The organism is Pseudomonas sp. CFBP 8770 (assembly GCF_014841705.1).
Taxonomy (GTDB): domain Bacteria; phylum Pseudomonadota; class Gammaproteobacteria; order Pseudomonadales; family Pseudomonadaceae; genus Aquipseudomonas.
The window spans coordinates 282,797-339,801 of the sequence record NZ_JACYUL010000007.1 but is presented as its reverse complement, the minus strand read 5'-3'; the positions used below and the strand labels follow the sequence as shown (position 1 = coordinate 339,801).

General features: G+C 61.7%; 50 protein-coding genes (2 of these 50 running past the window's edge). 24 read left to right on the top strand and 26 right to left on the bottom strand.

Annotated features, from left to right (window positions below):
- From rlmF to IFT98_RS17705, 5 genes are all read right to left on the bottom strand, one after another.
- Positions 1–769, bottom strand: partial view of a 23S rRNA (adenine(1618)-N(6))-methyltransferase RlmF gene (gene rlmF, locus IFT98_RS17725; RefSeq protein ID WP_192050482.1) — the 5' portion only. 185 nt of this gene lie to the left of the window's left edge; only the first 769 of its 954 coding nucleotides appear in the window; its start codon is at positions 767–769; its stop codon lies off the left edge, out of view.
- A gap of 86 nt (positions 770–855) precedes the next feature.
- A complete protein-coding gene (locus tag IFT98_RS17720; RefSeq protein WP_192050484.1) occupies positions 856–3,702 on the bottom strand; it encodes a valine--tRNA ligase in 2,847 nt (948 codons plus the stop codon).
- Between the two features lie 259 nt (positions 3,703–3,961).
- Positions 3,962–4,345, bottom strand: a complete 384-nt coding sequence (locus IFT98_RS17715) for a DNA polymerase III subunit chi (protein ID WP_192050486.1) — start codon at positions 4,343–4,345, stop codon at positions 3,962–3,964.
- Positions 4,346–4,352: 7 nt separating this feature from the next.
- On the bottom strand, positions 4,353–4,781 hold the full coding sequence (locus IFT98_RS17710) for a DNA polymerase III subunit chi (protein ID WP_192050488.1): 429 nt from the start codon (positions 4,779–4,781) through the stop codon (positions 4,353–4,355).
- 81 nt (positions 4,782–4,862) lie between these two features.
- A complete protein-coding gene (locus tag IFT98_RS17705) occupies positions 4,863–6,353 on the bottom strand; it encodes a leucyl aminopeptidase (RefSeq protein ID WP_192050490.1) in 1,491 nt (496 codons plus the stop codon).
- 262 nt (positions 6,354–6,615) lie between these two features.
- On the opposite strand from IFT98_RS17705, the gene lptF reads away from it, so the two are divergent.
- Both lptF and lptG read left to right on the top strand, forming a co-directional pair.
- Positions 6,616–7,740 (top strand): LPS export ABC transporter permease LptF, encoded by a 1,125-nt coding sequence (gene lptF, locus IFT98_RS17700; protein ID WP_122479621.1) that lies wholly within the window; start codon positions 6,616–6,618, stop codon positions 7,738–7,740.
- Positions 7,727–8,788, top strand: a complete 1,062-nt coding sequence (gene lptG / locus IFT98_RS17695) for an LPS export ABC transporter permease LptG (RefSeq protein WP_122796075.1) — start codon at positions 7,727–7,729, stop codon at positions 8,786–8,788. The genes lptF and lptG overlap by 14 nt, the downstream gene beginning before the upstream one ends.
- Positions 8,789–8,816: 28 nt before the next feature.
- Here the strand turns inward: lptG and IFT98_RS17690 are convergent, their stop codons facing one another.
- The 12 genes from IFT98_RS17690 to gap form a co-directional block, all read right to left on the bottom strand.
- Positions 8,817–9,308: an RDD family protein gene (locus tag IFT98_RS17690; protein ID WP_192050492.1), complete on the bottom strand. Its 492-nt coding sequence runs from the start codon at positions 9,306–9,308 to the stop codon at positions 8,817–8,819.
- 96 nt (positions 9,309–9,404) lie between these two features.
- Positions 9,405–9,617, bottom strand: coding sequence for a cold-shock protein (locus IFT98_RS17685; RefSeq protein ID WP_122479618.1), 213 nt, complete (start codon positions 9,615–9,617; stop codon positions 9,405–9,407).
- Positions 9,618–10,040: 423 nt separating this feature from the next.
- Positions 10,041–11,165 carry a glycine cleavage system aminomethyltransferase GcvT gene (gene gcvT / locus IFT98_RS17680; protein WP_192050494.1) on the bottom strand — a complete coding sequence of 375 codons (1,125 nt, stop codon included), beginning with the start codon at positions 11,163–11,165 and terminating at the stop codon, positions 10,041–10,043.
- 55 nt (positions 11,166–11,220) lie between these two features.
- The gene (gene gcvP / locus IFT98_RS17675; protein WP_192050496.1) at positions 11,221–14,082 is read right to left on the bottom strand and encodes an aminomethyl-transferring glycine dehydrogenase; all 2,862 of its coding nucleotides are present in this window, start codon (positions 14,080–14,082) and stop codon (positions 11,221–11,223) included.
- A 9-nt stretch (positions 14,083–14,091) separates the two neighbouring features.
- On the bottom strand, positions 14,092–14,469 hold the full coding sequence (gene gcvH / locus IFT98_RS17670) for a glycine cleavage system protein GcvH (RefSeq protein WP_122713534.1): 378 nt from the start codon (positions 14,467–14,469) through the stop codon (positions 14,092–14,094).
- Positions 14,470–14,815: 346 nt separating this feature from the next.
- On the bottom strand, positions 14,816–16,324 hold the full coding sequence (locus IFT98_RS17665) for a sigma-54-dependent transcriptional regulator (protein ID WP_192050498.1): 1,509 nt from the start codon (positions 16,322–16,324) through the stop codon (positions 14,816–14,818).
- 81 nt (positions 16,325–16,405) lie between these two features.
- Positions 16,406–16,807, bottom strand: a complete 402-nt coding sequence (locus IFT98_RS17660; protein ID WP_122479741.1) for a YbaN family protein — start codon at positions 16,805–16,807, stop codon at positions 16,406–16,408.
- An 18-nt stretch (positions 16,808–16,825) separates the two neighbouring features.
- Positions 16,826–17,443, bottom strand: coding sequence for a biliverdin-producing heme oxygenase (locus IFT98_RS17655; RefSeq protein WP_192050500.1), 618 nt, complete (start codon positions 17,441–17,443; stop codon positions 16,826–16,828).
- A 113-nt stretch (positions 17,444–17,556) separates the two neighbouring features.
- Positions 17,557–20,115: a TonB-dependent receptor gene (locus IFT98_RS17650; RefSeq protein WP_192050502.1), complete on the bottom strand. Its 2,559-nt coding sequence runs from the start codon at positions 20,113–20,115 to the stop codon at positions 17,557–17,559.
- A gap of 144 nt (positions 20,116–20,259) precedes the next feature.
- On the bottom strand, positions 20,260–21,153 hold the full coding sequence (locus IFT98_RS17645) for a FecR family protein (RefSeq protein WP_192050825.1): 894 nt from the start codon (positions 21,151–21,153) through the stop codon (positions 20,260–20,262).
- A 41-nt stretch (positions 21,154–21,194) separates the two neighbouring features.
- On the bottom strand, positions 21,195–21,716 hold the full coding sequence (locus IFT98_RS17640) for a sigma-70 family RNA polymerase sigma factor (protein ID WP_192050504.1): 522 nt from the start codon (positions 21,714–21,716) through the stop codon (positions 21,195–21,197).
- A 126-nt stretch (positions 21,717–21,842) separates the two neighbouring features.
- Complete coding sequence (gene gap / locus IFT98_RS17635; protein ID WP_192050506.1) at positions 21,843–22,844, bottom strand: type I glyceraldehyde-3-phosphate dehydrogenase; 1,002 nt, start codon at positions 22,842–22,844, stop codon at positions 21,843–21,845.
- Positions 22,845–23,118: 274 nt separating this feature from the next.
- Between gap and edd the strand changes: the two genes are divergently transcribed.
- The 9 genes from edd to IFT98_RS17590 all read left to right on the top strand — a co-directional run bounded on the left by edd (position 23,119) and on the right by IFT98_RS17590 (position 34,018).
- Positions 23,119–24,945: a phosphogluconate dehydratase gene (gene edd / locus IFT98_RS17630; protein ID WP_192050508.1), complete on the top strand. Its 1,827-nt coding sequence runs from the start codon at positions 23,119–23,121 to the stop codon at positions 24,943–24,945.
- A complete protein-coding gene (locus IFT98_RS17625; protein WP_122796064.1) occupies positions 24,942–25,895 on the top strand; it encodes a glucokinase in 954 nt (317 codons plus the stop codon). Before edd ends, IFT98_RS17625 begins: the two co-directional genes overlap by 4 nt.
- 65 nt (positions 25,896–25,960) lie before the next feature.
- On the top strand, positions 25,961–26,683 hold the full coding sequence (locus IFT98_RS17620) for a response regulator (protein ID WP_122796063.1): 723 nt from the start codon (positions 25,961–25,963) through the stop codon (positions 26,681–26,683).
- Positions 26,684–26,705: 22 nt separating this feature from the next.
- The gene (locus IFT98_RS17615) at positions 26,706–28,112 is read left to right on the top strand and encodes an ATP-binding protein (RefSeq protein WP_192050827.1); all 1,407 of its coding nucleotides are present in this window, start codon (positions 26,706–26,708) and stop codon (positions 28,110–28,112) included.
- A gap of 167 nt (positions 28,113–28,279) precedes the next feature.
- Positions 28,280–29,566 (top strand): ABC transporter substrate-binding protein, encoded by a 1,287-nt coding sequence (locus tag IFT98_RS17610; protein WP_192050510.1) that lies wholly within the window; start codon positions 28,280–28,282, stop codon positions 29,564–29,566.
- A 108-nt stretch (positions 29,567–29,674) separates the two neighbouring features.
- On the top strand, positions 29,675–30,583 hold the full coding sequence (locus tag IFT98_RS17605; RefSeq protein ID WP_192050512.1) for a carbohydrate ABC transporter permease: 909 nt from the start codon (positions 29,675–29,677) through the stop codon (positions 30,581–30,583).
- A complete protein-coding gene (locus tag IFT98_RS17600; RefSeq protein WP_192050514.1) occupies positions 30,576–31,421 on the top strand; it encodes a carbohydrate ABC transporter permease in 846 nt (281 codons plus the stop codon). The genes IFT98_RS17605 and IFT98_RS17600 overlap by 8 nt, the downstream gene beginning before the upstream one ends.
- A 2-nt stretch (positions 31,422–31,423) precedes the next feature.
- On the top strand, positions 31,424–32,584 hold the full coding sequence (locus IFT98_RS17595; protein ID WP_192050516.1) for an ABC transporter ATP-binding protein: 1,161 nt from the start codon (positions 31,424–31,426) through the stop codon (positions 32,582–32,584).
- A 129-nt stretch (positions 32,585–32,713) separates the two neighbouring features.
- Positions 32,714–34,018, top strand: coding sequence for a carbohydrate porin (locus IFT98_RS17590; RefSeq protein WP_244646990.1), 1,305 nt, complete (start codon positions 32,714–32,716; stop codon positions 34,016–34,018).
- Positions 34,019–34,137: 119 nt separating this feature from the next.
- Here the strand turns inward: IFT98_RS17590 and hexR are convergent, their stop codons facing one another.
- Positions 34,138–34,998: a DNA-binding transcriptional regulator HexR gene (gene hexR, locus IFT98_RS17585; RefSeq protein WP_185794215.1), complete on the bottom strand. Its 861-nt coding sequence runs from the start codon at positions 34,996–34,998 to the stop codon at positions 34,138–34,140.
- A 213-nt stretch (positions 34,999–35,211) separates the two neighbouring features.
- Between hexR and zwf the strand changes: the two genes are divergently transcribed.
- Genes zwf through IFT98_RS17570 form a run of 3 tightly spaced genes read left to right on the top strand, consistent with a single transcriptional unit; the run spans position 35,212 to position 38,064 of the window.
- Entirely contained in the window at positions 35,212–36,681 is a 1,470-nt protein-coding gene (gene zwf / locus IFT98_RS17580; RefSeq protein ID WP_122796057.1) for a glucose-6-phosphate dehydrogenase, read from the top strand.
- Positions 36,668–37,381 carry a 6-phosphogluconolactonase gene (gene pgl / locus IFT98_RS17575; RefSeq protein ID WP_192050518.1) on the top strand — a complete coding sequence of 238 codons (714 nt, stop codon included), beginning with the start codon at positions 36,668–36,670 and terminating at the stop codon, positions 37,379–37,381. The genes zwf and pgl overlap by 14 nt, the downstream gene beginning before the upstream one ends.
- Positions 37,378–38,064: a bifunctional 4-hydroxy-2-oxoglutarate aldolase/2-dehydro-3-deoxy-phosphogluconate aldolase gene (locus IFT98_RS17570; protein ID WP_192050519.1), complete on the top strand. Its 687-nt coding sequence runs from the start codon at positions 37,378–37,380 to the stop codon at positions 38,062–38,064. Before pgl ends, IFT98_RS17570 begins: the two co-directional genes overlap by 4 nt.
- A gap of 87 nt (positions 38,065–38,151) precedes the next feature.
- Here the strand turns inward: IFT98_RS17570 and IFT98_RS17565 are convergent, their stop codons facing one another.
- Entirely contained in the window at positions 38,152–38,394 is a 243-nt protein-coding gene (locus IFT98_RS17565; protein WP_192050521.1) for a DUF3820 family protein, read from the bottom strand.
- Positions 38,395–38,626: 232 nt separating this feature from the next.
- On the opposite strand from IFT98_RS17565, the gene IFT98_RS17560 reads away from it, so the two are divergent.
- On the top strand, positions 38,627–39,085 hold the full coding sequence (locus tag IFT98_RS17560) for a ferritin-like domain-containing protein (RefSeq protein WP_192050523.1): 459 nt from the start codon (positions 38,627–38,629) through the stop codon (positions 39,083–39,085).
- Between the two features lie 70 nt (positions 39,086–39,155).
- On the opposite strand, the gene IFT98_RS17555 is transcribed toward IFT98_RS17560, so the two are convergent.
- Both IFT98_RS17555 and IFT98_RS17550 read right to left on the bottom strand, forming a co-directional pair.
- On the bottom strand, positions 39,156–42,251 hold the full coding sequence (locus IFT98_RS17555) for a multidrug efflux RND transporter permease subunit (protein ID WP_192050525.1): 3,096 nt from the start codon (positions 42,249–42,251) through the stop codon (positions 39,156–39,158).
- Positions 42,248–43,399, bottom strand: coding sequence for an efflux RND transporter periplasmic adaptor subunit (locus IFT98_RS17550; RefSeq protein WP_192050527.1), 1,152 nt, complete (start codon positions 43,397–43,399; stop codon positions 42,248–42,250). The genes IFT98_RS17555 and IFT98_RS17550 overlap by 4 nt, the downstream gene beginning before the upstream one ends.
- Before the next feature lie 275 nt (positions 43,400–43,674).
- Between IFT98_RS17550 and IFT98_RS17545 the strand changes: the two genes are divergently transcribed.
- Entirely contained in the window at positions 43,675–43,965 is a 291-nt protein-coding gene (locus IFT98_RS17545) for a hypothetical protein (RefSeq protein WP_192050529.1), read from the top strand.
- 2 nt (positions 43,966–43,967) lie between these two features.
- Here IFT98_RS17545 and IFT98_RS17540 read toward each other — a convergent pair whose 3' ends face one another.
- Together IFT98_RS17540 and IFT98_RS17535 are read right to left on the bottom strand one after the other, a co-directional pair.
- Positions 43,968–44,282 (bottom strand): hypothetical protein, encoded by a 315-nt coding sequence (locus tag IFT98_RS17540; protein ID WP_192050531.1) that lies wholly within the window; start codon positions 44,280–44,282, stop codon positions 43,968–43,970.
- A gap of 98 nt (positions 44,283–44,380) precedes the next feature.
- Positions 44,381–45,280, bottom strand: a complete 900-nt coding sequence (locus tag IFT98_RS17535) for a chemotaxis protein (RefSeq protein WP_192050532.1) — start codon at positions 45,278–45,280, stop codon at positions 44,381–44,383.
- A 286-nt stretch (positions 45,281–45,566) separates the two neighbouring features.
- Here IFT98_RS17535 and IFT98_RS17530 point away from each other — a divergent pair, with 286 nt between their 5' ends.
- The 7 genes from IFT98_RS17530 to alaC all read left to right on the top strand — a co-directional run bounded on the left by IFT98_RS17530 (position 45,567) and on the right by alaC (position 52,879).
- Positions 45,567–46,073 (top strand): disulfide bond formation protein B, encoded by a 507-nt coding sequence (locus tag IFT98_RS17530; protein WP_122713511.1) that lies wholly within the window; start codon positions 45,567–45,569, stop codon positions 46,071–46,073.
- A gap of 571 nt (positions 46,074–46,644) precedes the next feature.
- Positions 46,645–47,580, top strand: a complete 936-nt coding sequence (gene cyoA / locus IFT98_RS17525) for a ubiquinol oxidase subunit II (RefSeq protein WP_122479587.1) — start codon at positions 46,645–46,647, stop codon at positions 47,578–47,580.
- A 3-nt stretch (positions 47,581–47,583) separates the two neighbouring features.
- Positions 47,584–49,599, top strand: a complete 2,016-nt coding sequence (gene cyoB / locus IFT98_RS17520) for a cytochrome o ubiquinol oxidase subunit I (protein WP_122479586.1) — start codon at positions 47,584–47,586, stop codon at positions 49,597–49,599.
- Between the two features lie 3 nt (positions 49,600–49,602).
- Positions 49,603–50,232 carry a cytochrome o ubiquinol oxidase subunit III gene (locus IFT98_RS17515; protein WP_122479585.1) on the top strand — a complete coding sequence of 210 codons (630 nt, stop codon included), beginning with the start codon at positions 49,603–49,605 and terminating at the stop codon, positions 50,230–50,232.
- Positions 50,233–50,565 carry a cytochrome o ubiquinol oxidase subunit IV gene (gene cyoD, locus IFT98_RS17510; RefSeq protein ID WP_122479584.1) on the top strand — a complete coding sequence of 111 codons (333 nt, stop codon included), beginning with the start codon at positions 50,233–50,235 and terminating at the stop codon, positions 50,563–50,565.
- An 11-nt stretch (positions 50,566–50,576) separates the two neighbouring features.
- Positions 50,577–51,464, top strand: a complete 888-nt coding sequence (gene cyoE / locus IFT98_RS17505) for a heme o synthase (RefSeq protein WP_192050534.1) — start codon at positions 50,577–50,579, stop codon at positions 51,462–51,464.
- Positions 51,465–51,679: 215 nt separating this feature from the next.
- The gene (alaC, locus tag IFT98_RS17500; RefSeq protein ID WP_192050536.1) at positions 51,680–52,879 is read left to right on the top strand and encodes an alanine transaminase; all 1,200 of its coding nucleotides are present in this window, start codon (positions 51,680–51,682) and stop codon (positions 52,877–52,879) included.
- Between the two features lie 4 nt (positions 52,880–52,883).
- Here the strand turns inward: alaC and IFT98_RS17495 are convergent, their stop codons facing one another.
- Positions 52,884–53,531, bottom strand: a complete 648-nt coding sequence (locus IFT98_RS17495; protein WP_192050538.1) for a DJ-1/PfpI family protein — start codon at positions 53,529–53,531, stop codon at positions 52,884–52,886.
- 312 nt (positions 53,532–53,843) lie between these two features.
- Here IFT98_RS17495 and IFT98_RS17490 point away from each other — a divergent pair, with 312 nt between their 5' ends.
- Entirely contained in the window at positions 53,844–54,629 is a 786-nt protein-coding gene (locus IFT98_RS17490; protein ID WP_192050540.1) for a substrate-binding domain-containing protein, read from the top strand.
- Between the two features lie 23 nt (positions 54,630–54,652).
- On the opposite strand, the gene IFT98_RS17485 is transcribed toward IFT98_RS17490, so the two are convergent.
- A complete protein-coding gene (locus IFT98_RS17485; protein WP_192050542.1) occupies positions 54,653–55,516 on the bottom strand; it encodes a class I SAM-dependent methyltransferase in 864 nt (287 codons plus the stop codon).
- A 197-nt stretch (positions 55,517–55,713) separates the two neighbouring features.
- On the bottom strand, positions 55,714–57,005 hold the 3' portion of the coding sequence (locus IFT98_RS17480) for an alkaline phosphatase D family protein (RefSeq protein WP_192050544.1). 262 nt of this gene lie beyond the right edge of the window; 1,292 of the gene's 1,554 nt are visible here — the last part of the coding sequence; the start codon falls outside the window, past its right edge — the gene reads right to left on this strand; the stop codon is at positions 55,714–55,716.

Genomic DNA, 57,005 nt, shown 5'->3' with positions numbered 1-57,005 from the left:
ACCACAGCACCTGCTTGCCCAGCGCTACGCTTTCGTTGATCAACTGGGTCACGAAGCGAATCTCGCCCCCTTCACACCACAGCTCGTTGTTCTGCCCACCGAAGTTCAGCACCGGCAGCTTGCGCTTGGGATCGGCCTTGCCCAGTGCACGCCACTTGCGCTGGCTGCCACGCGTCGCTTCCTCCAGCGAAGCATGGAACGGTGGGTTGCACAGGGTCACGGCGAACCGTTCCTCGGCGCCTATCAGCCCCTGCAGAATCTGCCGTGGATGGGCCTGCAGGCGCAGGGTGATGGCCTTGCCCAGCTTGTTGGCCTTTACGATGGTACTGGCCGAGGCCAACGCCACCGGATCTATGTCGGACCCCACGAACTGCCAGCGATAGTCGCTGTGCCCCAGCAATGGATAGATGCAGTTGGCGCCCACACCTACATCCAGTGCCTTGACCGCAGTGCCTCTGGGAATCTCTGCGCCGTTGCATTCGGCCAGCAGGTCCGCCAGGCGGTGCAGATAGTCGGCGCGCCCCGGGATGGGGGGGCACAGGTAGCCGTCCGGGATATCCCAGTGGCGGATGCCGTACAACGCTCCGAGCAGGGCCCGGTTGAATACCTTCACCGCCGCCGGGTCGGCGAAGTCGATGCTTTGCTTGCCGTACGGGTTAAGGATGACGAAGCGGGCGAGGTCCGGGTGGGCCTTGATCAGCTGCGGGAAGTCGTAGCGGCCCTGGTGGCGGTTGCGCGGGTGCAGGGTGGGTTTTTGCGGGGTGGACATGGGGAGGTTACCGGTGGGGGCGCGGGCCTCTTCGCGGGCAGAGCCCGCTCCTACAGGATCTGTACGCGAAGAGGCCAGCAGACGGATTACAGACTGGCGATCCGCGCGTGCTGTTCAGCCAGCTTGGTCAAAGCCTGCTCGGCTTCGGCCAGTTTGGCGCGCTCTTTGTCAATGACGGCGGGGGGCGCCTTGTCGACGAAGGCTGCATTGGACAACTTGCCGCCCACGCGTGCCACTTCACCGTTCAGGCGCTGGATTTCCTTGTCCAGACGTGCCAGCTCGGCATCCTTGTCGATCAGGCCGGCCATCGGTACCAGCACTTCCATTTCGCCGACCAGCGCCGTGGCGCTCAACGGTGCTTCCTGGCCATCGGCCAGAACGGTGATGGACTCGAGCTTGGCGAGCTTGCGCAGCAAGGCGTCGTTCTCCTGCAGGCGACGCTGGTCCTGGCTGCCGGTGTTCTTCAGGAACAGAGCCAGCGGCTTGCCTGGACCGATGTTCATCTCGCCACGAATGTTGCGCACGCCCAGCATCAGGCCCTTGAGCCACTCGATGTCGTCTTCGGCCGCTGTATCGATGCGGCTTTCGTTGGCCACCGGCCAAGGCTGCAGCATGATCGTCTTGCCCTGCACACCGGCGAGCGGCGCCAGGCGCTGCCAGATTTCTTCGGTGATGAACGGCATGAACGGATGCGCCAGGCGCAGCGCCACTTCGAGCACGCGCACCAAGGTGCGGCGAGTACCGCGCTGACGCTCGATCGGCGCGTTTTCGTCCCACAGCACAGGCTTGGACAGCTCCAGGTACCAGTCGCAATACTGGTTCCAGATGAACTCGTAGAGTGCCTGTGCGGCCAGGTCGAAACGGAACTGGTCGAGGTGGCGGGTCACTTCGGCTTCGGTGCGCTGCAGTTGCGAGATGATCCAGCGATCGGCCAGCGACAGCTCGTAGGCTTCGCCGTTCTGGCCGCAATCCTCGCCCTTGTCGAGCACGTAGCGCGCGGCATTCCAGATCTTGTTGCAGAAGTTGCGATAGCCTTCGACGCGACCCATGTCGAACTTGATGTCACGACCGGTGGACGCCAGCGAACAGAAGGTGAAGCGCAAGGCGTCGGTGCCGTAGCTGGCGATGCCGCCTTCGAACTCGTCGCGGGTCTGCTTTTCGATCTTCTTCGCCAGTTTGGGCTGCATCAGGCCGCTGGTACGTTTTTCCACCAGGGCTTCGAGCTCGATACCGTCGATGATGTCCAGCGGGTCAAGCACGTTGCCCTTGGACTTGGACATCTTCTGGCCCTGGCCGTCACGAACCAGGCCATGCACGTAGACGGTCTTGAACGGCACCTGCGGCGTACCGTTCTCGTCCTTGACCAGGTGCATGGTCAGCATGATCATCCGGGCGACCCAGAAGAAGATGATGTCGAAGCCGGTGACCAGCACGTCGGTGCTGTGGAATTTCTTCAGGAATTCGGTCTGTTCCGGCCAGCCCAGGGTGGAGAATGTCCACAGGCCCGAGCTGAACCAGGTATCCAGTACGTCGTTGTCCTGGTTGAGCGTCACGTCGGCGCCCAGGCCGTGCTTGCTGCGCACTTCGGCTTCGCTGCGGCCGACATAGACCTTGCCGGACTCGTCGTACCAGGCCGGAATGCGATGGCCCCACCAGAGCTGGCGGCTGATGCACCAGTCCTGGATGTCACGCATCCAGGAAAAGTACATGTTTTCGTACTGCTTGGGTACGAAGGCGATGCGGCCGTCTTCCACGGCGGCGATGGCCGGTTCGGCCAGCGGCTTGGTGGACACGTACCACTGGTCGGTCAACCAAGGCTCGATGACCGTACCGGAGCGATCGCCCTTCGGCACTTTCAGGGCATGGTCGTCAACGCTGACCAGCAGGCCGGCGGCGTCGAACGCGGCGACGATCTGCTTGCGTGCCTCGAAGCGATCCAGGCCGGCGTATTCGCCAGGCAGGGTGCCATCCACGCTATCGTTCAGGGTGCCGTCGAGGTTGAACACCTGAGCGCTGGCCAGCACCTGGGCATTCTTGTCGAAGATGTTGAGCAGCGGCAGGTTATGGCGCTTGCCGACTTCGTAGTCGTTGAAATCGTGGGCCGGGGTGATCTTCACGCAGCCGGTACCGAATTCCGGATCGCAATAGTCGTCGGCGATGATCGGAATCCGGCGGCCCACCAGTGGCAGTTCGACGAACTTGCCGATCAAGGCCTGATAGCGCTCGTCGTTCGGGTTCACCGCGACGGCGGCGTCACCGAGCATGGTTTCCGGGCGCGTGGTGGCGACGATCAGGAAGTCGTTGCCTTCGGCGGTTTTCGCGCCGTCTGCCAGCGGGTACTTGAGGTTCCAGAGGAAACCCTTTTCGTCGTGGTTTTCCACTTCCAGGTCGGAGATGGCCGTGTGCAGCTTGGTGTCCCAGTTGACCAGGCGCTTGCCGCGATAGATCAAGCCGTCTTCGTGCAGGCGCACGAACGCTTCCTTGACCGCTTCGGACAGGCCGTCATCCATGGTGAAGCGTTCGCGGCTCCAATCGACCGACGAGCCGAGGCGGCGAATCTGGCGGCTGATGTTGCCCCCGGACTGGTCTTTCCATTCCCAGATCTTTTCCAGGAATTTTTCCCGGCCCAGATCATGACGATTCAGCCCCTGGGCTTCGATCTGACGCTCGACCAGCATTTGCGTAGCGATGCCAGCGTGGTCGGTGCCAGGCTGCCACAGGGTGTTGCGGCCCTGCATGCGACGAAAACGGATCAAGGCGTCCATGATGGCGTTGTTGAAGCCATGGCCCATGTGCAGGCTGCCAGTCACGTTCGGCGGCGGAATCATGATGGTGTAGGAGTCGCCGGCACCTTGCGGGGCGAAATAGTTCTCGGCCTCCCAGGTCTGGTACCAGGAAGTTTCGATAGCGTGCGGCTGGTAGGTCTTATCCATGCGCGGCGGGACCCTATAAGGCATTTATTCAAAGAAAGCCGAGAAGTATAGCGGGGATATGGCTGGTATGGGAGGGAGGCAAGGCCTGTAGGTGCGGTCGGTGGCCGCGAAAGGCGCGACCGGGTATGTCTGACACACCGCGGCGCCTGTTTCGCGGCCGATGACCGCCCCCACCAAATGGGTACGAGCCCTGTGGGAGCGGTCCGTGGCCGCGAAGGATGCAACGCGTTATGCCGGACTGGCTGCGGGGGCAGGGCGGTCAGCCCTGGTTGAGCAACCTTTCCATGCGCGCTTCGAGGCGGCGCTTGATTTCGGTTTCGATGTGAGGCGCGAAGTCGTCGATCACGTCCTGCATGATCAACTGGGCGGCGGCGCGCAGTTCGGCGTCCAGGTGCAGCAAGGTATCCTGGCGATTCTGCGCAGGGCAGGGTGCCGCTGCCGGTTCCGACGGCAGGGCCGCCGGTGCAGTGGCCACGGGCTCGTCGTGCAGTTCGAACAGCAACGGCACCTCGGGCTCGCTGCGAACCACGGCGTCGGTCAGCAACGGTGGTTGCAGGGTGTCGTCGCCGAGCAGCTTGCGGATCGACTCGAGGTCGTCCAGCAGGTGTACGGATTTGGGCAAAGGCTTGGTGTTGTTGTCCATCTTGGGCTCAAAGTCGCGATAAGCGGTGGTCTTGCAGAGGATAGCCTTGTTCACGGTAAAAACGAAAACTCTCCCGGGCGGCCTGACGAATAGCAGGGTCTTCAACAACGATTTCGGCAACGCGCGCGAACTGGCCGGCAAAGCCTGGAACGTTCAAGGCCAGATTGATCAGAAGATCATCATGGCCTGCCGCCTGCGCTGCGGTGCCCAATGTGACGGGCGCGTGAGGGTCGTCCTCCTCAAGGCTGTGGGGCACGAAGCTTTCACCCTTGAAACTCCACAGGCGTGCATCCAGCGCTTCACGCTGGGCAGCATCGGTGCAATGAACGTACACCCGGTGACCCAGCCGCCAGGCTTTTTCAGCCAACTTGCAGGCGAAATCCAGGCGTGCGGCGGGCAGGGGAGTGGGCAGGACATAGAAGTCGACTTGGGGCATGGTGTGTTCCTGGGGCGGGAGACCGCGTGGCCCCTTTCGCGGGCAGAGGGCTCGCGAAGGGGCGACGCGGACTGTGGGCAATTACACCCCGGAGCGGTCCAGCAGGTACTGGGTGAGCAGAGGCACCGGACGACCGGTGGCGCCCTTGTCCTTGCCGCCACTGACCCACGCCGTGCCGGCGATGTCCAGGTGCGCCCACTCGTAGGCCTTGGTGAAACGGGACAGGAAGCAGCCTGCGGTGATGGCGCCGCCCTTCGGCCCGCCGATGTTGGCGATGTCGGCGAACGGGCTGTCCAGTTGCTCCTGATACTCTTCGAACAGCGGCAGCTGCCAGCAACGGTCGTCGGCCTGCTTGCCCGCTTCCAGCAACTGGCCGACCAAGGCCTCGTTGTTGCTCATCAGACCCGTGGTATGGCCACCCAGCGCCACAACGCAAGCACCGGTCAGGGTGGCGATGTCGATCACCGCGCGCGGGTTGAAGCGCTCGGCGTAGGTCAGCGCGTCGCACAGCACCAGACGGCCTTCGGCGTCGGTGTTGAGAATTTCCACGGTCTGCCCGCTCATGGTCTCGACGATGTCGCCAGGGCGCGTCGCGCGGTCACTGGGCATGTTCTCGGCGCAGGCCATCAGGCACACCAGGTTGATCGGCAGCTCCAGCTCCAGCACGGCGCGCAGGGTGCCGAACACGCTGGCAGCGCCGCACATGTCGTACTTCATCTCGTCCATGCCGGCGGCCGGCTTGATGCTGATGCCGCCGGTGTCGAAGGTGATGCCCTTGCCGACCAGCACGTAGGGCTGCTCGGATTTCTTCGCGCCTTGATAGTTGAGCACGATCAACCGTGGCGGCTGCGCGCTGCCCTGGGCGACGGCCAGGAACGCACCCATGCCCAGTTCCTTGAGCTTCTTCTCGTCGTGAATCTCGACCTTGAGGTTCTTGTGCGCCTTGCTCAGGCTCTTCGCGGCTTCAGCCAGGAAGCTGGGGTGGCACAGGTTGGGCGGCAGGTTGCCCAGGTCCTTGGTGAAGCTCATGCCACTGGCGATGGCCTTGGCGTGGGCAACGGCGCGTTCGACGTCGGCCTGGCTGGATTTCTGGGTCAGCAGGGTGATCTTCTGCAAGGCACGTGGATCGGCCTTCTTGCTCTTGAAACGATCGAACACGTACTCGCCATCGAGCAGGGTTTCTGCCAGCAGGCGCGTTCTGCCGTAGGCATCGCGACCCTTGACGGTCAGCTCGTCGAAGGCAAACACGGCATCGCTGCCGCCCAGGTTCTTCAGCACGCCGTAGGCAGCGTTGGCCAGTTTGCGCCACGGGCGGTCGGCCAGTTCCTCATCCTTGCCGCTGCCCACCAGCAGCAGGCGCTCGGCCTTGAGCGCAGGCACGCCCGGCAGCAACAGGGTCTGGCCCGCACGCCCGGCGATGTCGCCACGCTTGAGCGCAGCGCTGATCAAGCCGCCGCTCAGGCCGTCGATCTTGCTGGCAATGGCGCCCAGGGCGCGTTCTTCGCCGATGGCGACGACCAGGGTCGCGGTTTTAACTGATTCGGCAGCAACGCTCTTTACAACCAATTCCATATCCAGAACCCCTGATTCTAGGTCGATGCTTGCGCAAGACGGTTCGCGCGAAAGCAGCCAGTTTGACCCCAGCCCCAGCCCGCTCGCAACCTTTGCATGGCGGTAATTGTCCACCCGATGCCGCTGTTAAGTGACAGGCACAGCCTTTCACAGGATAATGCTGCGACTTTTTACCTGGCCCGCTCAAGCGGACCGGCCCCTGTCCTGGCTGCTACGTTCCCCTGTCGGGCTGCCTGCGCGCGACGACCCTGGAGTGTCTGGTTTGATCGTTTTCCGTTATCTGTCCCGTGAGGTCATGATCACAATGAGCGCCGTGAGTGCCGTGCTCCTGGTGATCATCATGAGCGGGCGCTTCATCAAGTATCTGGCCCAGGCGGCTTCCGGCATCCTGGACCCTGGTGTGCTGTTCATGATCATGGGTTTCCGCCTGCCGGGCTTCCTGCAACTGATCCTGCCGCTGGGCCTGTTCCTGGGCATCCTGCTGGCGTACGGACGTCTGTACCTGGAAAGCGAGATGACCGTGCTTTCCGCCACCGGCATGAGCCAGCAGCGCCTGCTGGCCATCACCCTGGCTCCGGCGACGCTGGTCGCCCTGCTGGTGGCCTGGCTGAGCCTGAGCCTGGCCCCGCAGGGCGTCGCTCAGGTCGCCACGATCATCAACCAACAGGACGCCATGACCGAGTTCGACACCCTGGTGCCGGGTCGCTTCCAGGCGTTGCGCGATGGCACACGGGTCACCTACACCCAGAGCCTTTCGGAGAACCGCGTCGATCTCAGCGGCGTGTTCATTTCCGAGAAGCGCATGTCCCAGGACAAAGCCAAGGACCGCGGAATTTCCGTGCTGGTGGCTGAAAAGGGCCGCCAGGAAGTGCGCGCCGACGGCAACCGCTACCTGATCCTGGAAAACGGCTTCCGCTACGACGGCAATCCGGGCGAGGCCAACTACCGCGCCATCCAGTACGACACCTATGGCGTGCTCCTGCCCAAGCCGGACGTGAGCAGCGACATCACCGACCGCGAAGCCATTCCCACCGGCGAGCTATGGGGCAGCACCGATCCACGGCCACGCGCCGAGCTGCAGTGGCGCCTGTCGCTGCCGGTGCTGGTGTTCATCGTCACCCTGATGGCAGTCCCGTTGTCACGGGTCAACCCGCGCCAGGGCCGCTTCCTCAAACTGCTACCGGCGATCCTCTTGTACATGGCCTACCTGACTCTGCTCATTGCCGCGCGCAGCGCCATGGAAAAAGGCCGCCTGCCCGCAGCGCTGGGCATGTGGTGGGTGCACGTGCTGTTCCTGGCCATCGGCCTGCTGCTGATGTATTGGGAGCCGATGAAGCTGGCCCGTGCCAGCCGTCGTGCCAAGGGGGTGACCCATGGTCAAGCTTGATCGCTACATCGGCAAGAGCGTGGCGGTCGCCATCCTCGCGGTGCTGGGCATCATTCTCGGGCTGGCTTCGCTGTTCGCCTTCATCGATGAAATGGGCGACGTCAGCGACAGCTATACCTTGTTCGATGCCGGCAAGTACGTTGCCCTGACTGCGCCGCGGCGGGTCTACGACATGCTGCCGATGGCGGCTTTGATCGGCTGCCTGATCGGCCTTGGCAGTCTGGCCAGCAGCAGCGAGTTGACCATCATGCGCGCCGCGGGCGTCTCGGTCGGGCGCATCGTCTGGGCCGTGATGAAGCCGATGCTGGTGCTGATGGTGGTCGGCGTACTGGTGGGCGAATACGTCGCCCCGCCGGCAGAGAACAAGGCCCAGGCCGAGCGCTCGCTGGCCCTGGGCAGTGGCGATGCGCAAAGCGGCAAGCACGGCATGTGGCACCGCCAGGGTGACGAGTTCATCCACATCAACACAGTGCAGCCACGAGGCCTGCTGTATGGGGTGACGCGCTACCGCTTCGATGACCAGCGCCACATGCTCAGCGCCAGCTTTGCCCGCAAGGCGCAATACGACGGCGATCACTGGCAGTTGAGCGAGGTCACCACCACGCTGTTTCACGCCGACCGCAGTGAGGTGGTCAAGGCTGCCGAGGAGCGCTGGGATGTTTCCCTGACACCCCAGTTGCTCAGCACGGTCATCGTCGCGCCTGAAGCGTTGTCCATCTCCGGGCTGTGGGGGTACATCCACTACCTGGCCGACCAGGGCCTCAACAACGGTCAGTACTGGCTCGCGTTCTGGGTCAAGGTCCTTCAGCCGCTGGTAACGGCGGCACTTGTATTGATGGCCATCTCCTTCATCTTCGGTCCCTTGCGCTCGGTCACCCTGGGCCAGCGTGTGTTCACCGGGGTGCTGGTGGGCTTCGTGTTCCGCATTGCCCAAGACTTGCTCGGGCCTTCGAGCCTGGTATTTGGCTTTCCGCCACTACTGGCGGTGGTGTTGCCTGCGGCGATCTGCGCGGTGGCGGGACTCTGGCTGCTGCGACGCGCGGGTTAGCGATTGGCAGCAAGCTTCGAACCGGCCCTCAGTGGCCGGTTTTTTCTTGGGCAATCCGCACGACCTGGCTGCGTGAACCCAGGTCGTGCCAGGTGCGCTGGCGGCGCTCGAACAGCATCCACCACCAACCTAGCCCCAGGCACAGCCAGGACAGCGTTGCCAGCACGAAACGCAGCATTGCCTGGCCGAGGCTGATGGTGCTGCCGTCAGTGTTCTGCACGCGAATGCCCCAGGCCTGCATGCCCAGGGTTTGTCCGCCATGGGTCCAGAAACGAGCGAAGAAGGCGAACGACAGGCTGGTCAGCAGCAGCGACAGCCATGGATCGTGATCCAGCGCACCTGCCTCGGAAAGGACGCGCAGACGGGCCTCACCGTACCAACCCATCTGGGCCAGCTTGTACAGCGCGGCGGTAGCCATCAGCAGCGCCAGACACAGGATCAGGTCGTAGGTCGCTGCAGCCAGGCGCCGAGCCAGGCTCGCCGGTATCGGCTGCAGGTTGTGCGCTGCAATGGGCGCCATCGAAGATCCTTGGGCAGAATTGGCCGGTCACGTCGGCCGAACGGCCACAAAAAAGCCCCAGGCTATCAGCGCTGGGGCTTTTCGGCGACGCTCGAATCAAGCCTCGGCTTGAACCTCGTCTGCCTGCAGGCCTTTCTGGCCCTGCACGGCAACGAAGGTGACCTTCTGGCCTTCTTTCAGGCTTTTGAAACCATTGCCCTGAATGGCGCGGAAGTGTACGAACAGGTCCGGGCCGCTCTCAGGGGTGATGAAACCGAAACCTTTTTCGTCGTTGAACCACTTGACGGTACCGCTTTGACGATTCGACATAGCTTAATTTCCTTGAAACCTAGAATTATTAACAGCGTCTTTCACATGAAAGAGTACTGGGCTGATTTGCAGGAAAGTAAGAGACGTCGAACGGGTTGTAGCAATGATCAGAGCTACTGCCCAGGTCACGATCCAAGCGACCCATGCAAACACAGTGGAGAAACTTTACGCTAACTTCAGCGACAAAAACAAGCCCTCGAAACCCCTGTGTTTTGACCTTTTCATGCCGCATTTCAGGCCATATCCGGGACGTTGCCCCACGATCGTGCATGACCTGCATATCGTTGACGCCAGGGCGTACGAACCCTGCAAAGAATGCACGGGACCGTGTTGGTACTATGACGCTTTCTCCACCGGTCATAGTTTTTATCTACCAAGGCGCTTTGATTGCCAGGTGGGGTTTATACAACCGGTGAATTGCACTCATCCGCGATAATAGCGTTGCGGGACGAAGGGCATCTTGGCAACTTTCAGCGGTACGGGCTTGCCGCGCACAATGGCACTGAGGGTGCTGTCCAGAGCCGCCGAGCTGATCTCCACATAGCCCATGGCAACCGGAGCCTCTAGTGTCGGGCCGAAACCACCGCTGCACACGCGGCCGACTTCCACGCCCTGGGCGTCGATGATCGGCGCGCCCTCGCGCACCGGTGTGCGCTCCACGGGCAGCAGGCCGACTCGCTTGCGCGCGACCCCATCGCGTTGCTGGGCAAAGATGATCTCGGCACCCGGGAAGCCACCGGCGCGCGCACCTTCGGCACGGCGTGTTTTGGAAATGGCCCACAGCAAGCTGGCCGCGATCGGCGAGGTCTCGCTGTCCATGTCATGGCCATACAGGCACAGGCCCGCTTCCAGGCGCAGCGAATCGCGTGCACCCAGGCCGATCGGTTCCACTTCAGGCTCGGCCAGCAGGGCACGCGCAAGCGCTTCTGCCTCGCCGCTGGGAACGGAAATCTCGAAGCCGTCTTCGCCGGTATAGCCTGAGCGACTCACATAGCAGTCCACGCCCAACAGCTTCACGCAGGCGAACTGCATGAAGGTCATGTCTGCGACTTCCGGCGCCAGGCGTGCCAGCACCGTTACCGCTGCTGGCCCCTGCAGTGCCAAAAGCGCACGTGCGTCGAACAACGCCTCGATTTCGCAGTGACCGTGCAGATGGCGTTGCAGATGGGCAAGGTCCTGATCCTTGCAGGCGGCGTTGACCACCAGCAGCAAGGTGTCGTTGCCCAGGTTCGCCACCATCAGGTCGTCGAGAATGCCGCCCTGTTCATTGGTGAACATGGCATAGCGCTGCATGCCCACGGGCAGGTCGATGATGTCCATCGGTACCAACGTCTCCAGTGCTTCGGCGGCATTGGCGCCGGTCAGGCGAATCTGACCCATGTGCGACACGTCGAACAGCCCGGCCTGGGCACGGGTGTGGCGGTGCTCCTTCATCACCCCCAGCGGATACTGTACCGGCATGTGGTAGCCGGCGAACGGCACCATGCGCGCGCCCAGTTCCAGATGCAGCGCGTGCAGGGGTGTTTTTTGCAAAGTGGCATCAGACATTTTTCGTTCCTTGCGAGGCAGGGCGCGCAGCGATCAACACTGCGCGCCGCAGTTGTCACGCTTGCTGATAGGCTTCGATGGAAGGGCAGGCGCACACCAGGTTGCGATCCCCGAAAACGTTGTCCACCCGACCGACCGGCGGCCAGTACTTGTTTTCCTGCAGCGTCGGCAGCGGGTATACCGCCTGTTCGCGGCTGTAGGCGTGGGTCCACTCACCGACCAGTTCGGCGGCGGTGTGCGGCGCGTTTTTCAGCGGGTTGTCTTCGCGATCCAGACGGCCTTCCTCGACCGCGCGAATCTCTTCGCGGATCTGGATCATGGCGTTGCAGAATCGGTCGAGTTCTTCCAGCGACTCGCTTTCGGTTGGCTCGATCATCAAGGTACCCGCGACCGGGAACGACATGGTCGGGGCATGGAAGCCGAAGTCGATCAGGCGCTTGGCGACGTCGTCGACGCTGATGCCGCTGCTGTCCTTGAGCGGGCGGACGTCGAGGATGCACTCGTGGGCCACCAGGCCGTTGCTGCCGGCATAGAGGATCGGGTAGTGCTGTTCCAGGCGCCGGGCAATGTAGTTGGCGTTGAGGATGGCTACCTGGGACGCGCGCTTGAGACCGTCGCCGCCCATCATGCGGATGTACATCCAGGTGATCGGCAGGATGCTGGCGCTGCCGAATGGCGCCGCGCAGACCGCGCCCTGTTTGCGCTCCAGCGCGGCATGGCCGGGCAGGAACGGGGCCAGGTGCGCTTTGACGCCGATCGGGCCGACACCTGGGCCGCCACCGCCATGGGGAATGCAGAAAGTCTTGTGCAGGTTCAGGTGGGACACGTCGCCGCCGAACTTGCCCGGTGCACACAGGCCGACCATGGCGTTCATGTTGGCGCCATCGATGTACACCTGGCCACCGTGGTCATGGATGATCGCGCAGATCTCGCGGATGCCTTCCTCGAACACGCCATGGGTGGATGGGTAGGTGATCATCAGTGCGGCGAGCTTGTCGCCGTGCTCGATGGCCTTGGCGCGCAGGTCTTCGATGTCGACGTTGCCGCGCGCATCGCACGCGGTGACCACGACGCGCATCCCGGCCATGTGCGCGGTCGCCGGATTGGTGCCGTGCGCCGAGGATGGAATCAGGCAGATGTCGCGGTGCGCTTCGCCACGGCTCTGGTGGTAGGCACGAATGGCCAGCAGGCCGGCGTATTCACCCTGGGAGCCGGCGTTGGGCTGCAGTGAAACGGAATCGTAGCCGGTGGCCGCGCACAGCATGCTCTCCAGCTCGTCGGTCAGCAGATGGTAGCCCTGGCTCTGCGCAGCCGGCGCGAAGGGGTGCAACTGACCGAACTCGGCCCAGGTCACCGGGATCATTTCGCTGGCGGCATTGAGCTTCATGGTGCAGGAGCCCAGCGGGATCATGGTGCGATCCAGGGCCAGGTCCTTGTCGGCCAGGCGGCGCAGGTAGCGCATCAGCTCGGTTTCCGAGTGATAGCGGTTGAACACCGGATGCTGCAGGATCGCCGACTGGCGCAGCAGCGGCTCGGGCAGTTGATCGCTGACCTCATCGGCCAGGGACTGGAATACCACTTGCGTGCTTGCGTTGTGGAACAGCTGCCACAGAGCTTCGACATCGGCCTGGCGGGTGGTTTCGTCCAGCGAGATACCCACGCGCTGCGCGTCGACTTCGCGCAGGTTGATACCCGCTGCACGGGCCTGCTCATGCAGGCGCTCGGTCGCACTGCCGGTGGCCAGGGTCAGCGTGTCGAAGAAATGCTGCTGTTCGACGCGCACGCCCAATTGCGTCAGGCCGCGCGCCAGGATGGCGGTCAACTGATGGGTGCGCCGAGCGATCTGGATCAGGCCGGCCGGGCCGTGGTAGACCGCGTACATGCTGGCGATGTTGGCCAGCAGCACCTGGGCCGTGCAGATGTTGCTGGTGGCCTTCTCGCGACGGATGTGCTGCTCGCGGGTCTGCATGGCCAGGCGCAGCGCGCTCTTGCCGTGGCGATCCACCGACACACCGACCAAACGCCCCGGCATGTCGCGCTTGAAGCTGTCACGGGTGGAAAAGTACGCCGCGTGTGGACCGCCGAAACCCAGTGGCACGCCGAAACGCTGGGCGCTGCCGATGGCGACGTCGGCACCGAACTCGCCCGGTGGGCTGAGCAGCGTCAGGGCGAGCAGGTCGGCCGCTACGGCTACCAATGCGTTGCCGGCATGGAAGCGCTCCACCAGTTCACGGTAGTCGAAAATGTCGCCGTTGCTGGCGGGATACTGCAGCAGAGCGCCGAAGAAACCGTCGGTGTCGGCGAGCTCATGCTCGTCGCCGATGACCACTTCGATACCCAGCGGCTCGGCGCGGGTGATCAGCACGGCCAGGGTCTGTGGATGGCAATGGCTGGAGGCGAAGAAGCGCTGGCTGCTCTTGTTCTTGCTCAACCGTTTGCAGAAGGTCATGGCCTCGGCGGCGGCTGTCGCTTCATCGAGCAGCGAGGCATTGGCGATAGGCAGGCCGGTCAGGTCGCTGATCAGGGTCTGGAAGTTGAGCAGCGCTTCCAGACGACCTTGGGAAATCTCCGGCTGATACGGCGTGTAGGCCGTGTACCAGGCGGGGTTCTCCAACAGGTTGCGCAGGATCGGCGCTGGCGTGTGGGTGTTGTAGTAGCCCTGGCCGATGTAGTTCTTGAACAGTTGGTTCTGCTGGGCGATGGCCTTGATCGCGGCCAGCGCATCGGCTTCGCTTTGCCCGGCCGAAAGGCCCAGCACGCTGGTGCCCTTGATGCTTTCGGGGATGACGCTGGCGCTCAGGGCATCGAGGCTGTCGAACCCCAGGAAATCGAGCATGGCCTGCTCGTCGGCCGGGCCCGGGCCGATGTGGCGGGCGATGAATTCGTTGTCGGTGTGCAGTGCAATGGCGCGAGTCATGGTCGGTCCTCAGCCTTGGGCGGCGATCAGGTTGTCGTAGGCGGTCTGGTCGAGCAAGGCGCGAACCTGTTCGAGGTCGTCGGGGATGAACCGGAAGAACCAGCCCTGTGCCAGCGGGTCCTGGTTGACCAGTTCCGGAGCTGCGTCGAGCGCCGGGTTGACTTCGACGATCTCGCCATCCAGCGGCATGTTGATGCTGCTGGCGGCCTTCACCGATTCCAGCACCGAAACCTCGGCATCGCGCGCATGACGCGCGAGCTCGGGCAACTGCACGAACACCACGTCGCCCAGGGCATTCTGGGCGAACGGGGTGATACCGACCGTGACGCTACCGTCGGCCTCGAGGCGCAGCCATTCGTGTTCGACGGTGAAACGCAACTCGCTCATGGAAACTCCGCAATGATTTGGGGTTCAGCAATGGCGGTTACTTAGCAAGATGGTTGCCAGATTTCCCAAAGTCACAGGCTGCAAGGGCTCCAGGCAGATCACACCATTCAAAGATCGCAATCCCTGTAACGAAAACGCTACGCAACCCCCAGAGCAGCAAACGCTCTGATTCCCCTGTAGCAGCGGCGCAAGCCGCGTCGGCGGCAGACGCGGTCTATTGCATGGACCCAAACGAGCCCTGACGCGGCTAGCGCCGCTGCTACAGGAGTCGTCTAACGCCTCACTGCCAAGCCGTATCGAATTAAGTACGATGTATTGAAAACGATACAGCCCAGTTAGTCTTGTATCAGTTCGCGCCACCAATCCCATACTTGCGCAGCCGGTTGGCAATGGCCGTATGGGATGTGAGTAGACGGCTGGCCAACTGCCGGCTGGATGGATAGCTGGGGTACAGCTTTTCCAGGAGCGCTTTTTCGTAAGCCTCAACGGCCTGTTCCAGGCTGACGACTTCACCGTCGTTGCGACGAGTCACGCTGGTCCCGGCAATATCCAGATCACCGATGTCGACTGTATTGCTTTCGCAGACGGCGGCTGCGCGAAAGATCACGTTCTGCAGTTGCCGAACATTGCCCGGCCAACGGTTGCCTAGCAAGGCGGGATAGGTGCTCGCCGTCAGTCGGCACATCGGTCGCTGAATCTGTGTGCAGGCCTGCTGCATGAAATACCGTGCCAGCAGCAGGATGTCTTCGCCGCGCTCGCGCAGCGGCGGCACGTTCAGGTTGAGCACGTTCAGGCGGTAGAACAAATCTTCGCGGAAGGCGCCTTCGGCCACCATCTGCTCCAGGTTGCGGTGAGTGGCGCTGAGGATGCGCACATTGACCTTGACCTCGCGGTCGCCGCCTACTCGGCGAAAACTGCCATCGTTGAGGAAGCGCAGCAGCTTGGCCTGCAGGTATGGCGACATTTCGCCGATTTCGTCGAGAAACACCGTGCCTTGGTGGGCCAGCTCCATCAGGCCCGGTTTGCCGCCGCGCTGGGCGCCGGTGAATGCGCCTGGGGCATAGCCGAACAGCTCGCTTTCGGCGAGGTTTTCCGGCAGAGCGGCGCAGTTGAGCGCCAGGAACGGCGCGCTGTGGCGGGCGCTGACGGCATGGCAGGCCCGTGCCACCAGCTCCTTGCCCGTGCCGGTTTCACCCTGGATCAACAGTGGCGCATCCAGGGCCGCAACACGTTGCGCCCGGGCCTTGAGCGCACGGATCGGTGCGGAATCGCCCAGCAGCGAATCGAACCCTTCGGCGTGGTCGTGGTGCAGGGCGGCCAGCCGCTCACCCATGCGGTTGGGCGGGTACAACGTCAGCAGGGCGCCGGCGTCCGTGATCGGTGTGGCATCGAGCAACAGCGTCTGGCCATTCAGGTTGACCTCGCGCAGCGGCAGGCGGAACCCCTGTTCGAGCAGGGCGCCGAGCAAGGCAGGATCGGCGAACAGGTCCGCCACCGACTGTCCGGCCGGCTCGCGGCCGTACAGCTCGACCAAAGCCGGGTTGGCCAACAGCACATTGCCGGCACTGTCCAGTGCCAGCACCGGATCGGCCATGGCGGCCAGCAAGGCTTCGAGCTGCAGGTGCCGGCGTTGTCCCGGAAGAATGTCGACCACGCGCACATCCTCGACGCCCCGTACCCGGAACAGCGCATCGTGCAGCTCTTCCAGTACCAGCGGACTGAGTGTGGGGGCGTCGATATAAACGTTGGGCGGGACCATTTCGACTGCGTCGAGGTTGAGGTTGCGCGCCCCCAACAGGGCCAGCACTTCCTGAGTGATGCCGACACGGTCGATGAAGCTGACGTGGATACGCATGGGGTCTCGAGCATTCCGGGCAGCGGAGGGACGCAGTATGCCTTGCCATCGCGCAAAGCTGTAGCACCGACGCCGGCTTGCTCAGCGCTGGGGGTTGATGCGTTCGGGCCGCGACCAGATCCACAGGTTGACCAGCACCATGCCGGAGATTGCCGCGTATACCGGCCAGTGCTGCTTGAGGGTGAACCACATGAGCACGGAACAGAGCACCATGCTGACGGTTGCGCTGACCTTGGTTCGGCGGGTTATCACCTTGCCGTTGCGCCAGTTGCGCAGCATGGGCCCGAACAACTTGTGGTTTTCCAGCCAGGCGCTCAGCCGCGGCGAGCTTTTGGTCGCCGCCCACGCGGCCAGCAGAATGAACTCGGTGGTGGGCAACCCCGGCACCACGATGGCGATCAGCCCGATGATCAGGCTGGTATAGGCCAGCAGGCCGTAAAGCACGCGGGCCAGCTTTGAGGGGAGCGGGCGAGGGTTGTCCATGAGTTCCATACAGTGGGGTCAGGCCGGCGCCGTTTCCTTGTGGTCGGCGTAGGTGTGTTGCAGCAGCACCTGCAGGCGCGCAAAGGCATCGTTGGCCGCCTGATCGGCTTGCGCTTCTTCAGCCGCGCTGAACGGCAGGGCGTCGAAGATCGCGTTGAAGGCTTTCCAGCCTTTGCCGCGTCCGCCCTCGGGTTCGGCCAAATGGCGAGCGCCGAAACCTGCGGTGTAACCCAAGGCGTTAGCCCGTTTGATCAGGATGGCGGCGCCGAGTTTAGACCCTTCGGAGACGCGAATCCAGGTGAGCGCCGTGGCCTGACTCGGCTCGCTGAGGGCGCCCGGAACAGGTTGCGGAATGGCCACGCCCAGATCGAGCAGGTCGGCCTTGGCCGCCTCTGCGCGGCAGCGCTCGGGCAGATCGGGAAACAAGGCGATCAAGGCCGGGTCGTTGTACAGGTGTTGCAACTCGGATTGGAACAGGTACTGCATCTGCAGGAAGCGCGCATAGCTTTGCGGCGTATCGAACGGCGCGTAGCGGGCAACGGTGTTTTCCAGGCTGTCGTGCAACGCCTGGCTGATCGCGCGCAAGCGGGCGGAGCGCAGTGGGGCATGGTCCTGAGTGTGCTCGGTGACGGTCATTGCGAGTTCCTTGAAAAATGCGGTGCTGTGTAGACGAGACGAATCAACTCACAGCGGACCGTAAAAAAATCCCACCACAGGGGCAGCGCTTATCTGCCCCTACAGTGCCATTATCAGATGTCCCAAACCAGATTGATCGCGAAATTACGACCGGGAGCAGTGAGGCGGTCGAGGTTGGCGGGTGATGTCACCGCCGCTTCGCCGACGCCGTCATAACTGCGCACGTCGTCCCATAGCCAGTATTTCTTGTCGGTGAGGTTGTACAGGCCGGCGTTGACCGTGACGTCCTCGGTGACCTTGTAGTAACCGGCCAGGTCGAGGATGCCGAAGCCAGGCGTTTTGAACACACCGCTGCCGTCCGGCGACTTGAACGCGCTGCTGTCCACTCGGTTCTGACGCTTGACCAGTGTCCAGCTGAGCAGGCCACCATACTGCTGCTGCTCGTAGCCCAGGCCGAATACACCCTTGAGCGGATTGACGCTGTTGATCGGTTGGCCGTTGTCTTCGTTCTCGCCATGGGCGTATGCGATGGAAGCCTGGCTGTAGAGACCTTGCGGCGCACCGAAGCTGTCCAGGTTCAAGCGGCCCTTGAGCTCGACGCCCTTGATGGTGGCATGCTTGATATTGTTGCTTTGGAACACGGCGGACGTCGCCCCGGGGCTGACCGCATCCTCGTTGATGAAGTCGCGGTACTGGTTGTAGAACACCGCAATATCGAAGGTGCCTGCCTCGAAGTTGCCACGTAGGCCGGTTTCATAACTTCTGCTTTTTTCCGGTTCCAGATCCGGATTGGGCTGGACCGTATAGCCTGCGCCAAGGTTTTCGAAGCGGCCGTACAGCGCCTTGGCCGAGGGTGTGCGGAAGCCTTCGGCGTACTGCCCATACCAGGTGTAGTGGTCATCGAAGTCGTAGGTCACGCCCAGCGTGGGTGACAACCGGTGCCAGTTCCGATCGCTGTCGGTCACGGTGTACTCGCCCTTGGGGTTGACCGTGCGCAGGAACTCATCGGTCAGGCGAGGCTTGAGCTGGGTGTAGTCATAGCGGGCGCTGGGTCGCAAGGTCCACTGGTTCCAGCGAATCTCGTCCTGGGCGAACAGGCTGTAGGTGTTGATGGTCGGGTCGGGGAAGTCGCTGGATTTGACCAGGCGATCGGCCGCGCTGTCGGCGCCGATGGCTCGGCAACTGCCCATCACGGTCAGGCAGGTCCCGTAGCCGCTGCGCGAGCCGGTAACCTTCTGCTGGCGGATATTGGTGCCGTAGGTCAGCAGGTGATCGGTTTCACCCACCTGGAAGGCCTTGTCCAGTTGCAGGTCGAATACCCACTGGCGCTCTTTGTAAAGAGTGTCACGCGCGCGCAGCACGTCGCGTGCGCGCGGAACGACATAGTGCTCTTCGGTGTGCTGGTCGGTCTTGGCGATCTGGTAGTTCAGGCTCCACTTGATGTGATCGGCCACGACGCTGTCCAGGCCAAAGTCGTGATTCAAGCCGAAGCGCTCGCGGGTGACGGTGTCATTGCCACCGCGGGATCGATAGAAATTCAGCGGGCTGCCATTTGCATAGGGGCCGCCATAGGCACTTTTCAGATCGACATCGCGGTCATCCTTGTATTTTTCGTAGGTGAGCCCGAATCGGGCATCGTCGGCGTAGTTCCAGCCCAGCTTGGCCAGGACATTGGTCGAGCGCACGTCCTTGGGGTCGGCCGCGGTGCGGCTCAGCCCTGTGCTGGTATGGTCGCCGTAGGATTCGGTCTCGTGGCCGTTGCGCTGGCTCAGGTGCAAGAGGGCATCGACGTCACCCGTACGGCCGGCCACGGTGGCCGAGTTCAGCCAGCTTTCGTCTGCCGAACTGTAACCGGTCTTCAGGCGTGCGCCGACATCCTTGCCGGGCTTGATGACGTCTTCCGGGTCCAGGGTGTAGTAGCTGACCACCCCACCGATGGCACTGCTGCCGTACAGCGACGACGCCGGCCCGCGCAGGATTTCCACGCGCTTGACGATTTCCGGGTCGACGTAATTGCGCTCGGTTTGCGCATAGGGGCCGTTGAAGAAGCTGTCCGGCACTTCGACGCCATCGACCTGGGTGAGCACACGGTCGCCGTCGATACCACGAATGTTGTAGCCGGTAAGGCCGCTGCGCAAACCGGTGCCGCCTGCGGAGACGCCCGGTTCGTAACGCACCAGGTCCTGCAGGGTGTTGACGTTGTCACGGTCCAGCTGCGTGCGGCCCTGGACGCTGACGGTGCTCGGGACGCTGTCGGCGCTTTGTTCCTGGCGTGTGGCGCTGACAGTCATCTGTTGCAGTGCGATCACGGCACCCGGCGAGCTGCGCTCGAGCACGACATTGTTGGCGCTGATTTTTCGGTAGCGCAAGGGTGTCCCCGCGAGCAGCCGATCCAGTGCCTGTTCCGGCGTCAGGTTACCGCGCGCGCCGGGTGAAATGACGTCCTGAGCAAGCCCGGCGGGCAGTCCGACTTGCCACCCCGTCGTGGTGCTGAAGCCGTTCAAGGCCGACGCCAGAGGCTGCCGAGCAATGTTGAAGGAGTGATTGACGCTGTTGCGGGCGCTGTTCGGTGTCGGCTCCGCGGCGCTGCCCACGGCGGGCACGGCGGCCAGCAGCAGGGCAGCGGTGAGCACCGAGTGGTGAAACTGTGGACGAGTGAAACCTTTGGACATCGAAAGCGCTCCCTGTCGCGTGTCATTATAGTGTTACCGATTCGAATGAGAATCAGTTGCATTGGCTATGACTAGACGGATGGGGAAGCGCTACAGCGTAAAAATAATTATGCGGTGTCTCGGTTCATGGCAATGACGTATCCGTCAGTTCAGGATGACCAGTGCCGGAAACTCCCGCACCCGTGCCGACGTCACCTGAGCCAACGAGCGAACCACTTCGAGCGGGTTGTCCAGGCGGTAATTGCCGGTCACTGCCACCTGCTCGAGCTTCTTGTCGGTGTTGATGATCCACCCCGGGTAATAGCGCCGAAGTTCGGCAAGTACCTCGCCCATCGGGCAATTCTCGAAGATCAAACGGCCGTGGACCCAGGCCAGATCCTTCTGTGGATCAAGCCGCTCACGCCTGCCGAATCCCCTGGGGCCGATGCGTATGCTGTCGCCGGCGTTCAGGCGCACCGTCTCGTCGTGGCTGGCGCTGAGGTCGACGTTGCCGCGCTGCACTCGCACTTGCGCTTGGCCATCGTGGTAGCTCACGGCGAAGGCACTGTCGAGCACATCGGCACGCACTGGGCCGGCTTGCACCTTCAGGGGTTGCCGACGGCTGGGAGGCACCTCGAAAAAGGCTTCGCCTTCGTACAGGCGTGCGCTGCGTTGCCGGGTGTCGATGCGGCTGGAGAAGGCCGAATCGGTGTTGAGCAGCACCTTGGAACCGTCTTCCAGCTGCAGGTGTTGCCGTTCGCCGACCTGGGTCAGATGAGCGGCCTGTACGCGCAGCGCCAGGTGGGTGAAATTCAATACGCCTACCACCAATATTGCGGCGCTAGCCAGTGGTTTCCAATGCCGACGCCAGGCCGGCGGTTGGCGCCGCGTTTGCAGGGCGACGGCGGCCTGGTGAACCGGCGCGCCGTGCCACACCGCGCGGGCCTGCTCAAATGCCGCGGCATGTTCGGGGTCGGCCAGCAGCCAGTCCTCGAATGCCCTTTGCTCGGTGGGGTCGGTGCAAGGCTGGGCGATCAACCAATCGATGGCTTGCTCCATGGCCGGCGTCGGCGGCGCCCGCTCAGGTAGATGCTGCCGATTCACGGATGCTCCTCCAGGCGCTGGGCGACGCCGATGCAGATCGCCATGATCAATTTCAACTCCTTTTGCACGGTGCTTGCCGAGACGTGCAGCTCATGGGCAATTTCCACATAGCTGCTGCCATGCACTCGGCTCAGGATGAAAATCCGCTGCTGGCGCGGCGTCAGTCGAGCCAGGCTCACGGTCAGCCTGGCCAGAAGGCGCTCCGCATGGGCGACCTCGTCCGGACTACTGGCCACTGCTGCAATGCTTTGTAGCACGTCGAGGGGCACATCTTCGACCATGGTTCGCTCGTGCACCCGCCGTGAGCGCAGATAATCCAGGGCCAGATTGCGTGCTGTCTGAAAGACGAAGGGTTCGAGGTGCTCGATGCGTCGCTCACCCAGGGCACGAGTCACCCTCAGGTAGGTTTCCTGAAGCAGGTCTTCGGCGGTGCTGGGGTTGCGTACCATGCGCTGAAGGGTGCGCAGCAGACTCAAGCGTTGGGAGAGGAAAACGGAATTGAAGCGTGATTGACTCACGGAATTGCCCGACCGGAAAGCAGAAGATGATAATGCTTCTCATCCGTGCGCCTGGTCAAGCCACGATCTTTGCAGGAAGTATCGCGGCTGGAGACGGCACCTACCGTATCCAGCCGCTATGGGGCCTTACTTGGCGTTGATCAGCGCCAGGCAGTTGTCCAGCATGCGGTTCGAGAAGCCCCACTCGTTGTCGTACCAAGCCATCACCTTGACCAGCTTGCCGTTGACCTTGGTGTGGTTGGCATCGAAGATCGACGACAGCGGGTTGTGGTTGAAGTCGGTGGAAACCAGCGGCAGGGTGTTGTAGCCCAGCACCTTGGACTGCTCGGCAGCGGCGTGCATCAGCGCATTGATCTCGTCGCGGCTGGCTTCGCGCGACAGGTTCAAGGTCAGGTCGACCAGGGAAACGTTGATCACCGGCACGCGCACGGCCATGCCGGTCAACTTGCCGGCCAGCTCCGGCAGCACCAGGCCAACGGCTTCGGCAGCACCGGTCTTGCTGGGGATCATCGACTGGGTCGCCGAGCGGGCGCGGTAGGGGTCGCTGTGGTACACGTCGATCAGGTTCTGGTCGTTGGTGTAGGCGTGGATGGTGGTCATCAGGCCCTGCTCGATGCCCAGCTCGCGGTGCAGCACCTGGGCCACCGGGGCCAGGCAGTTGGTGGTGCACGAGGCGTTGGAGATCACTTCATGGGACTGGCGCAGCACGTCGTGGTTGACGCCATACACCACGGTGGCATCGGCGCCCTTGGCCGGTGCCGAGATGATCACCTTGCGTGCGCCGGCCGTCAGGTGCGCGGCAGCCTTTTCACGGTCGGTGAACAGGCCGGTGCACTCGAACACCACATCAATGTTCTCGGCCCTCCACGGCAGCTCGGCCGGGTTGCGGATGGCACTGACCGAGATGCGGTCGCCATTCACCGTGAGGCCTTCCTTGTCGTGCTCGACCGTGCCATCGAAGGTGCCGTGCACCGTGTCGTACTTGAGCAGATGGGCGTTGATCGCGCTGTCACCCAGGTCGTTGATGGCGACGACCTGCAGGTCCTGGCGGTAGCCTTGGGTATAGAGTGCCCGCAGGACATTGCGGCCGATGCGGCCAAAACCGTTGATTGCTATGCGAATGGTCATGAGTGATTCCTGTAATCAGATTGGGTGATTCCCCTTGGATCAGGTCCGGGCAAGCAGGTCACGTAATCTGTTTTGTTGTTGGAATTACAAGATTATTCGCATAGAAATAGAAAACAAGCCTTTTTAATGGCAATATTTTGTTCTATCTACAACGAGTGACCGGTACAACCCTTCCTTCACATCGATTCTTGCCTGCAGGGCTTTGAGCCCTGACACGGGTCGTAGTTCGGACAGAGTGTTGCAGAGGTCGCCCCCAAAGCCTGGAGTTCTTCACATGCATCCCCGCGTCCTTGAGGTCACCCAACGGCTGATTGCGCGTAGCCAAGCTACCCGCAAGCACTACCTGCAACTGATCGACAGCGCTGCCAGCGACGGGCCCATGCGCGGCAAGCTGCAATGTGCGAACTTCGCCCACGGCGTAGCGGGGTGCGGCACCGAAGACAAGCACCAACTGCGCATGATGAATGCGACCAACATCGCAATTGTTTCGTCATATAACGACATGCTCTCGGCGCACCAGCCTTACGAAATCTACCCCGAGCAGCTCAAGCAGGCGTTGCGCGAGATCGGCTCGGTCGGCCAGTTCGCGGGCGGCGTGCCGGCCATGTGCGATGGCGTGACCCAGGGCGAGGCCGGCATGGAGCTGAGCCTGGCCAGTCGCGAAACCATCGCCCTGTCCACGGCCGTGGCCTTGTCTCACAACATGTTCGACGGTGCCCTGATGCTCGGCATCTGCGACAAGATCGTCCCGGGCCTGATGATGGGCGCGCTGCGCTTCGGCCATCTGCCGATGGTCTTCGTCCCCGGCGGGCCGATGCCGTCGGGCATCTCCAACAAGGAGAAGGCCGATGTCCGTCAGCGTTATGCCGAGGGCAAGGCGAGCCGTGAAGAATTGCTCGAATCGGAGATGAAGTCCTACCACAGTCCGGGCACCTGCACGTTCTACGGCACGGCCAACACCAACCAGTTGCTCATGGAGGTGCTGGGGTTGCACCTGCCAGGGGCTTCTTTCGTCAATCCCAACACACCGCTACGCGATGCGCTGACCCACGAAGCGGCCCATCAGGTGACACGCCTGACCAAAGCCAACGGCGAGTTCACCCCCATCGGCCGCATCGTCGATGAAAAATCGCTGGTGAATTCGATCGTCGCCCTGCACGCAACGGGCGGCTCGACCAACCACACCCTGCACATGCCGGCGATCGCCATGGCAGCGGGCATCATCCTGACCTGGCAAGACATGGCCGACTTGTCCGAGGTGGTGCCCACCCTGTCCAATGTCTATCCAAACGGCAAGGCTGACATCAACCATTTCCAGGCAGCTGGCGGCATGGCTTTCCTGATTCGCGAGCTGCTCGCAGCGGGCCTGTTGCACGAGGACGTGAACACGGTGGCCGGTCATGGCCTGAGCCGCTATACCCGCGAACCGTTTCTGCAGGAGGGTCGGCTGGTGTGGCGCGAAGGTCCCGAGGCGAGCCTCGACGAAACCATCCTGCGCCCCGTGGCACGACCTTTTTCGGCCGAGGGTGGATTGCGCGTGATGGAAGGCAATCTGGGTCGTGGCGTCATGAAAGTGTCTGCCGTGGCGTTGGAGAACCAGGTAGTGGAAGCGCCTTGCCGCGTGTTCCAGGACCAGCAGGAGCTGGCCGATGCGTTCAAGGCCGGCGAAATGGAAAAGGATTTCGTCGCCGTCATGCGCTTCCAGGGACCGCGCTCCAACGGCATGCCGGAACTGCACAAGATGACGCCTTTTCTCGGCGTGCTGCAGGATCGCGGCTTCAAGGTCGCGCTGGTCACAGACGGGCGCATGTCCGGTGCGTCCGGCAAGATTCCCGCCGCGATCCACGTCAGTCCCGAGGCGGCCAGCGGTGGGCCGTTGGCCTTGGTGCGCGATGGCGATATCATCCGGGTCGACGGTGTCGAAGGTACCTTGCAGGTACGCGTCGATGCCCAGACGCTGGCCAGCCGCACCCCGGCGGTCGGCACCTTGGCCAATGGCGTAGGGTGCGGGCGTGAACTGTTCGGGTTCATGCGCCAAGCCTTCAGCTCGGCCGAGCAAGGCGCCAGTGCCTTCACTTCGGGGTTGGAGATTTTGCGATGACACTCGCCCTTATCGGCGACATCGGCGGTACCAACGCACGTTTCGCCCTCTGGGAAAACGATGCACTGCATTCGGTTCGGGTCTTCCCCACGGCAGACTACACCAGCCCCGAGCACGCCATCGGCGTGTACATGGCCGACCTCAAGCTGCAGAAAGGCGACATCGGCGCCGCATGCCTGGCGGTAGCGGGCCCGGTGGACGGTGACGAGTTCCGCTTCACCAACAGCCATTGGCGCCTGAGCCGCAAGGCATTCTGCGCAAGCCTGCAGATCGGGCACCTGCTGCTGATCAATGACTTCACCGCCATGGCGTTGGGCATGACCCGTCTGCAGCCCGATGAATACCAGTTGGTCTGCGAGGGCGAAGCAGATCCCGCCCGTCCGGCGGTGGTCATCGGCCCAGGCACGGGGCTGGGCGTGGGCACGTTGATCGGCCTGCGCAACGGCTGGATGGCATTGCCGGGTGAGGGCGGCCATGTCGACCTGCCCGTCGGCAGCCCGCGCGAAGCTCAACTGCGCGCGCACATCGAAGCGCAGATCGGTCACGTCAGCGCCGAAACGATTCTCAGCGGTGGTGGGTTGTTACGGTTGTATCAAACTGTGTGCGAAGTAGACGGCCACACGCCTTCCTGCACCTCGCCTGCCGAAGTCACCGACGCCGGCCTTGCCGGCGACCCCGTCGCTCGGGAAACCCTGGAGCAATTCTGCCGCTTCCTGGGCAGGGTGGCGGGCAACAACGTGCTGACCGTGGGCGGTCGGGGCGGCGTGTACATCGTCGGTGGCGTGATCCCGCGCTTTCTCGACATCTTCATGCAGAGCGGTTTCGCCGAGAGCTTCGCCGACAAGGGCTGCATGAGCGATTACTTCAAGGGCGTTCCTGTGTGGGTGGTCACGGCCGAGTTCTCCGGGCTGTTGGGCGCAGGCGTGGCCTTGCAACAGGCGCAGGCTTGAGCGTTTAATCAGCCCTTGAAAAAAGCCGGGCGTATCGACCCGGCAATGACAACAAGGACGCCCACGTGAGCACTGTCGGCAAATCGATCCTGCTGGTCGATGACGATCAGGACATCCGCGAACTGCTGGACACCTACCTCAGCCGCGCCGGTTTCGCCGTGCGCACCACGGCCGACGGCGCGGGCTTTCGCGAAGCGCTTGGCGCCGAGGTCGGCACCGATCTGGTGATTCTCGACGTCATGCTGCCCGACGAAGATGGCTTCAGCCTGTGCCGCTGGATCCGCCAGCATCCGCGCATGGCCCAGGTGCCGATCATCATGCTGACCGCCAGCTCCGACGAAGCCGACCGCGTGATCGGCCTCGAACTGGGGGCCGATGATTATCTGGGCAAGCCGTTCAGCCCGCGCGAGCTGCAGGCGCGCATCAAGGCGTTGCTGCGACGCAGCCAGTTCGCCAGCGAGCGCAGTGGCGAGGTGCTCGGCTTCGACGACTGGCGGCTGGATACCGTCAGCCACCGCCTGTTTCACACCGACGGCGAGGAGGTGTTCCTCTCCGGTGCCGACTTCGCCTTGCTCAAGCTGTTCCTCGATCATCCCCAACAGATTCTCGACCGCGATACCATCGGCAACGCCACCCGCGGACGCGAGCCGATGCCGCTGGATCGCATCGTCGACATGGCGGTCAGCCGCCTGCGCCAGCGCCTGCGCGACAATGACAAACCTCCGCGGCTGATCCGCACAGTGCGCGGTAGCGGCTACCTGCTGGCGGCTCACGTTGCGCCTGTTTAAGCCGCGCTCGCTGCTGGGTCGCATGCTGTTGCTGACACTGCTGGCGGTGCTCCTGGCGCAGGGCTTGTCCAGCGTCATCTGGCTGTCGCAGCTGCGGGCCACGCAGCTCGAAGGGCTGGTGACCAGCGCCCGCAGCCTGGCCCACTCGATGGCGGCCAGCGTCAGCTATTTCCGTTCGTTGCCACTGGCCTATCGGCCACTGGTACTGGACCAACTGCGCAGCATGGGCGGTACGCGCTTTTTCGTTTCACTCAACGACAAGCCGCTGGGCATGCAACTGCTCGAGCCGACTGCGCGCAAGACTGCGGTGATCGACGCGGTTTCGGTTGTGCTCCGCACCCAACTGGGCAGCGACGCGGACATCTCGGTGGCCTTCGTCAGCCCCGACGATCTGCGCATCTTCAACAGCGGCCTCAAGCTCGACGAGCTGCCGCGCTCCTGGGCGCACTACGCCTTGACCCTGGAGCCGGTGAATCCACCGGTACTGGTCACCCAGATTCGCCTGGGGCCCACAGAATGGCTGTACATTGCTTCGCTGTTGCCCGAACCCTATACCACGCTTGAGGAGGAGGGCCTGCCTGCCCAGCAGATCTGGTTCATCGCCCTGACCAGCGGGTTCCTCCTGCTGTTCATTGGCGTGCTCGTGCACTGGCAAAGCCGGCCCCTGAAACGCCTGGCCCGCGCCGCACGCGAGTTGTCGCTGGGCGAGGTGAGCAACGAACCGCCCATGGACGGTGGCGGCAGCGAGGTGGTGGAAGTAGCGCGGGCGCTGAATGCCATGCGCGAGCGTATCAGTCGTTACCTGACCGAGCGCAGCCAGCTGTTCAGTGCGATTTCCCACGACTTGCGCACGCCCATCACACGCCTGCGTCTGCGTGTCGAACTGCTCGACGATCCAGCCCTGGAAGCCAAGTTCGGCCGTGACCTGGACGAGCTGGAATTGCTGGTCAAGGGCGCGCTGCAATGCGTCAAAGACACCGACATCCACGAAAATATCGAGCGGGTCGATCTCGATCAGGTGCTCGATTGCCTGGTGGAACCCTATCTGGCGCCGCACGGCAACGGCCGAGTGACCCTGGAAGGCAAGGCGCGCTCGCCCTACGCCGGCAAGCCGCTGGCCATCAAGCGCTGCATCGGCAATTTGATCGACAACGCCCTCAAGTACGGTGACCGCGCGCACCTGTCCATCCACGACGATGCACAGGCCTTCGTGCTGTACGTCGACGATGAGGGTCCAGGCGTACCCGAGCAACGGTTGCAGAAGGTCTTCGAGCCGCACTTCCGCCTGGCCAGCACCCAGCAGGGCTATGGGCTGGGCCTGGGCATCGCGCGCAACATCGCCCACAGCCATGGCGGTGAGGTGACGTTGCAGAATCTCCCGGCCGGCGGCTTGCGGGTGACATTGGTCTTGCCGCGCAAGACGGTGTGAGCGATCTACCTGTTCCTGCACACCGACCGTTCTGGTGATCATGAATGTCACCAGTCCGTGACATTTCCTTATCCCTTCGTTACCTGCACCCCACTTGGCGGTGTTTACACTCTCACGCAACGCAAGCATCAGACTTGCCTCTGCATAACAACAAAAAAGGATGTCCCATGAACTCGCTCTCCCGCCTAGCCATCGTCGTATCCCTCGCCTCCGTGTTCCCGCTCAGTGCTCTGGCTGCCGACTCCAAAGGTTCGGTGGAAGTTGTCCATTGGTGGACGTCAGGCGGTGAAAAAGCAGCGGTCGATGTGCTCAAGGCGCAGGTCGAGAAAGATGGCTTCATCTGGAAAGACGGGGCTGTTGCCGGTGGTGGCGGTGCCACTGCCATGACCGTGCTGAAAAGCCGTGCAGTCGCCGGCAACCCGCCTGGCGTTGCCCAGATCAAAGGCCCGGACATCCAGGAGTGGGCATCCACTGGCCTGCTCGACACCGACGTGCTGGAAGACGTCGCCAAGGCGGAAAAGTGGGACAGTCTGCTCGACAAGAAAGTCTCCGATACCGTGAAGTACGACGGTGATTACGTCGCCGTGCCGGTGAACATTCACCGCGTGAACTGGCTGTGGATCAACCCGGAAGTGTTCAAGAAAGCCGGTATCACCAAGAACCCGACCACCCTCGAAGAATTCTACGCCGCGGGCGACAAGCTCAAGGCTGCGGGCTTCATTCCTCTGGCCCATGGCGGTCAGCCTTGGCAGGACAGCACCGTGTTCGAAGCGGTAGTGCTTTCGGTCATGGGTGTCGATGGTTACAAAAAAGCCTTGGTGGACCTGGACAACGCCGCGCTCACTGGCCCGGAGATGGTCAAGGCGCTGACCGAACTGAAGAAAGTCGCGACCTACATGGACGCCGACGGCAAAGGTCAGGACTGGAACCTGGAAGCGGCCAAAGTCATCAACGGCAAGGCCGGCATGCAGATCATGGGTGACTGGGCCAAGTCCGAATGGACCGCCGCCAAGAAAGTCGCTGGCAAGGACTATGAGTGCGTCGCCTTCCCGGGCACCGACAAAGCGTTCACCTACAACATCGACTCGCTGGCCGTGTTCAAGCAGAAGGACGCAGGCACTGCGGCCGGTCAGCAGGACATCGCCAAAGTCGTGCTGGGTGAGAACTTCCAGAAAGTCTTCAGCATCAACAAAGGCTCGATCCCGGTTCGCAACGACATGTTGAACAACATGGAGCAACTGGGTTTCGATTCCTGCGCACAGACCGCTGCCAAGGACTTCCTGGCGGACGCTAAGTCCGGCGGCCTGCAACCAAGCATGGCGCACAACATGGCGACCACGCTGGCCGTGCAAGGCGCGTTCTTTGATGTCGTGACCAACTACATCAACGACCCGAAAGCCGACCCGGCCGACACTGCCAAGAAACTTGGCGCAGCGGTCAAGTCTTCCAAATAAGCCGTAGCGGCAAGCTGCAAGCTGCAAGTCAGAGCACTGCCCTGCTTATCTTGCAGCTTGAAACTTGTAGCGTGTAGCTGCCCTTTTCTTTTTCGATGGATTTCCCCCATGAGCTCTGTTGCTGCGTTCAGCAAAGCCTCGCCGTTCGATGCGTTGCAACGCTGGCTGCCAAAACTGGTGCTGGCGCCGAGCATGTTCATCGTGCTGGTGGGCTTCTATGGCTACATCCTGTGGACGTTCGTGCTGTCGTTCACCACTTCGACGTTCCTGCCGACTTACAAGTGGGCGGGCCTTGCGCAGTACGCGCGGTTGTTCGACAACGACCGCTGGTGGGTCGCGAGCAAAAACCTCGCCGTGTTCGGCGGCATGTTCATCGGCATCACTCTGGTGATCGGTGTGTTGCTGGCGGTGTTCCTCGACCAGCGCATCCGTCGCGAAGGCTTTATCCGAACCATTTACCTGTACCCGATGGCACTTTCGATGATCGTCACCGGTACCGCGTGGAAATGGCTGCTCAACCCGGGCATGGGCCTGGACAAATTGCTGCGTGACTGGGGCTGGGAAGGCTTCCGTCTCGACTGGCTGATCGACCCTGATCGCGTGGTCTACTGCCTTGTGATCGCGGCGGTGTGGCAAGCCTCGGGCTTCATCATGGCGATGTTCCTTGCTGGCCTGCGTGGTGTCGATCAATCGATCATTCGTGCCGCGCAGATCGATGGCGCGAGCATGCCGATGATCTACTGGAAAGTGGTGCTGCCAAGTCTGCGTCCGGTGTTCTTCAGTGCGGTGATGATTCTGGCGCACATTGCGATCAAGAGTTTCGATCTGGTCGCGGCGATGACCGCTGGTGGGCCGGGTTATTCCTCTGACCTGCCGGCGATGTTCATGTATTCCTTCACCTTCAGTCGCGGCCAGATGGGCATGGGCTCGGCCAGTGCGATTCTGATGCTCGGTGCGATCCTCGCGATCATCGTGCCTTACCTGTATTCCGAGCTGAGGACCAAGCGCAATGAGTAATCTGGCTGCCAAACCCGCCATCAGCCTGAGTCGCATCGCGATCTATGCAGTGCTGATCCTCGCCGTATTGCTTTATCTGGTGCCGCTGGTGGTCATGTTGCTGACCAGCTTCAAGACCCCGGAAGATATCAGCACCGGCAACCTGCTGAGCTGGCCGACCGTGGTCAGCGGCATCGGCTGGGTCAAGGCCTGGGCCACGGTTGACGGGTATTTCTGGAACTCGATCAAGATCACCGTACCCGCCGTGATCATCTCTACCGCCATCGGGGCACTGAACGGCTACGTGCTGTCGATGTGGCGCTTCCGCGGTTCGCAGTTGTTCTTCGGTCTGCTGTTGTTCGGCTGCTTCCTGCCGTTCCAGACTGTGCTGCTGCCGGCCTCGTTTACGCTCGGCAAGATCGGGCTGGCGAACACTACCACCGGCCTGGTGTTTGTCCACGTGGTTTACGGTCTGGCGTTCACCACGCTGTTTTTCCGTAACTACTACGTGAGCATTCCCGATGCGCTGGTAAAAGCCGCACGTCTGGACGGCGCAGGTTTCTTCACGATTTTCCGCCGCATCATTCTGCCGATGTCGACGCCGATCATCATGGTTTGCCTGATCTGGCAATTCACCCAGATCTGGAACGACTTCCTGTTCGGTGTGGTGTTCTCCAGCGGTGATTCGCAACCGATCACGGTGGCGCTGAACAACCTGGTCAACACCAGCACCGGCGCCAAGGAATACAACGTGGACATGGCGGCGGCGATGATCGCCGGTTTGCCGACCCTGCTGGTCTATGTGGTCGCAGGCAAGTATTTCGTGCGCGGGCTGACAGCCGGCGCCGTCAAGGGGTAATCATGGCTACGCTCGAACTTCGCAACGTCAACAAGACCTACGGTCCCGGCCTGCCGGACACGCTGAAGAATATCGAACTGTCGATCAAGGACGGGGAGTTCCTGATCCTCGTCGGCCCATCGGGATGCGGCAAGTCGACCCTGATGAACTGCATCGCCGGTCTGGAAAGCATCACCGGCGGCGCGATCATGATTGGTGATCAGGACGTCAGCGGCATGAGCCCGAAGGATCGTGACATCGCCATGGTGTTCCAGTCCTATGCGCTGTACCCGACCATGAGCGTGCGCGAGAACATCGAATTCGGTCTGAAGATCCGCAAGATGGCGCAGTCGGCAATCGATGAAGAAGTCGCTCGCGTGGCCAAGCTGCTGCAGATCGAACACCTGCTCAACCGCAAGCCGGGTCAGCTCTCCGGTGGTCAGCAACAGCGTGTGGCGATGGGCCGTGCCCTGGCGCGTCGGCCGAAGATTTATCTGTTCGACGAACCGCTGTCCAACCTCGACGCCAAGCTGCGCGTCGAGATGCGCACTGAAATGAAACTGATGCACCAGCGCCTTAAAACCACCACGGTCTACGTGACCCACGACCAGATCGAAGCGATGACTCTGGGCGACAAAGTGGCGGTGATGAAGGACGGCATCATTCAGCAGTTCGGCACGCCGCAGCAGATCTACAACGATCCGGCCAACCTGTTCGTGGCCAGCTTCATCGGCTCGCCGCCGATGAACTTCATCCCGCTGCGCCTGACCCGCCAGGACGGTCGCCTGGTAGCGCTGCTCGACAGCGGCCAGGCGCGTTGCGAACTGCCGCTGGGCATCGCCGACGCGGGGCTGGAGGATCGCGAGATCATTCTCGGCATCCGCCCCGAACAGATCGCCCTGGCCAGCGAGCAGGTCACGGGTTTGCCCACCCTGCGCGCCGAAGTGCAGATCACCGAGCCGACCGGGCCGGACACGCTGGTGTTCGTCACCGTGAACCAGACCAAGGTGTGCTGCCGCATGGCGCCGGACGCTGCGCCGGCCATAGGCGCCACCTTGAACCTGCTGCTGGACCCGAGCAAGGTCCTGATTTTCGATGCGGCCAGCGGTGAGCGCCTCGGCGCTACGCGAACCGTGCAGGAAGCTGCACCCTTGGGCAACGTGACCCAGTTCAAAGGACGCTGAATAGCGATATCGGCGGGCGGCCTGTCGCCTGTCATTGGCAAGACTGTACAACACGTCAATAACAATAAAAGAGGAAGAGGGATGAACAGCAGACTTATCACTAAACCCAGACTGATCGGCCAGTTGTCGATGCTTGGCGCCTTGAGTCTGGCCGGCAGCGTGCATGCCGCTGGGGCCTTTACCGAAGAGTCGCCATGGATGACCGGTGATTGGGGTGGGGCGCGTACGGAGTTGCTGGAGAAGGGCTACGATTTTTCGCTGGAGTATGTAGGGGAGGTAGGCAGCAATCTCGACGGTGGCTACAACGACGACACCACCGCGCGCTACAGCGACCAGTTCGCCCTGGGCGTGAAGATGGACCTGGAAAAGATCCTGGGTTGGAAGGACGCCGAGTTCAAGCTGGCCATCACCGAGCGTAGTGGTCGCAATATTTCCAATGACCGGATCGGCGATCCGCGTGCAGGCACCTTGAGTTCATCCCAGGAAGTCTGGGGCAGGGGCCAGACCTGGCGGCTTACCCAGATGTGGTACAAGCAGGGTTATTTCGACGACAAACTCAACGTCAAGATCGGCCGCTTCGGCCCTGGCGAAGACTTCAACAGCTTCCCGTGCGACTTCCAGAACCTGGCGTTCTGCGGTTCGCAGGTCGGCAACTGGGTTGGCAATATCTGGTACAACTGGCCGGTCAGCCAGTGGGCCCTGCGTATCAAGTACAACATCACCCCGGAAGTGTATGCGCAGGTAGGCGTGTTCGAGCAGAACCCCTCGTACCTGGAAACCGGCAATGGCTTCAAGCTCAGCGGCAGCGGCACCAAGGGCATGATCCTGCCGGTTGAACTGGTATGGACGCCCAAGCTCAACGACCTGCCGGGCGAGTATCGCCTGGGCTACTACTACAGCACGGCCAAGGCCGACGATGTGTATGAAGATGGCAATGGCCAGGCGGCTGCGGTTTCCGGCGCCAGCTACAAGTCCCACAGCAGCAAGCACGGCGCCTGGATCGTCGCCCAGCAGCAGCTGACCAGCCATAACGGCAGCGCCGCGCGTGGCCTGAGCATCTTCGCCAACGCCACCGTGCACGACAAGGACACCAACTTCGTCGACAACTACCAGCAGATCGGCCTGACCTACATGGGGCCCTTCGACGCCCGTCCCAAGGACGACATCGGTGTAGGCATCGCGCGCATCCACGTCAACGACGACGTGCGCAAGAATCGCCGTCTGGTCAACGATCTGAACAACATCGAAGACTACGACAATCCGTCATACCTGCCGATTCAGGACACCGAATACAACGCCGAAATCTACTACGGCTTCCACGTGACCAACTGGCTGACGGTGCGGCCCAACGTGCAGTACATCAAGCATCCTGGCGGCGTGAACCAGGTGGATGACGCGCTGGTGGCCGGGCTGAAAATCCAGTCCAAGTTCTGATTTGTGGTGTGCTCTTTACGGGCGACTTCGGTCGCCCTTTTTTTCGAGCCGATGACGTGTCCCCCCTCTGTGGGAGCGGTCATCGGCCAAGCCTGCAGATCCAGGTCCTTTACCTGCATTCAGTCCAGGCCGTCCCCTGCCGGATAGCGACTCACGTTGAGGCTTTCCTTGATCTTCCTCAGGTGCGGCTGGAAATCCACGCCGCGCCGTAGCGTCATGCCCGTGGCCAACACGTCCAGCACGGTCAGTTGCACGATGCGCGATGTCATTGGCATGTAAATATCAGTGTCTTCGGGCAGGGGTATATTCAGACTCACGCTGCTGGCCTTGGCCAGGGGCGAGCCTGCCGCCGTCAGCCCCAGTACCGATGCACCGTTCTCCCGTGCCAGACGAGCGACTTCAACCAGTTCGCGCGTGCGTCCGGTGTAGGAGATGATCACGAACAGCTCGCCGGTATGGGCAACCGACGCCAACATTCGCTGCATGAGGACATCGGCATGCGCCGACACCGCCAGGTTGAAGCGGAAGAACTTGTGTTGCGCATCGAGCGCGACCGGCGCCGACGCGCCGAGACCGAAGAAGTGGATCTGCCGCGCCTGGATCAACATGTCCACGGCACGGCTGACCAGCGCCGGATCGAGTTGCTGGCAGGCGCTGTCCAACGAAGCGATGGCGCTGCCGAAAATCTTCTGGGTATAGGCAGCAGGATCGTCGTCGGCTTCCACCGCACGACTGACGTAGGCGGCACCGCTGGCCAGGCTTTGCGCCAGTTGCAGCTTGAGCTCGGGGTAGCCACTGACGCCGAAGGAACGACAGAAGCGGTTCACCGTCGGCTCGCTGACCTTGGCGGCCTGCGCCAGGGCGGCAATACTGAAGCGGGTCGCCTGCTGCGGATTGAGCAGAATGACCTCGGCCACCTTGCGCTCGGCCTTGTTCAGCTCATCGAGGCGGCTCTGGATCTGTTCCAGAAGATTTCGCACACGGTCCATGGTATGTCCTTGGGTCTACTGCAGCGCCAGCGAGCGTGTCTGGCCAGGCTGTCTTCACGGGTGGCTTATCCTACTGGGGGGCGCAGTGCGCCACCACCCGTATCTGTCTGAATGGGTAAATGTTGTGGTTATTACTACATTCTGCCTTGAATCGTGCCCTGAAAAAGGGTATTTCTACGTCAACTTGATAGAAGAACAAACATCATGCCCTCAATGACCGCAGGATCATGCACCTTTGCCCTCTTTGGCGCCCTGGGCGACCTGGCATTGCGCAAGCTGTTTCCGGCTCTATATCAACTCGATCGCGCGCAGTTGCTGCACGCCGATACACGCATTCTCGCCTTGGCCCGCGAGCCGGGTGACGAAGCCCACCACCTGGGTGTCATCGAGGCAGGACTGCGCAAGTTCGTCTCCGATGCACAGCTCGAGCCCGATGCGGTGCAGCGTTTTCTCGCGCGCCTGAGCTATGTACACGTGGACTTTCTGGATGCCGACACCTACGTCGCACTGGCCGAGAAAGTCGGTGACGCCGAACAACTGATCGCCTACTTCGCCACACCGGCGGCGGTCTACGGCGCCATCTGCGAAAACCTGCACAAGGTCGGCCTGACCGAGCGCACCCGCGCCGTGCTGGAAAAACCGATCGGCCACGACCTGGAATCCTCGCGCCGGGTCAACGATGCCGTCGCGCAGTACTTCCCGGAAAACCGGGTGTACCGAATCGACCATTATCTGGGCAAGGAAACGGTGCAGAACCTCATTGCCCTGCGCTTCGCCAACAGCCTGTTCGAGACCCAGTGGAACCAGAACTACATTTCCCACGTTGAAATCACCGTGGCGGAAAAAGTGGGTATCGAAGGGCGCTGGGGCTACTTCGACCAGGCCGGCCAGCTGCGCGACATGATCCAGAATCACCTGCTGCAGCTGCTGTGCCTGATCGCCATGGACCCACCGGCCGATCTGTCCGCCGACAGCATTCGCGACGAGAAGGTCAAGGTGCTCAAGGCGCTCGCGCCATTCACCGCCGACGGCTTGACCCAGCAGGTCGTGCGTGGCCAGTACATCGCGGGCTACAGCGAAGGCCGTCCGGTGCCGGGTTACCTGGAAGAAGAAAACTCCAACACCCAGAGTGACACCGAGACCTTCGTCGCGCTGCGCGCCGACATCCGCAACTGGCGCTGGGCCGGCGTGCCGTTCTACCTGCGCACCGGCAAGCGCATGCCTGAAAAGCTGTCGCAGATCGTCATCCACTTCAAGGAACCGCCGCACTATATCTTCGCGCCCGAGCAGCGCCTGCAGATCAGCAACAAGCTGATCATCCGCCTGCAACCGGACGAAGGCATATCGCTGCGCGTGATGACCAAGGAGCAGGGACTGGACAAGGGCATGCAACTGCGCAGCGGGCCGCTGCAACTGAATTTCTCCGACACCTATCGCAGTGCGCGTATTCCAGATGCGTACGAGCGATTGCTGCTGGAGGTGATGCAGGGCAATCAGAACCTGTTTGTCCGTAAAGATGAAATCGAATATGCGTGGACATGGTGCGATCAGCTCATCGCCGGCTGGAAGAAATCCGGCGATGCTCCCAAGCCGTACGCGGCGGGTTCATGGGGGCCGATGAGCTCGATTGCCCTGATCACACGCGATGGGAGATCCTGGTATGGCGATATCTGATTTGCAGTTCCCCGACGGGGTCAAGGTTCACGACTGCGTGAGCGCACCGTTGCTGGCCGAAGCCCTGGCCGGCAAGGTCGCCGAGCAACTGCGCGAGGCGATCGAGCGCCAGAACGTGGCAACCCTGGTGGTTTCCGGCGGGCGCAGCCCGGTGGCTTTTCTGGAGTGCCTGGCGCGTCAGAGCCTGGACTGGTCACGGGTAGTGATCTCCCTGGCCGACGAGCGTTGGGTGCCCATCGAGCATGCCGACAGCAATGCCGGTCTGCTCAAGCGCCACCTGCTGGTAGGCGCGGTCGAGCAGGCACGTTTCGTCAGCCTGTACCAGACCACCTCGAGCCAGGAGGAAGCTGCCGCAGTGGCCGATGACCTGCTCGGCCAATTGCCGCCGATCGACGTGCTGGTACTGGGCATGGGTGATGACGGGCACACCGCTTCGTTGTTTCCCGATAGCCCCAACCTTGAACAGGCTCTGGCGCTGGACGGCGAGCGCCGCTGCTGGCCGATGCTGGCGCCGAGCGTACCGCATCAGCGCCTGAGCATGAGCCGTGCGTTGCTGGCCTCGGCGCGCTTCAAGGTGTTGTCGGTGCAGGGCGAAGGCAAGTTGACCACGCTGCGCACCGCACTTGCCGGCGAAGACGTGGCGCAGATGCCTATCCGCGCCTTCCTGCACTCCGCGCTGGATATCTACTGGTGTCAATGAATCAAGGAACCGCCGCTATGATTACCACCGAACAACAGCAACGCATGGTCGACAAGGTTGCCCGGATCGACGCTCTGGCGGCGCGTGCGCGAATTCTGCCGGTCATCACCATTGCCCGTGAAGAAGACATTCTGCCCCTGGCCGATGCTTTGGCGGCCGGTGGCCTGACCGTGCTGGAAGTGACCCTGCGCTCGGCATTGGGCCTGAGGGCGATCCAGGTGCTGCGCGAGCAACGTCCGGAACTGCTGGTCGGCGCCGGCACCGTACTGACCCGCGAAATGCTCGCCGCAACGGAGCAGGCCGGCTCGCAGTTCACCGTCACCCCCGGCGTGACCCAGGACATGCTCGAGACCGGTGTGGAAAGCTCGTTGCCGTTGCTGCCGGGCATCAGCAGCCCGTCCGAACTGATGATGGGTTACGCGCTGGGCTATCGTCGCTTCAAGCTGTTCCCGGCCGAAGTGAGCGGTGGCGTGGCCGCCATCAAGGCGCTTGGTGGACCTTTCCCCGAGGTGCGTTTCTGCCCGACCGGCGGCGTCGGCCCAGGCAACATCAACAGCTACATGGCTCAATCCAATGTGATGTGCGTGGGCGGCTCGTGGATGCTCGACAGCCAATGGATTGAAAACCGCGATTGGGCACGTATTCAGGAGTGCAGCGCCCAGGCGCTGGCTTTGCTCGACTGATTCGACTTCGTTAGGCGCTTCACGGTTGTCTTTCAGTGCGCTTGGTCGGCGCACTTTTTTTTGCCTGGAAGAAAGTTGCCAGACGCTTCAGCGCCCATCGGCGATGCGCGGCTTGCCATGTTTGACCCGCAGCGGATCGAGCAGGTCGGACAGGCCGTTGTGATCGATTTCCTGCATCAGCGCCAGCAGGCCGCCCAGTTCCCCCTTGGGGAAGCCTTCGCGGGCAAACCAGTTGAGGTAATGCCCCGGCAGGTCGGCGATTACCCGGCCCTTGTACTTGCCGAAGGGCATGGCAAGCGTCACTAGCGATTCGAGTTTTTCGGGGTTCATGTGCAGGTCTTCGCCACAATCTTCATTTCACGGTTGAGGCATCAAAGATTACATGCATTCTGCACGAGTACATAATTCCCGATCATGCATAAAGACGGCATGGGTATTGGCAGAACAGTGACAGGGTATTGATTTATAACGTAATACCTAATTGTTCCGATCTGGCACGAAGCCTGCTTTTGCACATTCATCCCCAACCCCAGCTTCCGTTTCTCACAGGAATTGAATAAAGATGAATGGTCCCACCAAAAGCGTGATCTCGATCCTCAACAATCTGATCGAGACTTGCAAAGATGGCCAGGAAGGTTTCAAGACCTGCGCTGAAGATATCAAAAACCCCGAGCTCAAGGCGCTGTTCACCAAGCATTCACAGGAGTGTGCCGAAGCAGCTGGCGAGTTGCAGGCCGAAGTGATCGCCCTGGGCGGCACCCCAGAGGATTCCACCAGTCTGAGCGGCGATCTGCATCGTCGTTGGGTCGACGTCAAATCGATTTTCACCGGCAAGGACGAAGAAGCGGTATTGAACGAGGCCGAGCGCGGCGAAGATGTGGCGCTGGCTGCTTACAGGGATGCCTTAGCCGAACCACTGCCTGCCAACGTCCATGCCATCATCGAGCGTCAGCAGCAGGGTGTGCAACGTAACCATGATGAGATCAAAGCCCTGCGCAACATCGCTCGCGCCAGCAACTGAGCAGTCACGCTGTCGCTTTAAAAAAACGCCCGCGTCGGGCGTTTTTTTATGGTTTTTTCATGGTCGACGTTCAGTGGCTGGCCGGCAATGCGGGCGTTCTGGAACCGTCGGTGCGATGAAACAACCGCTCCAGCTGCAGATAGATCACCGGAGTGGTGAACAGCGTCAGCATCTGGCTGATCAGCAGTCCTCCCACCACAGCGATGCCCAGCGGCTGGCGCAGTTCCGCGCCGGCGCCATAGCCGAACATCAGCGGTAATGCGCCCAGCATTGCGGCCAGTGTGGTCATGATGATTGGGCGGAAGCGCGTCAGGCAGGCCTTGTGAATCGCTTCACGCGCGTCCAGGCCTTCGCTGCGCTGCGCATGCAGGGCGAAGTCGATCATCAGAATGCCGTTCTTCTTGACGATACCGATCAGCAAGACCAGGCCGATCAAGCCCATGATGGAAAAATCCTGTCCCCATAGCCATAGCAGCAACAAGGCGCCCAGCCCAGCCGATGGCAGGGTCGAGATAATTGTCAGCGGGTGAACGAAGCTTTCGTACAGCACGCCGAGAATGATGTAGACCGCCACCAGTGCGGCCAGAATCAGCCAGGGCTGGCTGGCCAGCGAACTCTGGAAAGCCTGGGCAGCGCCCTGGAAGCTGCCGGCGATGGAGGCGGGCATGGCCAATTCGGCTTGCGTGCGTTCAAGCAGGACGACGGCCTCGCCCAGGGCCACGCCGGGCGCCAGATTGAACGACAGGTTGGCGGCCGGAAACAGGCCGTCGTGGCTGATCGACAGCGGGCCCTGAGTAGGCGCCTCGACTTTGGCCACGGCCGACAGCGGCACCATTTCGTTGGTCAGGGGAGAGCGCAGATGGAAGTACTGCAAGCTCTGCGCCTTGCCGCGCTGGTCCGCCTTGAGTTCGAGGATGACCTTGTACTGGTTGGTCTCGGTCTGGAATTCATTGATCTGGCGCTGACCGAATGCATCGTACAGCGCTTGGTCGATGTCGCTGGTGGTCAGGCCGAAACGCGACGCCGCCACTCGATCGATGCTGATGTGGGTCACGCTGCCACCCAGCTGCAGGTCGTTGGACAGGTCGCGAAAGGCCGGGTTGGCGCGCAGTCGCTCGGTCAGGCGCTCGGTCCACAGGTTCAGGCTCGGCCCGTCGTTGCTCTTGAGCACGTACTGGTACTGGCTGCGGCTCGGTCCGGCGCTCAGGTTGATGTCCTGTCCGGCGCGCAGGTAAAGCACCACGCCAGGCACCTGTGCGAGCTGGGGCCGCAAGCGGTCGATGAATGCGCTGGCCGACACGTCGCGTTCGCTCTGTTCCTTGAGGCCGATCCAGAATCGGCCGGTGGCGATGGTCTGGTTGCTGCCGGTTACGCCCACGGCGTGGGAATAGGCCCTCACCGCTGGATCTGCGCCGACGATACGGGCCAGCGCAAGGTGTTTTTCCTGCATGTCTTTGTAGGAAATGTCGGCGGCCGCTTCGGTCGTGCCGAGAACGAAGCCGGTGTCCTGCACCGGAAAAAAACCTTTCGGGATGAGCACGTAGCCCGCCACCGACAAGGCAACGGTCAAGCCGAACACGGCCAGGGTGATGCCCTGGTGAGCCAGTGCGCGGATCAGACCTTTGTCGTACCAGGCCAGCAGACGCTCACCGAAGCCCGCGCGGGCGGCGTGTGCGGGGCGGCGCATGAACAGCGCGCACAGTGTCGGTGCCAGGGTCAGGGAAACCACCACCGAAATGAGGATGGTGGAGGTTGCCGTCAGCGCGAATTCCTTGAACAGCCGCCCGACCACGCCGCCCATGAACAGCAGCGGAATGAATGCAGCAATCAGCGAAAAGCTGATCGAGACCACCGTGAAGCTGATCTCGCTGGCGCCCTTGATCGCCGCTTCACGCATGCCATCGCCGGCCTCCAGATGGCGATGGATGTTCTCCACCACCACGATTGCGTCGTCGACCACGAAACCGACACTGATGACGATGGCTACCAGGGTCAGGTTGTTCAGGCTGAAACCCATCAGGTACATGGCGGCGAACGTTGCGATCAGCGAAACGCCCAGCACACTGGAAACGATCAGCGTGGCCGACAGCTGGCGCAGGAATAGCACCATGACGGCCACCACCAACAGCACGGCGATCAGCAGCGTCAGTTCGACTTCGTGCAGTGATGCACGGATGGTTTGGGTGCGGTCATTGAGTACGGTGACATCCACGCTCGCCGGCAGCATCTCCTGCAGGCGTGGCATGGCTGCCAGTATGCGGTCGACCGTGTCGACGATGTTCGCACCAGGCTGGCGGAAAATCGTCAGGTTCAATCCTGGCTGGTCACCGGACCAGGATTGCACGTAGGCGTTCTCCGCACCCTTGATCACGGTCGCGACGTCCTTGAGTTGTACCGGTGCACCATCACGGTAGGCCACCACCAGCTGCGCGTACTCTTGGGCTTCGAAGAGCTGGTCGTTGGTGGCCAGTGTCGACACGCTGGTGTCACCGTACAAAGCGCCCTTGGCCAGGTTCAGGCTGGTCTGCTGGATAGCACCGCGCAGGTCGGCGAGCGTCAGTTGCAATGCGGCCAGGCGCTCTGGGGCAGCCTGGACACGGATCGCCGGGCGTTGCTGGCCGGTGATGTAGACCTGGCCAACGCCCTCGATCTGGCTCAATTGCCTGGCCAGCAGGGTTTCGGTGTAGTCGCTCAACACGTGAGTGGGCATTTGCGCCGAGCTGACGCTGAGGATCAGCACCGGGCTGTCACCCGGATTGACCTTGCGCCAGGTCGGCAGATTGGGCATGTCCTGCGGCAAGCGCCCGGCGGCCGTGTTGATCGCCGCCTGGACCTCTTGGGCGGCGGTGTCGATACTTTTGCTCAGGCTGAACTGCAGGATCAGGTTGGTCGAGCCCAGCGCGCTGCTGGAGGTCATCTGGGTCATGCCGGGAATGGCGCTGAACTGCACTTCCAGCGGCGTGGCCACCGAAGACGCCATGGTCTGCGGACTGGCGCCGGGCAGTTGCGCGTTGACCTGGATGGTCGGGAAGTCCGCTTCGGGCAGTGGCGCGATCGCCAGCCGAGTGAAAGCCAGGCCACCAAGCAACACCAGTGCCACGGTCAACAGGACGGTGGCGACCGGATGGTCGATGCACCAGGCGCTGATCGAGCGCCCGTTGCTCATCGCGGGGTCGCTGCGTTGTCTGCCGTTGGCTCGAGCACCTGTACGCGGGCTCCTGGCCTTAGCCGCGATTGCCCGTCGCTGACCAGCACGTCACCTGCGGCCACACCGTCTATCAAGCTTTGGGTCGAGGTCTGGTAGCGCACCTGCACCGGGACCTGCTCGACTTTGGCGTCCGTCACGCGGTACACGTAATGGCCTTCGATACCGCGCTGCACCACGGCCAACGGTACCACCAAGGCGTTGCGTTCGACGCCGACCTGCAAGCCGACACTGACCAGTTGGCCAGGCCACAGGGTATGTCGGCCGTTGTGAAACTCGGCCTTGGCGCGGATGGTCCCGGTGCTTGCGGCAATCTGATTGTCGAGCAGCGTCAGATGACCCTCGCCGACCAGCTTGCCTGTTTCGGTATCGCCATCAATGTAGGCGCGAACCACTGCCGGCTGCGGTCGATCAAGCAAGGACTGCAACGTCGCCAGTTCCTGCTGGGGAAGCGAGAATTCCACGGCGATGGGGTCGATCTGGGTCACCGTGAACAAGCCCTCGGCATCGCTGACACGCAGGAAGTTGCCCGGATCCACACGGCGGATACCAACCCGGCCGGTCACCGGAGAGTGAATCTGGGTGTAGGACAACTGCACCTGAGCGGCAGCGATGGCGGCCTGATTGCCTTGCAAGGTCGCAGTGAGCTGCTCGAACAGGGCCTGTTGTTCGTCGAGCAACTGACGCGAAATGCCGTTGTCGCGGCTCAGGTCCTTGTAGCGGCGCAGATTCACCCCTGCCACCTGCAGCTGCGCCTGGCTCTGACTGGCTTGCGCCCGCGCTTGGGCAAGGCTGGCGCGAATGGCACGATCGTCGATGCTGGCCAGCGCATCACCTTTGTTGACCCACTGGCCTTCCTTCACGGCTACCTGCGCCAGAATCCCATCGACCTGCGCACGCACCGTCACGCTGTGCAGGGAGAGCACCGAGCCGATACCGGTGAGATAACGCGGCACATCGGCCTGCACCACGCTGACCACGCGCACCGGGACGGGCAGTGCCGGCACAGACTTGTTCGCTGCAGTGCGATTGAGCAGCAGCCAGGCCGCGCCAGACACGACGACAAGCAGCAGGCCTGCCAGTAACAGCGGTCGGATGGCTATGCGCATGTGTATCGGACACCGGCAGGAGGAAGAGCTGGCAGTTTGACCTTAGTCGCGCCGCCTTGCCAAGCCCAAGCCCCTGGACGATGGGTCTTGGGCCGCCCATGCCTGCGGCGCAGTGCTGATTCAGAAGGGGAAAAATCGTTCAGCTACAGAGGAAATACGCCAACGGTGTCTATCGGGCTTTTCCTACAGGGTGCGCTGAATAGACCTATAGCGCCGCCCAGTTGATCACCAGAGACTTTCTTCCTTACAACAAGTCGATAAGTGAAGGAAGGCCAGTGATCGTTATGGACTGTGTGAAGTATGGCAAAGGATTGCTGCTGGCGAGTCTGATTCCCGTGATGCTGGCGTTGCTGTACGTCAGCACGCTGCCGGCGGCGATCAAATGCTGCGCGTTTCAATTCGCCCTCGCCCTGGGCATGCTGTTGCTGCTGTCGACGCGCGTGCCGTGGGTGAGGGCGCTGGTGGTCGTGTCGTTCATGCTCAAGTTCGCGGCCCTGGAGGCCCTCGACGAGAGAGCCGGCAACATGCCGTTCATCAGTATTCTCTACGCATTCATCCTGCTGTGACGCTACTTGCCCTGGACCGAGTCCCATTGGGTCACGAACGCCTTGCGGCTCTGTTTGTGGTACAGGCAAAGTTCTGCGCCAGGCTGGTTCTTCATGTGCGCCTGCGGATAGCGGCCTTGAACCAGCACTGCGGTGTAGCCTACGCGGTCTTCGAACTCGGCGGGAGCACTGGCCACTCGGGCCTGTTTCAGCGTGGTGGCTTTCAGGCAGGCACTGGCAACGCGCTTGTCGTGTTCCGCCCAGGCCTGGTCGGTCGACGCCACCGCATGGGTCGTGACGCTGCCAAGTGCAAGCAACAGGGTCAGGTAGGTTTTCATGGTCGTGTTTCCTGCGCCTTGTGAACAGACCGCCATTATGCCCAAGTGGCGTTCATCCGCGTACCTGGATGCACGGCCTGCGCCAGACCACGGCTGTTTCAGTGTGCCTGTTCCGCGACGAAACGCGCTGCCGTGATCAGGCAGCCGGTGAGTTCCGGAGAAGAAAACTTGGTCAACACCGCGTTGGCACCGGCCAGGCGCGCCTTCTCGCTGTTCATCGTACTGTCCAGCGAGGTGTGCAACAGGACGTAGAGATCCTTGAAGTCGGGTGTGTCGCGCAACGTGCGGGTCAGCGCATAGCCGTCCATTTCCGACATCTCGATATCCGACACCAGCACATTGATCTGCGCATCGGTGCCCTGCAGTTCCAGCAGGCAATCGATCGCCTCGCGGGCGCTGCGCGCGGTGCGGCATTCGATACCCAGGGTGCGCAGGGTAATGAGCGACTGCTGCAGCGCCACATGGCTGTCGTCCACGACCAGAATGTTGGCATTGGCCAGGCAGCGCGCGTCGGCGTCGCTCAAGCGCTGAGGGTCCCCTTGCAGCCGTGCCGGGGCGATACCGTGGATGACTTTCTCGATATCCAGCACCTGCACCAAGGCACCGTCCACCTGGGTAACGCCGGTGATGAACGATTTTGTCCCCGAGCCGTAGGGCGGCGGGCGGATATCGGTACTCAGGCAATGAACGATCCGGCTGACAGCCTGCACGTGCAGGCCTTGCTTGGAGCGGCTGACGTCGGTGACGATCAGGCAGCCGCCGGAAGGATCGAGCAAGGGCTGCTCACCGATCGCCCGGCTCAGGTCGATGACGGACAACGCCTGGCCACGCAAGGTTGCCACACCCTTGACGTGCGGGTGCGCTTCAGGGAGCCGGGTCAGGGCAGGGCAGGGGATGATCTCGCTGACCTTGAGCAGGTTGATGGCCATCAACTTGCCGCTGCGCAAGGTGAACAGCAACAGCGAAAGGGAATCTGCGCGGGCGTTCTGGGATGCCATGTGAACCTTCTTGATGGAACCGATGCAGGGCCACCAACAGCCGGCCCAACGAGTGCGTTGCCTATGTATCGACTCGACCTGCGCAGGCTTTAACGCGATCGTCGCCAGGCCGCGAGCAGGGTCTTAACGCCGCTTTAATCGCGAGAGCATTACTGTAGCCAGGTTCGCGGAAATCTCTGGTTACACCCTATTACCGGAGTTTTCCTACAGTCTTCCGCGCGAGTCAGCGTGTAGACTGGCGCCCATCGAAAACCCGCCCGTTTTGGCCTGTGAAGGGAAAGCTGCAATGAACGAAGTCAACTTGCGCCTCAACCGCGAACGCCGTTTCCTGGTGCTGCTGGGGGTGATCTGCCTGGCCCTGATCGGCGGCGCGCTGTACATGCAGATCGTGTTGGGCGAGGCGCCTTGTCCGCTGTGCATCCTGCAACGCTACGCCCTGTTGTTCATCGCCTTGTTTGCGTTCATCGGCGCGGCGATGCGTGGCCGTACCGGCGTGACCGTGTGCGAGGGGCTGGTGGTGCTCAGTGCGGTGGGTGGCATCGCGGCCGCCGGCCGCCATGCGTGGGTGCTGGCCAACCCAGCGGTCAGCTGCGGCATCGACACATTGCAACCCATCGTCGACGGCCTGCCTCTGGCCAACCTGATGCCCAGCGTGTTCCAGGTGCAGGGGTTCTGCTCCACGCCCTATCCACCGGTGCTGGGCTTGTCCCTCGCGCAATGGGCGCTGGTAGCTTTCGTGATGACGGCTATTCTTGTACCTCTGGGCATCTATCGCAATCGGACCCGCCGCTGAGTAGCCAGGGCACCTGCGCTGGTCATTATTCGTGCCGGAATCCGATTCCCTGTTCGAGGTGTCACGGCGCCAATGTGGCAACGTGCCGCCCTTGAATTTGCGAAGGCCTTGTAATACGGGCCTTTGCAAGGGTTTCCCAGGGTGCGACATCGTGTCGCAAGGCTTTGAAAGTGCGTCGGATTGTTGCATAATTTGGAAATACCTGTTGCCGGATTAGTCGTAGTCAATGGGTAATAGGCTCACTACAATCGCGGAAATTTCAGTAGGTCAGTGCCTCAAAAAGGGCAGGTCAGGTGCTCGCATGCACCAATGGCAGGCACTTTTCGTACCGTTGGCACTGCCTGGCTGAACCCTTGGGTGGTCCGTGCACTCAAGGGAAGGAGTCTGCAACCCTTCGGGTTGCGCACGTCATGACAGCTGCACCGCTCCAGACCGGTCTTGTCACCCCGCAGCAACTGCGAGCCTGGCATGTCCGTATTCAATCCCGATATAAATGCTGGCGCTTGGCAGGTCGAAGTGTTGGCTACCAAAACACAATTGCATTGAAGCAAGCTGCTCTAGAGGTCGTGAGATGAGTAAAAAGCGTTACCCCAGACTGTTTGGCATACTGCCCTTTTTAGGCATGCTTTTTCTCGGCGGGTGCAAGTGGACCCTGATCGACTCGAAAGGGCAGGTGGGCATCGACGAACGCAACCTGATCTACATCGCCACCGGGCTGATGCTGCTGGTGGTGATCCCGGTCATCGTCATGGCACTCGCGTTCGCCTGGAAGTACCGTGCCTCGAACAAGGAAGCGACCTACACGCCTGAATGGGCGCACTCCACCAAGATCGAACTGGTGGTATGGGGCATCCCGCTGCTGATCATCATCGCGCTGGGTTACGTGACCTATGTCTCGACTCATCACCTCGACCCTTACCGTCCGCTGGAATCCGAGCACAAGCCGGTCACCATCCAGGTCGTGGCGCTGGACTGGAAGTGGCTGTTCATCTATCCGGAGCAAGGCATCGCCACGGTCAACAAGATCGTCTTCCCGGCCAATGTACCGGTCAACTTCCGCATCACTTCCGACTCGGTCATGAACTCGTTCTTCATCCCGCAGCTGGGCGGCCAGATCTACGCGATGGCCGGCATGCAGACGCAGCTGCACCTGATCGCCAATGAAAACGGCGAGTTCGACGGCATTTCCGCGAACTACAGCGGTGCAGGTTTCACCGGCATGAAGTTCAAAGCAGTCGCTACGACCCAGGCCGATTTCGATGCGTGGGTCAGTGAAGTGAAGAGCGCTCCTAAGCAGCTCGATGCAGCTACCTACGAAGCGCTGGCCAAACCTAGCGAGAAAAACCCGGTCGAGCTGTATTCCTCGTACGTTCCGAACCTGTTCCAGACCATCATCGACAAGTATGAAGGGATGAATCCAGGCAAAGGCGTCAGCCACGAGGGGAAGCAGGCCTCGAACGAAGGGATGGACATGGGCAAGAATTCAGCTGCTGGGGCAGAGGAGTAAAAGATGTTCGGTAAACTTAGTCTGGAAGCGGTGCCCTTCCACGAGCCGATAGTGATGGTGACACTTGCCGTCGTTGCGTTGCTCGGGGCGGTGGTGTTCGGTCTGATCACCTATCACAAGAAGTGGACGTACCTGTGGACCGAGTGGTTCACGTCGGTCGACCACAAGAAAATCGGCGTCATGTACATCGCTGTTGCCCTGGTCATGCTGTTGCGGGGCTTTGCCGACGCCATCATGATGCGCTCGCAACAGGCAGTGGCCACTGCTGGCTCGACCGGCTTCCTGCCGCCCGAGCACTATGACCAGATCTTCACCGCTCACGGTGTGATCATGATCATCTTCATGGCCATGCCATTCATGATCGGTCTGATGAACATCGTCGTGCCGCTGCAGATCGGCGCACGCGACGTGGCCTTTCCGTTCCTGAACTCGGTCAGCTTCTGGCTGTTCGTGGTCGGCGCGCTGCTGGTCAACATCTCCCTGGGGGTCGGCGAGTTCGGCAAGACGGGTTGGGTCGCGTATCCACCGCTTGCGGGCATCCAATACAGTCCCGGAGTCGGTGTCGACTACTACATCTGGGCATTGCAGATATCCGGTCTGGGTACATTGCTGACGGGCGTCAACTTCATCGTCACCATTTTGAAGATGCGTGCGCCCGGCATGACCCTGATGAAAATGCCGGTGTTCACCTGGAACTGCCTGTGCACCGCTGTACTGATTGCTGCATCGTTCCCGATCCTCACCGCCGTACTGTTCATGCTGACGCTTGACCGTTATCTGGGCTTCCACTTCTTCACCAACGAGCTTGGTGGGAACCCGATGATGTACGTCAACCTGTTCTGGGCCTGGGGTCACCCCGAGGTGTACATCCTTATCCTGCCGGCATTCGGTGTGTTCTCGGAAGTCACTTCAACGTTCTGTCGCAAGCGCCTGTTCGGTTACGTGTCGCTGGTATGGGCAACCATCGCCATTACCGTGCTGTCGTTCATCGTCTGGCTGCACCACTTCTTCACCATGGGTTCGGGTGCCAACGTCAACGCCTTCTTCGGCATCATGACGATGGTGATCGCGATCCCGACAGGCGTGAAGATCTTCACCTGGCTGTTCACCATGTACCGCGGCCGCATCGAGTTCACCACTCCGATGCTGTGGACCATCGGCTTCATTGTGACCTTCAGCATCGGCGGCATGACCGGCGTTCTGCTGGCAGTGCCAGGTGCCGACTTCGTGTTGCACAACAGCCTGTTCCTGATCGCTCACTTCCACAACGTGATCATCGGCGGTGCGGTATTCGGTTACCTGGCCGGCTTCACCTTCTGGTTCCCGAAAGCCTTCGGCTTCAAGCTCAACGAGCGCCTGGGCAAGTATTCCTTCTGGTGCTGGTTGGTAGGTTTCTACCTGGCGTTCATGCCGCTGTACGTGCTGGGCTTCATGGGCATGACCCGTCGCCTGAACCACACCGACAACCCAGACTGGACGCCGTGGCTGTACGTGGCTTTCGTCGGCGCGCTGTTCGTGGCTGCCGGTATCGGCTTCATGCTGCTGCAACTCTATGTCTCGATCCGCGACCGTCATCTGAACCAGGACGTCTCGGGCGACCCATGGGATGGCCGTACCCTGGAGTGGTCGACTTCGTCGCCACCACCGTTCTACAACTTCGCCGAGCAACCAGTGGTTTCCGATCTGGACGCTTACTGGGGCATGAAGGAACGTGGTGAAGCCACTGCCAACGCTGCGGACTACAAGCAGATCCACATGCCGCGCAACACCGGTATGGGCGTGCTGATGTCGTTCTTCGGTCTGATCCTGGGTTTCGCTGCCATCTGGCACATCTGGTGGGCAGCTGCGATCGGTCTGGCCGGCATGGTCATCACCTTGATCGTGCGCAGCTATGACGATGACATCGACTACTACGTACCGGCTGAAGAAGTCGCTCGTATCGAAGGTGAACGCATGGCTCGCCTGGCAAACGCCGCACGAGTTGATTCTCGTCTGAACTCCACGGTGGAGAAGGCTTAAACAATGTCTAACGCAACCTTAAACGCGGAAGTGGCTCACGAGCACGAGCACGGTCACGACGATCATGATCATCACGATTCCGGGGGCATGACTGTCTTCGGTTTCTGGATCTACCTGATGACCGACTGCATCCTGTTCGCGTCGATCTTCGCCGCCTACGCAGTACTGGTTAACAACGTTGCCGGTGGCCCCTCGGGCCACGACATCTTCGAGCTGCCCTTCGTGGCAGCCGAAACCGCACTGCTGCTGTTCAGCTCCATTACCTATGGCTTCGCCATGCTGGCGCTGCACAGCAACGACAAGAGCGGTGTGATGAAGTGGCTGTTCGTCACTTTCCTGCTGGGCGCAGGCTTCATCGCGATGGAAATCTACGAGTTCCACAAGCTGATCGAAGAGGGCTTCGGCCCGCAGCGCAGCGGCTTCCTGACCGGGTTTTTCACCCTGGTCGGTACCCACGGCCTGCACGTGACCAGCGGCTTGATCTGGATGGCGGTGCTGATCGCCCAGGTCAAATCCAAAGGCCTGACCGCAACCAACAACACGCGCATGAGCTGCCTCAGCCTGTTCTGGCACTTCCTGGACGTGGTCTGGATCTGCGTGTTCACCGTCGTCTATCTGATGGGAGCTCTGTAAATGGCAAACCCTCATACCACTTCGGCCGGTAGCAGCCACGGTAGCTACAAGTCGTACATGATCGGTTTCGTGCTGTCGGTCATCCTGACCGCGATTCCGTTCGGCCTGGTGATGTTTCCGAGCATGTCCAAGGAAGCCACCCTGTGGATCGTGATGATCTTCGCGGTGATTCAGGTGCTGGTTCACCTGGTGTACTTCCTGCACCTGGACCGCACGTCCGAACAGCGCTGGAACGTGATTGCCTTCGTGTTCTCGGCGTTGATCATCGCGTTCCTGGTTGGCCTGTCGCTGTGGATCATGTTCAGCATCCATCACTTCATGATGGCGAAGTAAGGAACCCGGACATGTCCGTAAAGCACTTTATCCAAATCACCAAACCGGGGATCATTTTCGGTAACGTGCTTTCTGTGGCAGGTGGGTTCTTCCTGGCCTCTCAAGGTCATGTCGACATCGGGCTGTTCCTGGCCACGGTGATCGGTACATCGCTGGTCGTTGCATCGGGCTGTGCATTCAACAACTGCATCGACCGTGACATCGACGTGAAGATGGAGCGCACCAAGAATCGCGCGTTGGTTCAGGGGCAGATTTCGGTGAAGGTCGCACTGATCTTCGCCACGCTGCTGGGGGTTGCCGGGATGGTCATGCTGTACGCATTGGCCAACCCGCTGGCTGCCCTGTGTGGCTTGATCGGCTTCGTCATCTACGTGGGCTTCTACAGCCTCTATCTGAAGCGCAAGTCGGTGCACGGCACCCTGGTCGGCAGCCTGTCCGGTGCCATGCCTCCGGTGATCGGTTACGTCGCGGTGAGCAACAGCTTCGATCTGGCGGCATTGACGCTGCTGGTGATGTTCAGCCTGTGGCAGATGCCCCATTCGTACGCGATCGCGATCTTCCGCTTCAACGATTACCTGGCGGCTTCGATTCCGGTACTCCCGGTCAAGCGCGGTATCGTGGTGGCGAAGAAGCACATCCTGATCTACATCCTGGCTTTCCTCCTGGCGACGCTGATGTTGACCCTGGGTGGCTATGCCGGCATGAGCTACCTTGCCGTCGCCGCTGCCATGGGCATGTACTGGTTGTACATGGCCTGGACAGGCTACAAGGCGGTCGATGACAAGGTCTGGGCGCGCAAGCTGTTCGTGTTCTCGATCTTCACCATCACCGCCCTGAGCGTGATGATGTCCCTGGATTTCAAGGTGCCGGGCGAGCTGTTGCTGACCTACGCGCATTGATCCTGCTGCAGCGATAAAAACGCCCCGGACCGAACAGTTCCGGGGCGTTTTTGTTTGGGTCAAGGATGGGTCCGTGGTGCGGCCGTCTGCCTGCGAAAGCCGCGCCGCATATTGCGCTTTACATCTCCACCCCGGCCCCTTTATCTTTCGGACTGGCCACCGCAGTGGCCAACGTCGCTCGGACGGTTCCGGGCGCTTACGTATCCGAGGAAGTCATGGCCGAACCTGTTCGCCCGCGCCGCTTTGCGCGCATCGATCGTCTCCCCCCCTATGTGTTCAATATCACCGCCGAGTTGAAGATGGCTGCGCGTCGGCGCGGCGAAGACATCATCGACCTGAGCATGGGCAATCCCGACGGCGCCACGCCACCCCATATCGTCGACAAGCTGGTGACCGTTGCCCAGCGCGAAGACACTCATGGCTACTCCACCTCCCGCGGTATCCCGCGGCTGCGCCGGGCCATTTCGCGCTGGTACAAGGACCGCTATGAGGTCGATATCGACCCTGAAGACGAAGCCATCGTTACCATTGGCTCGAAAGAGGGCCTGGCGCACCTGATGCTGGCCACGCTCGATCAGGGTGATACCGTACTGGTGCCCAACCCCAGCTACCCGATTCATATCTACGGTGCGGTGATCGCCGGCGCCCAGGTGCGCTCGGTGCCGCTGGTGCCGGGTGTGGACTTCTTCAACGAGCTGGAGCGGGCGATCCGCGAATCCATTCCCAAGCCGAAGATGATGATCCTGGGCTTCCCCTCCAACCCGACCGCACAGTGTGTGGAGCTGGATTTCTTCGAGCGGGTGGTGGCCCTTGCCAAGCGCTACGACGTGTTGGTGGTGCACGACCTGGCCTATGCCGATATCGTCTATGACGGCTGGAAAGCGCCGTCGATCATGCAGGTGCCTGGCGCCAAGGACATCGCCGTCGAATTCTTCACCCTGTCCAAGAGCTACAACATGGCTGGCTGGCGGATAGGCTTCATGGTCGGCAATCCCGAGCTGGTCAATGCTTTGGCACGCATCAAGAGCTATCACGATTACGGCACGTTCACCCCGTTGCAGGTCGCAGCCATCGCCGCGCTCGAAGGTGATCAGCAGTGTGTGAAGGACATCGCCGAGCAGTACCGTCAACGCCGCAACGTGCTGGTCAAAGGCTTGCACGAACTGGGCTGGATGGTCGAGAACCCCAAGGCGTCGATGTATGTCTGGGCCAAGATTCCCGAGGCCTACGCGCACATGGGCTCGCTCGAGTTCGCCAAGAAGCTGCTGGCCGAAGCCCGGGTCTGTGTCTCGCCCGGCATCGGCTTCGGTGACTATGGCGATGACCACGTACGCTTTGCGCTGATCGAAAACCAGGATCGCATTAGGCAGGCCGTGCGTGGCATTCGCCAGATGTTCCGGGCCGACAAGGGCTGAGGTTCTAGCCTGGCGTGTCGTGCCATTCATACTGCATCTGGCGGGCGGTGATACGCGCCGCATCGGCACCGAGCAGGCGTGCCACCAGGTGCAGACTCATGTCGATGCCGGCGGAAATCCCGGCACTGGTGACCACGCTGCCAGCGTCGACATAGGGCACATTTTCCCGCACATCGAGGTCCGGGTAGCTGTCGCGCAGCTCCTGGATGTCGGCCCAATGGGTGGTGACGCTCTGCCCCTCCAGCAACCCCGCCTTGGCCAGGATCAATGCACCACTGCACACCGAAGTGAGCAGCCCCGTCGTCGCTGCCATCCGACGTAGCCACGCGAGCGTGTTCGGGTCGTTGACAGGTTGGTCGATCACGCCCCCCGGCACGATCAGCACATCACAGTGCAGGTCTTCATCGAACTGGGCGTCGGGCTGCACCCGCAGTTCGTAGCGGGCGGTGAGCAGCTCGCGACTGGCCGCGACCGTGCTGACCACGAATGGCGCATGCACACTCAGGTCGTCGCGCAGCGCAACGCGGGTGGCAACGCTGAACACTTCGTAGGGCCCGGCGAAGTCGAGAATCTCGATACCGGGGTAGAGCAGGATGACGACTTGCAAAGGGCGGTCGAAAATCTGCAGTTCGGGGGGCAAGGCCTTGGACATACGGTTACTCCAGTCTGGAGCACGCATCATCGAGCCGAACGGTAAAAGGGTAAATGACAGTTACCCCACAGATCCTGCCAAAGTCTCGTTATTCATTTCATTGCTGGTTGGCGCGAAGAGAGCTGAAATTGTTTCTCTACGTTGCAATTGCCGAACATCCCCTTTTTAAATGGCAACCTGATCCTGGCTTTTGGCCGATTGCGCGTAAACTGATCATTCTTCGCGAGGCGGTCGACCATCACCGCACTCGTCCGCTGTGCCTCTGGCCAGTCACCGGCCAGGCTTCATCTTCACTTTCAGGATCATATCGTCATGACCAAACGGCTCACCAGCGCACTGCTGGCTTGTGTATTGCTCGGCTCCAGCGCCGCCCACGCAAAGAAGGCGCCACCACCGGTGCAGTTGTCCCTGCTCGGGTCCGGCGGCGTTGTCAGTGCCATGCAGACCATCGTCGTCGAATACGAAAAAGCCACCGGCATCAAGGTTACCGTATTGCCTTCGCCTGCCATCGGCGACAATCCGATGGCCATCTCCAGCCGGCTGGAGCGCGGTGAGCGAGCCGATCTGGTGCTCACCGAAGACGCCGCGTTGAATAAACTCATTCAATTGGGTGAAGTGCAGCGCGAACCCCGCGTGGATGTCGGCAAGTCTTTCATTGCCATGGCCGTACGCCAGGGCGAGGCAAAGCCAGACATCGGCAGTGTCGACGCCTTCCGCAAGACCCTGCTCGACGCCCGCTCTCTGGCCTACTCCAACAGCACCAGCGGTTTGTACTTGTCGCACCTGCTGTTTCCGCGCATGAAACTGGCCGAACAGCTTCGCGACAAAAGCAGCCTGGTGGACAGCGAACCCGTGGGGGCCGTGGTCGCTCGAGGCGATGTGCAGCTGGGTTTCCAGCAGTTGAGCGAGCTCAAGGCAGTACCGGGTATCGACATCGTCGGCTTGATTCCCGATGCGGTGCAGAAGATGACCCTGTATTCAGGTGGTGTCACGCGTACCAGCGCTCACCCTGAAGAGGCCGCCGCATTGCTGCAGTACCTGAGCACACCGGCAGCCCGTCTCGCCATTCAGGAAAGCGGGCTTACGCCAGTGCATTGAGCCCGCTGGGCGCTAGGAGGGGTCTAGAGAATCTTCACGGTATGAAAAGCCACGGTGTCATAGGGCACCGTTATCTCCTGCTTGTCCTTGAGCTGGGGATGGGTGGCAATGATCTCGCGGACTTTCTGGAAAATCGGCTCCTGCTGTTCAGGGGAGAGGGTAGAGATGAAGCTGATGGAGCGCACCCGGTTGAGAATCACGTCTTCCGGCGTGCCGGTGTGCGAATGGGTAAAGTGCTTTTCCACCAGCGGATGGGCGAAGCCCTTGTGCGGGAACATTTCGCGCCACTGTTGGGTGTAGAACCGCGGGCTGTCACCGGCCACCGCGCTGACCACGTCAGCCACCTGACGCACCCAGTCCTCGCGGGTATCGCGCAGGTTCCAGATCATTCCCAGGCGTCCGCCGCGCTTGAGCACCCGGTGGATTTCCTTCATGGCCTCGGGTTTGGCGAACCAGTGGAACGAATGCGCGCAGATCACCGCATCCACTGATTCGTTTTTCAACGGGATCTCTTCAGCGGCACCCTCGAGTATTTTCACGTAGGGCTTGTCGCCCCAGTTGAGTTCCAGCTTCTCGCGCATGGCCGCAACCGGTTCCACCGCGAATACCTCGGCGCCGATGTCGACCAGCCGCGGAATGAACTTGCCAGTGCCCGAGCCCAGGTCGAGCACCGTTGTATGGGGTGGGTCCCATTTGCTGTGCGGCTTGATCTGCATGATCTCGCGCAGCCAGTTGTCGAGTTCCCTGGGGTAGTCCGGGCGCCCCTTGTCGAATGAGCTGGCACCCTGCAGATAGCCTTTCACGGCCGTGGTTGGAAGGAAAGTCAGAAGTCTTTCGGTCAAGCTCTTGATGTTCTTGGAGCCACTGCCTTCGTCGAAATTGCTCATGTTCGCCCTCGCACGCTTGCTAGCGCGGTTGTTGTCGCCAGGCTGATTGCACAGCGCAACGCCCAACCAGCCGCGGTGGGCGTTATCAGACAAAGCGTAGCCCAAGGTCGTTGAGGTCACCTTTAATTCGTGCAGGGCGGGGTGAAACCGGATCAGCGTCCGTTGGAAATTTGCCCTGGTGTGTGCGGTGCACTGGGTCAAACCGGCTGCAGCTTCTTCTCGAACACCACCACGCTATCCAGATCACGCAGTTGCACGGTCATTTCTCCGCTCTGGCCCTCGATCTGTACTTCACCGAAAAACTGGAAACCGGCGAACGGTGAGGTGTTCTGGGCCGGCGGCGCTTTCTGGAACACTACCTGTGGGCCAAAGGTGGCATCCAGCGGGTTAGGGCCGAAGCTGCCGGCGTTCAGTGGCCCGGCGACGAATTCCCAGAACGGTTCGAAGTCCTGGAAGGCGGCGCGGTCGGGGTGGTAGTGATGCGCTGCGCAGTAGTGCACGTCGGCGGTCAGCCAGACCGTATTGACAATTTTTTGCTGGCGCACGAAGCCGAGCAGCTCGGCGATCTCCAGCTCGCGCCCCTTGGCGGCGCCATCATCGCCATTGGCGATCGCCTCCCAGCGCCCGACCCCCGGGCTCATTTCTCCATCCGGGACACCCAAGCCGATGGGCATATCGGCGGCAATGATTTTCCATTGAGCCTGCGACCCTTTGAGTCCGGACTTCAGCCAGTCCAGTTGCGCCTGTCCGAGAAACGCCGTGCGGGCTTCGGGCCTGGCCGCCAGGTTGTCGTCGTTGCCACTGCGGTAGCTGCGCATGTCTAAGACGAAGATGTCCAGCATCGGCCCATAGCTGAGCTTGCGGTAGATACGCCCGCCGTTGTCGGCGCGCTGCAGGCGCATGGGCGCGTACTCGAGCCAAGCCTGACGTGCGTTGCCGACCAGATGGCGAATGTCGCGGTTCTGGTAGCGCGCGTCGAGTTGCTTGCTGGGCGACCAGTTGTTGGTCACCTCGTGGTCGTCCCACTGCCAGATCTGCGGCACCTCGGCATTGAAGCGCCGCACGTTTTCATCCATCAGGTTGTAGCGGTAGTTGCCGCGGTACTCGTCCAGAGTTTCCGCCACCTTGCTCTTGGCTTCGGTGGTGATGTTGCGCCATACGCGGCCATTCTCGGTGGTCACCGTGGCCGGCACTGGCCCATCGGCGTAGATGGTGTCGCCGCTGTGGATGAAGAAATCCGGCAGGCGCAGGCGCATGGCTTCATAGATGCGCATACCGCCGATATCGGGGTTGATGCCGAAACCCTGGCCCACGGTGTCGCCGCTCCACACGAAGCGGATGTCGCGACGCTGCGAAGGCTCACTGCGCAGATGGCCGAACCACGGTTCGCTGCTGACGCCGGTCTGCGCGTCTTCGAACTGCACGCGATAGAAGATCGCCTGGTCCACCGGCAGGCCGCTGAGTTCGACCCGCGCGGTGAAATCGCTGC

Bases quoted from the DNA above. Each gene is read 5' to 3' on its own strand.
- IFT98_RS17530 (WP_122713511.1), top strand. From the start codon at position 45,567: ATGAACGAAGTCAACTTGCGCCTCAACCGCGAACGCCGTTTCCTGGTG.
- cyoB (WP_122479586.1), top strand. From the start codon at position 47,584: ATGTTCGGTAAACTTAGTCTGGAAGCGGTGCCCTTCCACGAGCCGATA.
- IFT98_RS17485 (WP_192050542.1), bottom strand. From the start codon at position 55,516: ATGAGCAATTTCGACGAAGGCAGTGGCTCCAAGAACATCAAGAGCTTG.
- IFT98_RS17690 (WP_192050492.1), bottom strand. From the start codon at position 9,308: ATGGCGCCCATTGCAGCGCACAACCTGCAGCCGATACCGGCGAGCCTG.
- IFT98_RS17495 (WP_192050538.1), bottom strand. From the start codon at position 53,531: ATGTCCAAGGCCTTGCCCCCCGAACTGCAGATTTTCGACCGCCCTTTG.
- IFT98_RS17565 (WP_192050521.1), bottom strand. From the start codon at position 38,394: ATGAACCCCGAAAAACTCGAATCGCTAGTGACGCTTGCCATGCCCTTC.
- gcvH (WP_122713534.1), bottom strand. From the start codon at position 14,469: ATGAGCGAGTTGCGTTTCACCGTCGAACACGAATGGCTGCGCCTCGAG.
- cyoD (WP_122479584.1), top strand. From the start codon at position 50,233: ATGGCAAACCCTCATACCACTTCGGCCGGTAGCAGCCACGGTAGCTAC.
- IFT98_RS17710 (WP_192050488.1), bottom strand. From the start codon at position 4,781: ATGCCCCAAGTCGACTTCTATGTCCTGCCCACTCCCCTGCCCGCCGCA.
- IFT98_RS17570 (WP_192050519.1), top strand. From the start codon at position 37,378: ATGAATCAAGGAACCGCCGCTATGATTACCACCGAACAACAGCAACGC.
- IFT98_RS17550 (WP_192050527.1), bottom strand. From the start codon at position 43,399: ATGCGCATAGCCATCCGACCGCTGTTACTGGCAGGCCTGCTGCTTGTC.
- gcvP (WP_192050496.1), bottom strand. From the start codon at position 14,082: ATGACTCGCGCCATTGCACTGCACACCGACAACGAATTCATCGCCCGC.
- alaC (WP_192050536.1), top strand. From the start codon at position 51,680: ATGGCCGAACCTGTTCGCCCGCGCCGCTTTGCGCGCATCGATCGTCTC.
- edd (WP_192050508.1), top strand. From the start codon at position 23,119: ATGCATCCCCGCGTCCTTGAGGTCACCCAACGGCTGATTGCGCGTAGC.
- gcvT (WP_192050494.1), bottom strand. From the start codon at position 11,165: ATGTCTGATGCCACTTTGCAAAAAACACCCCTGCACGCGCTGCATCTG.
- IFT98_RS17665 (WP_192050498.1), bottom strand. From the start codon at position 16,324: ATGCGTATCCACGTCAGCTTCATCGACCGTGTCGGCATCACTCAGGAA.
- IFT98_RS17715 (WP_192050486.1), bottom strand. From the start codon at position 4,345: ATGGACAACAACACCAAGCCTTTGCCCAAATCCGTACACCTGCTGGAC.
- IFT98_RS17515 (WP_122479585.1), top strand. From the start codon at position 49,603: ATGTCTAACGCAACCTTAAACGCGGAAGTGGCTCACGAGCACGAGCAC.
- zwf (WP_122796057.1), top strand. From the start codon at position 35,212: ATGCCCTCAATGACCGCAGGATCATGCACCTTTGCCCTCTTTGGCGCC.
- IFT98_RS17660 (WP_122479741.1), bottom strand. From the start codon at position 16,807: ATGGACAACCCTCGCCCGCTCCCCTCAAAGCTGGCCCGCGTGCTTTAC.
- IFT98_RS17600 (WP_192050514.1), top strand. From the start codon at position 30,576: ATGAGTAATCTGGCTGCCAAACCCGCCATCAGCCTGAGTCGCATCGCG.
- cyoA (WP_122479587.1), top strand. From the start codon at position 46,645: ATGAGTAAAAAGCGTTACCCCAGACTGTTTGGCATACTGCCCTTTTTA.
- lptG (WP_122796075.1), top strand. From the start codon at position 7,727: ATGGTCAAGCTTGATCGCTACATCGGCAAGAGCGTGGCGGTCGCCATC.
- IFT98_RS17555 (WP_192050525.1), bottom strand. From the start codon at position 42,251: ATGAGCAACGGGCGCTCGATCAGCGCCTGGTGCATCGACCATCCGGTC.
- IFT98_RS17650 (WP_192050502.1), bottom strand. From the start codon at position 20,115: ATGTCCAAAGGTTTCACTCGTCCACAGTTTCACCACTCGGTGCTCACC.
- IFT98_RS17540 (WP_192050531.1), bottom strand. From the start codon at position 44,282: ATGAAAACCTACCTGACCCTGTTGCTTGCACTTGGCAGCGTCACGACC.
- IFT98_RS17615 (WP_192050827.1), top strand. From the start codon at position 26,706: ATGCTGTTGCTGACACTGCTGGCGGTGCTCCTGGCGCAGGGCTTGTCC.
- IFT98_RS17655 (WP_192050500.1), bottom strand. From the start codon at position 17,443: ATGACCGTCACCGAGCACACTCAGGACCATGCCCCACTGCGCTCCGCC.
- IFT98_RS17625 (WP_122796064.1), top strand. From the start codon at position 24,942: ATGACACTCGCCCTTATCGGCGACATCGGCGGTACCAACGCACGTTTC.
- pgl (WP_192050518.1), top strand. From the start codon at position 36,668: ATGGCGATATCTGATTTGCAGTTCCCCGACGGGGTCAAGGTTCACGAC.
- IFT98_RS17685 (WP_122479618.1), bottom strand. From the start codon at position 9,617: ATGTCGAATCGTCAAAGCGGTACCGTCAAGTGGTTCAACGACGAAAAA.
- IFT98_RS17705 (WP_192050490.1), bottom strand. From the start codon at position 6,353: ATGGAATTGGTTGTAAAGAGCGTTGCTGCCGAATCAGTTAAAACCGCG.
- IFT98_RS17645 (WP_192050825.1), bottom strand. From the start codon at position 21,153: ATGGAGCAAGCCATCGATTGGTTGATCGCCCAGCCTTGCACCGACCCC.
- IFT98_RS17535 (WP_192050532.1), bottom strand. From the start codon at position 45,280: ATGGCATCCCAGAACGCCCGCGCAGATTCCCTTTCGCTGTTGCTGTTC.
- gap (WP_192050506.1), bottom strand. From the start codon at position 22,844: ATGACCATTCGCATAGCAATCAACGGTTTTGGCCGCATCGGCCGCAAT.
- IFT98_RS17560 (WP_192050523.1), top strand. From the start codon at position 38,627: ATGAATGGTCCCACCAAAAGCGTGATCTCGATCCTCAACAATCTGATC.
- IFT98_RS17595 (WP_192050516.1), top strand. From the start codon at position 31,424: ATGGCTACGCTCGAACTTCGCAACGTCAACAAGACCTACGGTCCCGGC.
- IFT98_RS17490 (WP_192050540.1), top strand. From the start codon at position 53,844: ATGACCAAACGGCTCACCAGCGCACTGCTGGCTTGTGTATTGCTCGGC.
- IFT98_RS17590 (WP_244646990.1), top strand. From the start codon at position 32,714: ATGCTTGGCGCCTTGAGTCTGGCCGGCAGCGTGCATGCCGCTGGGGCC.
- IFT98_RS17610 (WP_192050510.1), top strand. From the start codon at position 28,280: ATGAACTCGCTCTCCCGCCTAGCCATCGTCGTATCCCTCGCCTCCGTG.
- IFT98_RS17720 (WP_192050484.1), bottom strand. From the start codon at position 3,702: ATGGATAAGACCTACCAGCCGCACGCTATCGAAACTTCCTGGTACCAG.
- IFT98_RS17605 (WP_192050512.1), top strand. From the start codon at position 29,675: ATGAGCTCTGTTGCTGCGTTCAGCAAAGCCTCGCCGTTCGATGCGTTG.
- cyoE (WP_192050534.1), top strand. From the start codon at position 50,577: ATGTCCGTAAAGCACTTTATCCAAATCACCAAACCGGGGATCATTTTC.